This is a genomic window from Lacrimispora amygdalina, from assembly GCF_003432035.1.
Taxonomy (GTDB): domain Bacteria; phylum Bacillota; class Clostridia; order Lachnospirales; family Lachnospiraceae; genus Lacrimispora; species Lacrimispora amygdalina.
This window is the reverse complement of sequence record NZ_QOHO01000020.1, coordinates 1-57671: the sequence shown is the minus strand read 5'-3', so window position 1 is coordinate 57671 and position 57671 is coordinate 1. Positions and strand designations below refer to the sequence as shown.

General features: G+C 43.7%; 49 protein-coding genes and 1 pseudogene (1 of these 50 running past the window's edge). 8 read left to right on the top strand and 42 right to left on the bottom strand.

Translation table 11 applies throughout. The features are described from left to right. The 14 genes from phnE to DS742_RS07125 form a co-directional block, all read right to left on the bottom strand. Positions 1–700, bottom strand: partial view of a phosphonate ABC transporter, permease protein PhnE gene (phnE, locus tag DS742_RS07190; RefSeq protein ID WP_117416315.1) — the 5' portion only. Its footprint begins 122 nt before the window's first position; only the first 700 of its 822 coding nucleotides appear in the window; it begins with the start codon at positions 698–700; the stop codon falls past the left edge of the window. Next, entirely contained in the window at positions 697–1455 is a 759-nt protein-coding gene (gene phnC, locus DS742_RS07185) for a phosphonate ABC transporter ATP-binding protein (protein ID WP_117416314.1), read from the bottom strand. The genes phnE and phnC overlap by 4 nt, the downstream gene beginning before the upstream one ends. An 82-nt stretch (positions 1456–1537) precedes the next feature. Next, positions 1538–2653, bottom strand: a complete 1116-nt coding sequence (locus DS742_RS07180) for a phosphate/phosphite/phosphonate ABC transporter substrate-binding protein (protein ID WP_117416313.1) — start codon at positions 2651–2653, stop codon at positions 1538–1540. A 52-nt stretch (positions 2654–2705) separates the two neighbouring features. After that, positions 2706–3680 carry a LacI family DNA-binding transcriptional regulator gene (locus DS742_RS07175; protein ID WP_117416312.1) on the bottom strand — a complete coding sequence of 325 codons (975 nt, stop codon included), beginning with the start codon at positions 3678–3680 and terminating at the stop codon, positions 2706–2708. Between the two features lie 166 nt (positions 3681–3846). Next, entirely contained in the window at positions 3847–6054 is a 2208-nt protein-coding gene (locus DS742_RS07170; RefSeq protein ID WP_117416311.1) for a DNA topoisomerase III, read from the bottom strand. Positions 6055–6104: 50 nt separating this feature from the next. Further along, on the bottom strand, positions 6105–7064 hold the full coding sequence (locus tag DS742_RS07165) for a M14 family metallopeptidase (RefSeq protein ID WP_117416310.1): 960 nt from the start codon (positions 7062–7064) through the stop codon (positions 6105–6107). Between the two features lie 18 nt (positions 7065–7082). Continuing rightward, positions 7083–7868, bottom strand: a complete 786-nt coding sequence (locus DS742_RS07160) for an ABC transporter ATP-binding protein (RefSeq protein ID WP_117416309.1) — start codon at positions 7866–7868, stop codon at positions 7083–7085. After that, positions 7865–8695: an ABC transporter ATP-binding protein gene (locus DS742_RS07155; RefSeq protein ID WP_117416308.1), complete on the bottom strand. Its 831-nt coding sequence runs from the start codon at positions 8693–8695 to the stop codon at positions 7865–7867. The genes DS742_RS07160 and DS742_RS07155 overlap by 4 nt, the downstream gene beginning before the upstream one ends. After that, the gene (gene opp1C / locus DS742_RS07150) at positions 8695–9519 is read right to left on the bottom strand and encodes a nickel/cobalt ABC transporter permease (protein ID WP_117416307.1); all 825 of its coding nucleotides are present in this window, start codon (positions 9517–9519) and stop codon (positions 8695–8697) included. Before opp1C ends, DS742_RS07155 begins: the two co-directional genes overlap by 1 nt. A gap of 1 nt (position 9520) precedes the next feature. Next, positions 9521–10462, bottom strand: coding sequence for a nickel/cobalt ABC transporter permease (gene opp1B, locus DS742_RS07145; protein WP_117416306.1), 942 nt, complete (start codon positions 10460–10462; stop codon positions 9521–9523). A 106-nt stretch (positions 10463–10568) separates the two neighbouring features. Further along, positions 10569–12209: a nickel ABC transporter substrate-binding protein gene (gene nikA / locus DS742_RS07140; RefSeq protein ID WP_117416305.1), complete on the bottom strand. Its 1641-nt coding sequence runs from the start codon at positions 12207–12209 to the stop codon at positions 10569–10571. Positions 12210–12289: 80 nt separating this feature from the next. Further along, on the bottom strand, positions 12290–13216 hold the full coding sequence (locus tag DS742_RS07135; RefSeq protein ID WP_117416304.1) for a LysR family transcriptional regulator: 927 nt from the start codon (positions 13214–13216) through the stop codon (positions 12290–12292). A gap of 11 nt (positions 13217–13227) precedes the next feature. Next, the gene (locus DS742_RS07130) at positions 13228–13860 is read right to left on the bottom strand and encodes a class I SAM-dependent methyltransferase (protein WP_117416303.1); all 633 of its coding nucleotides are present in this window, start codon (positions 13858–13860) and stop codon (positions 13228–13230) included. Between the two features lie 289 nt (positions 13861–14149). Beyond that, positions 14150–14950 carry an alpha/beta hydrolase gene (locus tag DS742_RS07125; protein ID WP_117416302.1) on the bottom strand — a complete coding sequence of 267 codons (801 nt, stop codon included), beginning with the start codon at positions 14948–14950 and terminating at the stop codon, positions 14150–14152. Between the two features lie 271 nt (positions 14951–15221). Here DS742_RS07125 and DS742_RS07120 point away from each other — a divergent pair, with 271 nt between their 5' ends. Both DS742_RS07120 and DS742_RS07115 read left to right on the top strand, forming a co-directional pair. Then, a complete protein-coding gene (locus DS742_RS07120) occupies positions 15222–17723 on the top strand; it encodes a glycoside hydrolase family 31 protein (RefSeq protein WP_117416301.1) in 2502 nt (833 codons plus the stop codon). Positions 17724–17998: 275 nt separating this feature from the next. Beyond that, positions 17999–18829, top strand: a complete 831-nt coding sequence (locus DS742_RS07115) for a helix-turn-helix domain-containing protein (RefSeq protein WP_117416300.1) — start codon at positions 17999–18001, stop codon at positions 18827–18829. Between the two features lie 9 nt (positions 18830–18838). Here the strand turns inward: DS742_RS07115 and DS742_RS07110 are convergent, their stop codons facing one another. From DS742_RS07110 to licT, 12 genes are all read right to left on the bottom strand, one after another. After that, positions 18839–19831, bottom strand: coding sequence for an alpha/beta hydrolase (locus tag DS742_RS07110; protein ID WP_117416299.1), 993 nt, complete (start codon positions 19829–19831; stop codon positions 18839–18841). A 16-nt stretch (positions 19832–19847) separates the two neighbouring features. After that, positions 19848–21236, bottom strand: a complete 1389-nt coding sequence (locus DS742_RS07105) for an MATE family efflux transporter (RefSeq protein WP_117416298.1) — start codon at positions 21234–21236, stop codon at positions 19848–19850. A 183-nt stretch (positions 21237–21419) separates the two neighbouring features. After that, positions 21420–22436: an ABC transporter permease subunit gene (locus DS742_RS07100; protein WP_117416297.1), complete on the bottom strand. Its 1017-nt coding sequence runs from the start codon at positions 22434–22436 to the stop codon at positions 21420–21422. Beyond that, complete coding sequence (locus DS742_RS07095) at positions 22437–23492, bottom strand: ABC transporter permease (RefSeq protein ID WP_117416296.1); 1056 nt, start codon at positions 23490–23492, stop codon at positions 22437–22439. Beyond that, entirely contained in the window at positions 23485–25005 is a 1521-nt protein-coding gene (locus DS742_RS07090) for a sugar ABC transporter ATP-binding protein (protein WP_117416336.1), read from the bottom strand. Before DS742_RS07090 ends, DS742_RS07095 begins: the two co-directional genes overlap by 8 nt. A gap of 150 nt (positions 25006–25155) precedes the next feature. Beyond that, a complete protein-coding gene (locus DS742_RS07085; RefSeq protein ID WP_117416295.1) occupies positions 25156–26238 on the bottom strand; it encodes an ABC transporter substrate-binding protein in 1083 nt (360 codons plus the stop codon). Between the two features lie 167 nt (positions 26239–26405). Further along, a complete protein-coding gene (locus DS742_RS07080; RefSeq protein ID WP_117416294.1) occupies positions 26406–27848 on the bottom strand; it encodes a sensor histidine kinase in 1443 nt (480 codons plus the stop codon). After that, a complete protein-coding gene (locus tag DS742_RS07075; RefSeq protein WP_117416293.1) occupies positions 27832–29457 on the bottom strand; it encodes a response regulator transcription factor in 1626 nt (541 codons plus the stop codon). Before DS742_RS07075 ends, DS742_RS07080 begins: the two co-directional genes overlap by 17 nt. A gap of 188 nt (positions 29458–29645) precedes the next feature. Further along, the gene (locus DS742_RS07070) at positions 29646–31400 is read right to left on the bottom strand and encodes a carboxylesterase family protein (protein WP_117416292.1); all 1755 of its coding nucleotides are present in this window, start codon (positions 31398–31400) and stop codon (positions 29646–29648) included. A 21-nt stretch (positions 31401–31421) separates the two neighbouring features. Continuing rightward, positions 31422–32861 carry a glycoside hydrolase family 1 protein gene (locus DS742_RS07065; RefSeq protein ID WP_117416291.1) on the bottom strand — a complete coding sequence of 480 codons (1440 nt, stop codon included), beginning with the start codon at positions 32859–32861 and terminating at the stop codon, positions 31422–31424. Between the two features lie 19 nt (positions 32862–32880). Further along, positions 32881–34752 carry a beta-glucoside-specific PTS transporter subunit IIABC gene (locus DS742_RS07060; protein WP_117416290.1) on the bottom strand — a complete coding sequence of 624 codons (1872 nt, stop codon included), beginning with the start codon at positions 34750–34752 and terminating at the stop codon, positions 32881–32883. Positions 34753–34962: 210 nt separating this feature from the next. Continuing rightward, positions 34963–35802, bottom strand: coding sequence for a BglG family transcription antiterminator LicT (gene licT / locus DS742_RS07055; protein WP_117416289.1), 840 nt, complete (start codon positions 35800–35802; stop codon positions 34963–34965). Positions 35803–36137: 335 nt separating this feature from the next. Here licT and DS742_RS07050 point away from each other — a divergent pair, with 335 nt between their 5' ends. Further along, complete coding sequence (locus tag DS742_RS07050) at positions 36138–36896, top strand: class I SAM-dependent methyltransferase (protein WP_117416288.1); 759 nt, start codon at positions 36138–36140, stop codon at positions 36894–36896. A gap of 73 nt (positions 36897–36969) precedes the next feature. Here DS742_RS07050 and DS742_RS07045 read toward each other — a convergent pair whose 3' ends face one another. From DS742_RS07045 to DS742_RS07030, 4 genes are read right to left on the bottom strand one after another with little or no spacing between them, the layout of a single operon-like run. Continuing rightward, positions 36970–39423: a glycoside hydrolase family 31 protein gene (locus tag DS742_RS07045; RefSeq protein ID WP_117416287.1), complete on the bottom strand. Its 2454-nt coding sequence runs from the start codon at positions 39421–39423 to the stop codon at positions 36970–36972. Positions 39424–39427: 4 nt separating this feature from the next. Beyond that, the gene (locus DS742_RS07040) at positions 39428–40255 is read right to left on the bottom strand and encodes a carbohydrate ABC transporter permease (protein ID WP_117416286.1); all 828 of its coding nucleotides are present in this window, start codon (positions 40253–40255) and stop codon (positions 39428–39430) included. Further along, positions 40255–41133: a carbohydrate ABC transporter permease gene (locus tag DS742_RS07035; RefSeq protein ID WP_117416285.1), complete on the bottom strand. Its 879-nt coding sequence runs from the start codon at positions 41131–41133 to the stop codon at positions 40255–40257. The genes DS742_RS07040 and DS742_RS07035 overlap by 1 nt, the downstream gene beginning before the upstream one ends. Positions 41134–41168: 35 nt before the next feature. Further along, on the bottom strand, positions 41169–42527 hold the full coding sequence (locus DS742_RS07030; protein ID WP_117416284.1) for an ABC transporter substrate-binding protein: 1359 nt from the start codon (positions 42525–42527) through the stop codon (positions 41169–41171). Between the two features lie 148 nt (positions 42528–42675). On the opposite strand from DS742_RS07030, the gene DS742_RS07025 reads away from it, so the two are divergent. Both DS742_RS07025 and DS742_RS07020 read left to right on the top strand, forming a co-directional pair. After that, a complete protein-coding gene (locus DS742_RS07025; RefSeq protein ID WP_117416283.1) occupies positions 42676–44520 on the top strand; it encodes a cache domain-containing sensor histidine kinase in 1845 nt (614 codons plus the stop codon). Further along, complete coding sequence (locus DS742_RS07020; RefSeq protein ID WP_117416282.1) at positions 44517–45257, top strand: response regulator transcription factor; 741 nt, start codon at positions 44517–44519, stop codon at positions 45255–45257. The genes DS742_RS07025 and DS742_RS07020 overlap by 4 nt, the downstream gene beginning before the upstream one ends. A gap of 47 nt (positions 45258–45304) precedes the next feature. Here the strand turns inward: DS742_RS07020 and dagF are convergent, their stop codons facing one another. From dagF to DS742_RS06990, 6 genes are read right to left on the bottom strand one after another with little or no spacing between them, the layout of a single operon-like run. Beyond that, positions 45305–46039 (bottom strand): 2-dehydro-3-deoxy-phosphogluconate aldolase, encoded by a 735-nt coding sequence (gene dagF / locus DS742_RS07015; protein WP_117416281.1) that lies wholly within the window; start codon positions 46037–46039, stop codon positions 45305–45307. 3 nt (positions 46040–46042) lie between these two features. Then, complete coding sequence (locus DS742_RS07010) at positions 46043–47173, bottom strand: DgaE family pyridoxal phosphate-dependent ammonia lyase (RefSeq protein WP_117416280.1); 1131 nt, start codon at positions 47171–47173, stop codon at positions 46043–46045. Between the two features lie 18 nt (positions 47174–47191). Next, positions 47192–48019 (bottom strand): PTS system mannose/fructose/sorbose family transporter subunit IID, encoded by an 828-nt coding sequence (locus DS742_RS07005; RefSeq protein WP_117416279.1) that lies wholly within the window; start codon positions 48017–48019, stop codon positions 47192–47194. Between the two features lies 1 nt (position 48020). After that, complete coding sequence (locus tag DS742_RS07000; RefSeq protein WP_097004587.1) at positions 48021–48770, bottom strand: PTS mannose/fructose/sorbose/N-acetylgalactosamine transporter subunit IIC; 750 nt, start codon at positions 48768–48770, stop codon at positions 48021–48023. Positions 48771–48782: 12 nt separating this feature from the next. Further along, on the bottom strand, positions 48783–49274 hold the full coding sequence (locus DS742_RS06995; protein ID WP_117416278.1) for a PTS sugar transporter subunit IIB: 492 nt from the start codon (positions 49272–49274) through the stop codon (positions 48783–48785). Between the two features lies 1 nt (position 49275). Next, entirely contained in the window at positions 49276–49692 is a 417-nt protein-coding gene (locus DS742_RS06990; protein ID WP_170313382.1) for a PTS sugar transporter subunit IIA, read from the bottom strand. A 274-nt stretch (positions 49693–49966) separates the two neighbouring features. Here DS742_RS06990 and DS742_RS06985 point away from each other — a divergent pair, with 274 nt between their 5' ends. Together DS742_RS06985 and DS742_RS06980 are read left to right on the top strand one after the other, a co-directional pair. Continuing rightward, positions 49967–50836 (top strand): MurR/RpiR family transcriptional regulator, encoded by an 870-nt coding sequence (locus DS742_RS06985; protein WP_117416276.1) that lies wholly within the window; start codon positions 49967–49969, stop codon positions 50834–50836. A 194-nt stretch (positions 50837–51030) separates the two neighbouring features. Beyond that, positions 51031–53670, top strand: coding sequence for a cation-translocating P-type ATPase (locus DS742_RS06980; RefSeq protein ID WP_117416275.1), 2640 nt, complete (start codon positions 51031–51033; stop codon positions 53668–53670). Positions 53671–53765: 95 nt separating this feature from the next. Here the strand turns inward: DS742_RS06980 and DS742_RS06975 are convergent, their stop codons facing one another. Next, on the bottom strand, positions 53766–54335 hold the full coding sequence (locus tag DS742_RS06975; RefSeq protein WP_117416274.1) for a TetR/AcrR family transcriptional regulator: 570 nt from the start codon (positions 54333–54335) through the stop codon (positions 53766–53768). A gap of 148 nt (positions 54336–54483) precedes the next feature. Between DS742_RS06975 and DS742_RS06970 the strand changes: the two genes are divergently transcribed. Next, positions 54484–55002 (top strand): HXXEE domain-containing protein, encoded by a 519-nt coding sequence (locus tag DS742_RS06970; RefSeq protein WP_117416273.1) that lies wholly within the window; start codon positions 54484–54486, stop codon positions 55000–55002. A gap of 15 nt (positions 55003–55017) precedes the next feature. Here DS742_RS06970 and DS742_RS06965 read toward each other — a convergent pair whose 3' ends face one another. The 5 genes and pseudogenes from DS742_RS06965 to DS742_RS29205 form a co-directional block, all read right to left on the bottom strand. Beyond that, entirely contained in the window at positions 55018–55806 is a 789-nt protein-coding gene (locus DS742_RS06965) for an EFR1 family ferrodoxin (protein WP_117416272.1), read from the bottom strand. Positions 55807–55824: 18 nt separating this feature from the next. Continuing rightward, entirely contained in the window at positions 55825–56244 is a 420-nt protein-coding gene (locus DS742_RS06960; protein WP_117416271.1) for a GNAT family N-acetyltransferase, read from the bottom strand. 30 nt (positions 56245–56274) lie between these two features. Continuing rightward, positions 56275–56661, bottom strand: coding sequence for a hypothetical protein (locus DS742_RS06955; RefSeq protein WP_117416270.1), 387 nt, complete (start codon positions 56659–56661; stop codon positions 56275–56277). Positions 56662–56685: 24 nt separating this feature from the next. Continuing rightward, on the bottom strand, positions 56686–57336 hold the full coding sequence (locus DS742_RS06950; protein ID WP_117416269.1) for a hypothetical protein: 651 nt from the start codon (positions 57334–57336) through the stop codon (positions 56686–56688). A 53-nt stretch (positions 57337–57389) separates the two neighbouring features. Continuing rightward, positions 57390–57671, bottom strand: a pseudogene (locus DS742_RS29205) (hypothetical protein); the annotation flags it as partial.

The following is a 57671-nucleotide window of genomic DNA, read 5'->3' as shown; positions in this document are numbered from 1 at the left end:
TCAACCCGAGACCGCCTGCACCTACATATCCAAGAATGGCGGCATAACGGACGTTTCCCTCAAAACAGAACAAACCATTTGATATGTAAGACGGGAGTACCTGGGGAATAATTGCGCGGACAAATGCCCGGACCTTTGTGGCTCCAATGGCTTCCATTGCCTCAAATGCCCCCATATCCGCAGTTTCAATTTCTTCGTAAAGAATTTTTCCCATATAGGCAAATGTAAACACGGCTATGGCAGTGGTTCCTGCCAGAGTACCCAGTCCAAAAACATAGGTGGCAATCAGAGCGGTTACCAGAGTCGGAAGCGTTCTCACAATACTTAAAAATAACCTCATTATGCTTACTGCAGCATTATTTTTAACAATATTGGTAGATGCTGCCATTGCAAAGGGGATAACCGCTACGGCACCGATGACTGTGCCAAGAAGTGACATCTTTAAGGTATCAAACAACGGTTTCCATACCTGGGAGCTGTAGCCCCATTCAGGAGGCGCCATCATTCCAAGAATGACAAAAAACTGACTTCCCCGTTCCCGTAAAACCCCTAAATCAAATCCTGTGATCTTAACAGATAGGGCAGTAAAGAAAACCAGAATCAGTGTAACAAGAGGAAGTCTGGAAGCCGGCTTTAAGACTGTTTTTCCGTTTGAAAGCACCATTTTTTTCGGCGGAAATATCTTGTCATAAATGCTCATCCCACTGCCTCCTCTTCTGTTTTCCCTTCATAAATCTCATCAAGAATTTCCTGGGTGACTTCCGATGCCGGACCGTCATAGACAATCCTTCCTGCCCGGATTCCAACCACCCGGCCTGCATATTGAAGGGCTAAATCCACGTGGTGTATGTTTAAGAGAATGGTTATGTTCATCTCCTTATTAATCCTTAAAAAGTCTCCCATAACCTGTTTCGCTGTAACCGGATCCAGGGAGGCAACCGGCTCATCTGCCAGAATGATCTGAGGGTTCTGAGCCAGTGTTCTTGCAAGAGCAACTCTCTGCTGCTGTCCTCCGGAGAGCTGGTCTGCACGGACAAAAGCCTTGTCTAAGATACCCACTTTATCAAGCGCTTCTAACGCTTCCAGCTTATCCTTCTTTGGAAAGATTCCAAAGAGGGCTTTAAAAAACGGAAGATCCGGTACCTTTGACATGAGAACGTTGTTGATCACCCGGGTTCTTGTCACCAGATTAAAGGACTGGAAGATCATGCCGATTCTGCGGCGGAAACGGCGCAGCGCCTTCCCTCTTAATCCCATGACATTGACTCCGTCCACGGTAAGAGTGCCTTCCGTGATGTCATGCATGCGGTTAATAGTTCTTAAAAGAGTGGATTTACCAGCTCCGGATAAACCGATGATGGCTACAAATTCTCCCTGCTCAATCTTTAAGTTAACGTCTTTTAAAGCCTGAAAGCCGTTGGAATAGGTTTTGCCCACCTGATTAAATTCAATCATACATACCCTCATTTCCCAGTAAAAAACGGAGGCGCCGCTTTTTCTTCCGTTTACGACGCCTCCGCAGCCTGTTTTATATTATTTATTTCGCATTTAATTCCTTGATCATCTTCTGAGCTGCACGTTCGTCATCATAATCGGAGCTCTTAGCCGCCTGATAACCCTTGTGGCTGTAAATAGCAATGACTTTCTTGCCTTCATCTGTATTTCCGATGTTGATCATTGCAGTCTGTACAGCTTTCTTGAAACTGTCATCCATGATCTTGGAGGTCTTGCTTACACTGACTGTATCGTTAAAGATTGGAGGGGTTACGCCAATAACACTGGTCTCTTCCCAGATAGAACCGGTTCTGCCGTATTCCGATTTCCATTTCTCCTCATAATCCCTGCGTGCATCTGCATATGTACATAAAACGTCTACCTGACCGGAAGCCAGTCTGGCAAATGCGCTGCCGTAAGAATCAGACTGAACCGCATGGGAAAGGTTTAAAATGTTCTTCTCAAAATTCTTCTGAAGCCATAAAGAGGGATAAATGTATCCTGCTGAGGATGAAGAAGACATAACGCTCCAGTTTGCTCCGTCTAAATCTTCAAAGGTCAGCGCTTCGCCGCCGTTAATCTTTGCAGCCAGTGCTTTTCCCTTTTCAGAAGGTCCTGCAATAATCAGGGAACGGTAGGAGGTTGCCTGTTCTGTGGTTGCCTCAGTAGCCTTGCCGTCGTTCCATTCCTTGGCATTATCGAAATTTTTGCTCAGTCCGTCTCTGGTTGCAGTAAGAATCACCTCTGCGCCGTCATCATAAAGAGCATAAGTGCCTCCCGGAATAAAACCGATGTCTGCGGTGCCTGCAGAAAGAGCTTCTCCTACTGCTTCGTAGCTGGTTCCTACTGTGATTACCACTTCACCGATATCATAGCCCTCTTTGCCAAGCTCTGTCTTTAACAGGCCCTTTAAAGGCTCAGTTGCGGTGACGATCTCCTCCGGCTCTCTGGAAGGTACAAAATAAACATTCAGTTTGTCGATCTTCTTATTCTCCGCTTTCGTTTCCGCTGCGGTAGTTGCTCCTGCTGCAGAAGAAGCGCTCTCTGTCCCTGCCGCGGTTGTCTCTGCCGGGGCTCCGGTCTTGCCTGCGCCAGAGCATCCGCCGATCATAGATGCACAGAGTGCTGCTGCCATTAATACAGAAACTGATTTTTTCATACTGCTCTCCTTTTCGTGTGATTCATCGGTTTTTTCTTGGGATCATGAGGCATTACGCGCTGTCTCCCACCTCCAGCTTGGTGGGGAGAAAAATTGTCATGTTGTCTTTCCGGCCCTCTGTAATCTGTTCCAGTAAAAGTTTGATGGCAGTCTGCCATACAATATCAGGAAACATACGGACTTTGGTATAGGTGGGCCATTTGGACTCAATGGTCTCAATGTCCTTGTAGATGACCACTGCAATATCCTTGGGCACACGAAGTCCTGCATCCTGAAATGCTTCCAGAGCTCCTTCCGCAACTTCTTCACTGCCTAATAAAACAGCTTCAGGCAGATGACCCGATTCAATGGCTTTCTTAGCCAGCTCATAGCCGCTTTCCCGGCTGATGTCGCCAATGTAGAAATTCTCCTCTTCATAATAGCCGCTCTCAGTAAAGGAAGCCCGGATTCCCTCCAGTCTCCGGTAACCGATCTTTACCTGTCCTTCTTCATAAAGACCGCCTATAAAGCCGACAGAGCGGTACTTTTTCCGCACCATAAGGTAATCAAGCATCTCATGGATTCCCTTTGTAAAATCCATAACAATGCTGTCATACTCATAATTCTTGGGATCCGAGTTAATAAATACAATGGAATAGCTCTGCATTCTTAAAAACTCCATCTCTTCCTGGGAAAAAACACCGAAAGCCATAATCCCGTCATATTGACCCGGCTGATTCTTATCAAGGCGGCAGAATTTGACTTCCTGCTTTCCGGACATGGACTTTACAATTAAGTCCAGGGAGGAAAGCCTGATGTTTGCTCTGTCCTTGCGGATAATATGCCAGTCAGCCACTCCTATGACAATTTCTTTCTTTTTCTGCGCGTGACGCATTCTGGGTGGGACATATTTTAATTCGTGGGCAATTTTAAATATCCTTTTTTTTACCTCCGGACTTACCGCAATGGTATCATCCTGGTTCAGAACCCGGGACACCGCAGCGGCTGAAACACCCGCAAGCTTTGAAATCTCTTTAATCGTAGCCATAATCTATATCCTCACCTTTCAAATTCATTATAATGACAGTCCATGTCACCGTCAATAAGCAAAGTAAAATTTTACTAAACTTTTACCAAAGTATGTAAAAAACTTTTCATAATTAGAAATACCGGAAAGAAAATAAAGTTTCCTTCCGGCATCCATTGAGACTCTGTCAGTCTTTTTCTCCCCCTAAATTCAACTTTGCAAACGCATCCGCAAAAGGAGAATTGATTGGCTCAGCGGCCTCATTTTTCTGCTTATTTAAATATTTTGCCACATCCTTTTTGGAAACTCCGGCACCTTCTTTCGTCCGGCGCTCTTTAAAGGCAGTCAGCTTTTCCTTATATCCGCATCTGCAGACAAAGATCTGGCCATCCCCTTTTCCTTTCAGCTCCAGCTTTTTATGGCAGACCGGGCATCTGGCGTTGCTGGTTCTTGAAACCACTTCCCGGTGCCCGCATTCCCGGTCCTGACAGACTAACATCTCACCGTTTTTTCCTTTGACAGAAAGCATTCGTTTTCCACAGACGGGACATTTGGTATTGGTCAGATTATCATGGCGGAAGTTTCCTTCTCCGGTCTTGATCATCTGAATTAATTCTTCTGAATACAGTCTGATATCCTTCATAAAGGAGCCGCGCTTCAGTTTCCCGGCCGCGATGGCGGACAGCTTCATTTCCCAGTCAGCAGTGAGCTCCGGCTTTTTTAAATCCTCCGGTACCAGAGTGAGAAGCTGCTTCGCCTTTGATGTCAGGAATATATCCTTTCCTCTTTTCTCAAGAAGAAAGCTGGAAAAGAGCTTTTCTATGATATCAGCTCTGGTTGCCACAGTCCCAAGACCACCTGTTTCTCCCAGAGTTTTCGCCATATCCCGGTCTTTTGTCTCCAGGTAGGAAACAGGGTTTTCCATGGCTGAAAGGAGAGTCGCCTCATTAAATGGAGCGGGAGGCTTTGTCTTTCCTTCCGTCAGCGCCAGCGAGATGCCTTTGACCAGATCACCTTTTTTTACAGAAGGAAGATTCTGTTCTTTTAATTCCTGTTCTTCATCCTCATCTTCGTCGGGTGTTTCATAAACTTCTTTCCATCCCGGTGCCTTTACCGTTTTTCCCCTTGCAACCAGAGTCTCCCCTCCTATCAGCACCTCAAGCTCTGTCTGCTCGTACTCAAATGGGGGATATAAAACTGCAAGAAACCTTCTCACTACCAGATCATAAACTCTTCTCTCATCTATCGTCATATGATCCAGCTGGACAAACTGCTCGGTGGGAATGATGGCATGATGATCGGATACCTTTTTATCATCTACAAAATAGGGTTTCGCTTCAATCTTCACATTGTATAATTTCCCTGCAAGCTTTCTGTAAGGTCCCACGCCGCAGGCCTCCAGCCTTTCTTTTATAGAGGGGACAATGTCGGAGCTTAAATACCGGGAATCCGTTCTGGGATAGGTCAGTACTTTATGATTCTCATACAGTCTCTGCATGATATTAAGGGTCTCTTTTGCAGAATAGTTAAACTTCCGGTTTGCTTCCCGCTGAAGTTCCGTTAAGTCATACAGCTGGGGAGCGAAACTCTTTTTCGGAGTGCTTTTCACCTCAGTGATTACACCATCTTTACAGGAATTCATCTGCTTTAACAGCCCTTCTAACCGCTCCCGGTCAAAAGAACGGTAACTTTTCGACTTTTCATCCCGCCAGATAAATGTGAGTGCCGGCTGGGAAGCCTTTGCCGTAATGCCGTAATAGGGCTTCGGAACAAAGCTTTTAATTTCTTCCTCTCTCCTTGCTATCATGGCTAAGGTTGGTGTCTGGACACGCCCGCAGCTTAACTGGGCATTGTATTTGCAGGTCAGAGCTCTGGTTGCATTGATTCCCACCAGCCAGTCCGCTTCTGCACGGCACATGGCTGCATCGTAGAGATTGTCGTATTCATGACCGTCCTTTAATCGGGCAAAGCCTTCTTTGATGGCTTTATCTGTGACAGAAGAGATCCAAAGCCGCTTAATCGGTTTTTTATTTCCAGCTTTTTCAAGAATCAGCCTCGCTACCAGTTCTCCTTCCCGGCCTGCATCGGTTGCAATGATAATTTCCCCCACATCATTTCTGTGAAGCTGCTTTTTTACCACGCTGTACTGCTTACCGGTCTGCTTAATTACCTCAAGCTTAAACTGATCCGGCATCATGGGTAGATCTTCCATCTTCCATTCCTTATATTTGGGATCGTAATCCTCCGGGTCTGCCAGAGTGACTAAATGGCCTAACCCCCAGGTAATCACATAGGCATTTCCTTCCAGAACGCCCCCCTGATTCTTTGTACAATGAAGCACCCGGGCAATATCCCGGGCGACGGATGGTTTCTCTGCTATAATTAAAGATTTCATTTTATTCCTCCAAATGGCATTTCTCTCTTTATTATAGCTCATTGGACGGATTATGACAACTGGCGGCATTCCCCATAAGCAATCAGGGAATCTCCTTCCCTCACTCCCATGGCTGTGGTTTCATATAATACGATTCCGTCAAACTCTGCATGGCAAAGCTGGAGAGGTGTTCCCCACACATCTTCCACTGTTCCCAAAAGATCTCCCTTTAAAAACCACTCACCAGGCTGTTTTGCCGGATGCCAGAAGCCTTCTGCCAGAGAATCCGTGTAGACTGCATTTACCACTTCATTTTGAATATTATCTTTTTCCTCCTCCCGGTCTTTGCTTACAACGCCAAGAGCCGAAAGAACATTAACCACATCCCGTTTATAGGAAGCAAGCTGCTCATTTGTAAAGCTGCCTCCTCCTCCCCGTTCCATCAGGATCGACGGAACACCTTCAATTGCTGCGTAATTATAGGAGCCAGTGGCTGCAGAAGATTTCACACGAATCTTCATTCCTGTGGCCTCAGCCATTTTTCTGGATTTTTCCATGACTTCCTCCCTGGCTATACCAGGATAATATACAAAAGGCATTACCTGTTCGTGGGTATCTCCTGCATGGAGATCTATGTAATAATCTGCCTGGCTGTGAAGCTCATGCTCTATGGTATAAGCTATTTTTTCGGAAAGACTCCCATCTTTTTTTCCAGGAAATGCCCGGTTTAAATTCTTCCCGTCTTCCGGAACAAAAAGCCGGGTATAGGAAAATGCTGCCTGGGGATTTGCCACAAGAAGAAACACTATGGTTCCGTTTATCTCTTTTGGATCAAGCTCCTTTGACAATTCTCTGGCTGTCTGTATTCCGATGTATTCCGCTCCATGTATTCCGGCTGTTATAAGAACCACCGGCCCCTCTTTACAGCCGCATACGGCACAGACTGGCAGCTTTAAATCATGGCTTTCCACCTGCATCATGCCTTTTATCCGCTTACCGGATTCCAGTTTCATGGTTCCTGTCTGAAACATGTTCTTTCTCCTCTCTTTCTATGAAACAGCCTGGTCGGGAACCTTCGGCTCATATACTTCCCCTACATCGAGTATTGCCCCCAGCAGCTTCCGTGCGTAAGGATGGCTCACCTCACTGATCGCTTCTGTCGCTCTGACTTCAACTGCTTTTCCTTTATAAAGAAACAACACATGGCTGCATAAATAGGTGACAGAAGTTAAGTCATGAGTAATGAAAATATAGGTCAGTCCTTTCTCCTCCTGTATCTCCTTTAACAGATCCATGATCTGCACCTGGGTATGGGCATCTAAGGAGCTGATCGCTTCGTCAAACAAAATGACCTCCGGATTCACCGCCAGTGCCCTGGCAATGCAGACGCGCTGGAGCTGGCCGCCGCTGAGTTCATGGGGAAGTCTGTGTAAATAGCTTTCATCAAGTCCCACCAGCGTTAAAAGCCGATTGGTCTCTTCCTTTCGGTTCAATGTTTTTTTCTCCCTTTTTTCCTTTACCATCAACCCTTCTCCAATCAGGCTTTTTACTGTAAATCTGGGGTTTGCGGATGTGGAGTAATCCTGAAACACGACACTAATTACCGCTTTTTTTCCACTCTCAAAGCGGACACTTCCTTTGTCCGGCTTTAATAGTCCGCACAAAACTCTTCCCAAAGTACTTTTCCCGCTTCCGCTCTCTCCCAGAATGCCCAGGCACTGGCCTTTTTTTACCTCAAAAGATACATCAAAGAGTACCTGCTGCCGCTCCCTGCCAAACAGAGTCGTCTGGTTTTCTTTTTTAAAACTGACATCAATATGTTCTGCTTTTATCATTGGCTCATCACTCCTTTCCTTCCTAGTGCCCTGTGATACTGATCCATAACCGCCTTCTTTTTTTCTACCAGAAGCCGTGTATAAGGGTCCTTTGGCTGCTCATAAATCTGCCGGAAGGTTCCCTGATCTGCCATTTTACCGTTATTCAGCACAAGGACCTCATCAGAGATTGCAGAGATCACACCCAAATCATGGCTGATGAAGATCATGGCTGTATTGGACTCTTTTTTTATCCGGATAAATTCCTTCATGATTTCAAACTGGGTAATTGCATCAATGGCGGTAGTTGGTTCATCAGCGATTAAAAGATCCGGCTCCATGGACATGGCAAGACCGATCATAATCCGCTGAAGCATTCCGCCGCTCAGCTGATGTGGATATTTTTTAACAGCTTCTTCCGGATTTTTTATCTGCATGGAGGTAAGAACTGTCAGCGCTTTTTCATATATTTCCTTCCTGGTCAGCTCTGTATGCTCTCTGTAGGTTTCTGACAGCTGGTCTTCAATCCGGTAGAGGGGATCAAAACAGGTCATGGGATTTTGCAGAATCATGGCGATTCTTTTTCCTCTGATCTGGCGAAGTTGTTCCCTGGTCTTTCCAATCAGATTCTCTCCACCGAAAAGTGCTTCCCCTGTTACGGAAAAGTCAGCTCCCAAAAGCCCCATGACCGCTTTTAAGCTCATGCTTTTTCCGCTTCCGCTCTCTCCTAAAATTCCCAGGCACTGTCCCGGAAAGACCTTAAAATCAATTCCTTTAATGATGGTCTGTTTCTGTTTCTTCCTTAAATGTTCCACCACCAGGTTCTTTACCTCTAAAACAGACTCCATTAAACTTCTACCTCCTTCGGATCCAGGGCATCCCGCAGGGCATCTCCCAGTAAATTAAAAGCGGCAACTACAATAACTATGGCGAGGCCAGGTGCAATCATCTGGACCGGATTGGTTGTCATGACATTCTTTGCCTCATTTAGCATTGCTCCCCATTCCGGTGAAGGCGCCTGAACACCAAGTCCCAAAAACGAAAGAGTGGAGATATTTAAAATAGCCCAGCCGATATCCAGTGTGGCCAGAACCGCCATTTCCGATGCAATGCTGGGAAGAAGGTGGCGAAAGAGGATAAACGGCTCTCCGCTGCCCACGCATCTGGAAAACAGAACGAAATTTTTATCCCTGTACTTCATAACATTGGTCCGAATCATTCTGGCGTACCATGCCCATTTAATCAGCACATTGGCAAGTATTACATTGCGCACATCCACGCCTAAAAGAGCCACCACGGCAAATACCATGATCTGGCTGGGAAATGACATCATCACATCCACCGCTCTCATGATAATTTCCTCTACCGGTCCTCTGAAATATCCGGCAAGAAGTCCTAAGATACAGCCAAGTCCGATGGTTCCTGTCATGGTCAGAAGAGATAAAAACAAGGTAGGCCGGATACCGTATATCATTCTGGAGAGAATACACCTCCCCAGCTGATCCGTTCCTAACGGATACTGAAAACTCATACCTGTAAATTTATTTAAAATATCATTTGCATATGGATCATTGGGAGCCAGAAGCGGAGCAAATACACCCGCTAAAGCGATTACAGCCAGAAATCCCATCATGACCACTGCCATTTTATTTTTCAGAAAACGTCTCCACATCTTAGGATACCTCCCTTCGAAGTCTTGGATCAGCTATGCTTTGAATAATATCAAACAAGAGGTTAAAAACCACAAACAGTGTTCCGATTAAAAGCACATAGGTCTGAATTACCGGATAATCCCGGTTGAATATAGATGCAATGCACAGCTTTCCAAGTCCGGGCCATGCAAATACATTTTCCACTACAATAGTTCCCGCCATGAGCTGGGGCACACTCATACCAATAGCCACTATACAGGTATGAAGGGAATTTTTTAAAATATGTCTTACCAGAATGGTGCTCTGCTTTAATCCCCTTACATTGGCATACAAAACGTAATCTTCTTTCATATTTTCCAGCATGTTGTTACGGATCAGCCTTATGTAAGTGGAAATATAGGTGAGCGCTACTGTAATGGAAGGCAGAATTAAGTGTTTCATGCTGCCGCTTCCGCTGGTAGGGAGCAGATCCCACTTAATACTGATGAGCCATATCATAAGAAGGCCCACCCAGTACGCAGGCATGGCAGTTGTCATAAATACAATCCCCCGTACAATCCGGTCAAACAGACTGTCCTTATAGACAGCACAAAAGAAACCGATGGGGAGACTTAAGACGATAACGATCACCAGAGAAGACATGGCAAGTACAAATGTAGCAGGAAAACATCTGGAGATCTCCCCCAGAACCGTTCTGGATGGATTGGTATAGCTGACACCGAAATCAAACTTCAGGCAGTTACCCACCCAGCGCAGATACCGGATCAGATAGGGATCATTTAATCCCAGTTCTTCCCTGACCTGCAAAATGGCATCTTCCGTAATAACCGGTGTCTGGCGGACTCTTAATGCTACTTCTGCCGGATCGGAAGGAATCATATTTATAAACACAAAGCACAAAAATGAAATCATGATCAGCAGGGGAATCGCTGACAGGATTCGTTTCACAAGATAGGACTTCATAATAAGGCCTCCATTTTAGCTGGGAAAGGTATGAAAAAACATGGGAAACCGGCAGCCTGACAAACATGCAGCCGGTATTTCCCATGTTTTAAATCCCTCCCGGAAATTATTCAAAATACATCTGGGCAAAGGGCACTTCATACTGGGTCTGGGTAAATCCAACACCTTTTAAATCTGACCTGTAGATTGCCTTATTACACTCATAGGTAAGAGGGATATATACCGCATCCTCATGAAGCCTGGTCAGCACAAAGCGGTACAGCTCCTGGCGCTTCTCTTCATCTGTAGATACCATGATTTCCGTAATTGCCTTATCAATCTCCGCCTTGTCCGCAAGTCCCTGCTGTGCTGCGTAGTCCCCGTATACCCGCTGTCTCATTCCAGCCAGGGAAGACTGAGGATCATAAGGAAGTCCCCAGCAGATGTTAAACACCATGTCAAAGTTTCCTGCTTTCATGTTGTCACGGTAAGACTGTTCTTCTTCTCCTTTGATCTCCAGACCGATTCCCAGCTTACCATATTCAGACTGAAGGTACTCTGCGATGGTCTTTTCCGTAACACTGTCGCTGTTGTATAAAAGAGTCAGTTTAAGAGGCGTTCCGTCTTTTTCTCTCACATTCTGGTTTCCCATAACCCAGCCGCTCTCTTCCAGCATCTCAGATGCCTTATCCTGGCTGAACTCGTAGGGAGTCAATTCAATATTGCAGTAAGGAACTGTCTTGGAATACAGCGTATCAGCGGGTTTTTCCAGCCCGTAAAAGATACCGTCTGAGATTGCCTGGCGGTTAGTGGCATGCTGAATCGCCTGACGCACAGTCTTATCCTTTAAAATATCATTGGTGGTATTAATTACAATCTGTCTGGTAGATGTAGCATCAGACAAGGAAACAGAGAACTTATCACTTTCCTTATATTTGTTCACTGCATCAGCATCGATCATATTCTTACCGAAGATTAAATCAATTTCACCCTTTTCCAGTGCCAGAATACGGGTCTGGTTGTCCGGGATAACCTTTACGGTTATCTTTTTCACCTTCGGTTTCTCACCCCAGTAGTTTTCATTAGCCTCAAACACAGCATATTCATCTGTAACAGATTCCTTCAGTACATAAGGGCCTGTTCCGATATAAGCATCCACACCGTCCTTTGTACTGCCGTTTTTCATGGCCTTAGGAGAGATCATTGCAAATGGTCTTGTAACTCCCAGCTCTGTCAGCATGGGGTAATACGGCTGTGAAAGCTCAATGACAAATGTATCTGCATCAGGTGCGGATACTCCCACCAGCACATTCATCATTTCCAGCCATGTATGACGTTCCTTGTTTTCAATGATCGCATCAAAATTCGCCTTAATGGCATTGGCATCACACACCTCACCATCAGAGAAGGTAACGCCCTTTCTGATTTTGAATGTATAGGTCTTTCCATCTTCGCTTATATTCCAGCTTTCTGCCAGGCAGGGCGCATAACCGTCAGCAGTTATCGTGACCAGAGTCTCGTAAAGCATTTCCTGGGCATACATCTCTCCGGCGTACAGATGAGGATTTAAATCCCTGATATCACGGAAGTTTACAAATACCAGCTCATCCTTTGGCGTCCCCTCAGATCCTTTCGTTGCTGCCGCTTCTGTGTTTGCCTGTTCTTTGCCGGTTGCTGCAGCCTCTTTACTGCCCTGTTTCTGGCACCCGGATAAAAGAGCTGCAGAAACAACACCTGCAAGGCAGGTATATAATAATCTTTTTTTCATAATTGCTCCTCCTGATTTGCTATGGTGTTAACTATAACATAGTTAGTCGTGACTTACTAATACAAATCAGGAAGAACCGGTTATAACAAAACGTTATAGGCGGACAGCATTTTTTTCAATTCTCCTATGTAAAACCGGGCTTCAGAAGACAGATCCTTTTTCTTCTGTTTTACATATCCCAGAGTCAGAAATTTCTCACAGTCCCTCACCTTCAGCGCCCGTATTCCCTGTTCTTCATATTCCCGGGATACAAAATCGATGCCCAGGCAGCAGACATCCGTATGCTTTAACATGCTGGTGATCAGATAGTCGCTGTTGGTGCAGACCGCATTATTTAAGTTCTCCATCTGAACCGCACCGACACTGATCCGTTCAATATGATGCTCCATCGCAAAAAAATCCTTGGTCCCCTCAATAAATTTTAACTGGGAAAGCTCAGTAAGCTCTACAGACTCCCTGTCATACCATGGGTGACGGCTTCCTAAATAAACACGGATGGAAAGCTCGGCAAGAGGAAAAAACTCCAGTTTTTTATGCCAGATAATATGCTTAAAGCACTGCAGCTGGGTATGCGCGAGATAAACAATACCGATCTCCGATATGTGCTCAGACACATCGTCCGTAATCTCTTCCACAGTCCCTTCCCGAAATCCGAACGTAATGTTCTGATCCTTATGAGCTTCATAGATATCCGCGATCAGCTTGGCAAGAATGCTGCTCTGATACCCTGAAACAGAAAAATAATTTCCTATTTTTTTCTGGACAAGAGACCGGATCATATTGGAATTCTTTAATATGGTAAGGGCGTGGCCATAGAGCATCTTCCCCTGCTCGGTCATACGCATCCCCCTGCTGTTACGTTCAAACAGAATTACGCCTAAATCCTTCTCTAAATTTGCTATCACCTTGCTGACGTTGGGCTGAGAAGTATAAAGCTGCTCAGCCGCCTTGTTTAAGCTGCCATGGTCCGCAGTCGCTACAAAGTATTCCAGTTGTTTTATCTCCATCCATTCCTCCGTTAATTAATAATCTCAGGCTGCTTTCTCGCCTTTAAGCAGCATAAGGGCAAAAAACCGGTATGAATCATCCTGACAGCAGCCGGCTCAAATCCGTTCTCTGCAACAAAAGCAGTTAACGATTTATCGTCCCAGCTATGAAAGGTATGAAACCCAAGCAGATTTAGTATTCTGGTACTCAGATAACCATTTTTTCCTTTAGCCGCAACAAAAGTGGGAGCAAATAAAAATCCCCCTGGTTTCAGAACTCTGTAAATTTCCGACAGCGCCTTTTCAGGGGCCGGCATAATATGCAAAGCATTGGCAATCACCACACCGTCAAAAACCTCCGGCTCAAACTGTAAATCCGTTGCATCCTGAACAGAAAAGCGAAGGTTCTCCGGTGCCTGCTTCCTCTGAGCGGTATGTATCATGTTTTCCGAAAAATCCGTGGCTTCTAAAAATCCCACTGATTGGGAAATGAGGAAAGAAAGCTGTCCGGTGCCGCATGCCAGCTCTAAAACTGTCATGCTTTTATCCAAATCCGCACCGATCTCCCTGCTGATTTCCTCATACATCTTTCGGTCCTTCGCCATAAAAAGCCCGTATACTCCTGATACCCTCTGCCAGAATGTTTTATTTGCCTGATCCTTCATCTTTTTACACGCTCCTTTTTTATCAGATATCATAAATTTACCCAATGATAGCACCCGCCGCATCTCATGTCAATGGCCGCCTGGATAACCAAAAAAGCCGTACTGTCATGCGGTAACAGGTACGGCCTTTTCGTAGGAGTCATGATCCCTCACGGGTCAAATGAAGGATGCAATCAGAGGGTTAGTCTGATGTTAGAATATTCACACGCAGTTAGTATTAACTAACTGTCATAATAATATCATAAGAAATCAGAAAAAACAAGCCCCCTTTTTCGAAAAGAATTATCAACTAAACCGGCAGCATCCACTGCAGAACATTCTTGATATAAAGATCCCAGAAATCCCAGTTATGGCCTCCCGGCCCTTCCTCAAACAATACATGGGCTCCCTTTTCTTCCATGATTTTCTTCACTTCCAGGTTCATTTCATAAAGAAAATCTTCCGTTCCGCATGCCTGATAAAGCTCTGGTACGATTCCGTCTTTTACGCAGCGGTCATACAGATGCATCAGATCTGCATTGCTTCCTGAGAGTTCTTCTGGATTTTCAAAAATATTTTTCCAGGGAAATGGCCCGTCAATGGATCCGTTTTGGATGCCATCAAAGGTTTCTGCGATATTGAGCGCACCGGACATACTGGCAGCCTTTGCATACTGCTCCGGCTTTGACAGCCCTAAAAACCAGGCTCCATAGCCCCCCATGGAAAGACCTGCCACAAAGGTATCTTCCCGCCTTTTTGAAACCGGGAAAATGCTTTTAATAAATGCAGGAAGCTCCTCTGAAAAGAAGGTAAAGTAACGGCTGCCACGGTACATATCCTGATAGAAGCTGTTTTCCGCTGACGCCATAACTACCACGCAGCAATGCTTCTGGGCATAACGCTCTATGTTGGAAAAACGCATCCAGGAGCTGTAATCTCCAAACGCTCCATGAAGCAGATATAAGACTGGCAGACCTTTTTCATAAGGAAATGCTTTCTTTGCCGATTCACTGGTGATCTGCTCATTTCCCTCGGGTGTTGGTACAAATACGTTGACATCCACGGTATGTCCCAGGGAATAACTATAATAATGACAATTCATACTGGCCATGGTTAAAACCTCCCTTTTTTTTCCTTCATTATATTCGTCTTTACCTGTCAGTACTAGACGAAAATTGCACTATTTTAATATATCCTATACTTATTTTGCTCTTTTATTCTCTGGTATTCGTCTGTATCCAGCATATTTCCCTCTTAAAGAGTGCAAGATATGTATAGTTTTGGCTGACAGTCTGCAATTTTAGTCTAGTATTCGATTGCCGTTTTCTTTATGATTAAAGCACAAACCTGTTTTAGAATTACAGTAAAGGAGTATATGCCTTATGAAGCTATGTACAAACGTGAATGAAGTAAAAGAGATGGATGGTTATTTTCAGATTATTACCAATTCCATCGAAATCCGGGTACAGTTTTTAACAGAATCCATTTTAAGAATCCGCGCAGGATTTGACGGCGATTTTGCGGAAGAATCCTACAGTCTGGTCATGACTGCATGGGAGGACCGCATGGACGGAGTGCTTAAAAACCAGAGAAAACGAGTGACCCCAGCCGCTGCAAGTCTCAGCCAGACAAAAGACCAGGCAGTTCTAAGCGGCTCCCAGTTAAAGGTTGTTATCGAGAAGGACCCGTTCCGCATCTGCGTTTACGATAAAGAAGGCACTTCTCTCCATTCTGATATTGTTGATCTTGGATATTTGGAGGACAGCAACCATCGCAGGATTCACACCAGCGAGATTTCACCGGAAGACTGCTTCTACGGATTTGGTGAGAAGAGCGGACAATGGAATAAGGCCCAGAAATTCTTATCCATGAGCCCCAAGGATGCCATGGGTTATAATCCGAAAGAGACAGATTCCCTGTATAAGCACATTCCGTTTTATATTAAATTAAACCGCAGTTCAAAAAAGGCAGTGGGATATTTCTATCATAATACGTATGAATGCGATTTTGATATGGGCAGAGAGAAGAGTAATTACTGGAAGCCGCACAGCCGGTATCGTACCGACGGCGGAGATATCGATTTATTCCTCATTGCCGGTCCTTCCATTCGGGAAGTTGTTTCCCGGTATACAGATCTTACCGGTAAATCCGCCATGCTTCCCCGGTATGCGCTTGGATACCTGGGTTCCTCCATGTACTATCCGGAACTGGAGGCAGATTGTGACGATGCAATCACAGAATTCATCGATACAACAAAAGAAGAAGATATCCCGGTAGATGGTTTTCAGCTATCCTCCGGTTACACCTCCCAGGACACTGAGCAGGGTGTAAAACGCTGTGTATTTACCTGGAATGAAAAACGTTTTAAAAATCCCAGAGACTTTTTCGCACAGATGAAAAAAAGAGGAATTACCGTATCTCCAAACGTAAAACCCGGAATTCTTCTGTCTCATCCCAATCTTCTACAGATGAAAGAAAAAGATATCTTTGTAAAAGACAGCCAGAGCGACGAGCCCGGTATCGGTACCTGGTGGGGCGGCAAGGGAGTTTTCGCCGATTTCACCAAACCTGTAACCCGCAGTGTATGGAAGGAACTGTTAAAGGAACATGTTCTGGAAATGGGAACGTGCTCTGTGTGGAACGATAACTGTGAATATGACAGTATGGTGGACAAAGACTGCCGCTGTGATTTTGAAGGCAAAGGCGGAACCATTGGCCAGTTAAAGTCAGTAATGTCCAATATCATGTGTCAGATCACCGATGAAGCCATTCATGAGACTTTTGACAATACCAGACCATTTATCGTATGCCGGTCCGGACACAGCGGCATTCAGCGCTACGCACAGACCTGGGCCGGAGATAACTTAACCTGCTGGGATTCGTTAAAATATAACATTGCAACCATATTGGGCATGAGTTTAAGCGGCGTGGCAAACCAGGGCTGTGATATAGGCGGCTTTTATGGTACATCACCGGAAGCAGAGCTGATGGTCCGCTGGATACAGAACGGCATTTTCCAGCCAAGGTTTTCAGTTCACTCCGTAAATACAGATAATACGGTAACGGAGCCCTGGATGTATGGAAACCACACCGGATACATCCGGGATGCCATCAAGTTCCGTTACAGACTGATTCCTTACCTCTACTCTCTTATGGAGCGTGCCCATGAGACTGGACTCCCCATCATGGAGCCTATGTGCAGCGCATTCCAGAATGACCCCGCCTGTTATGAAGAGGGAATCGATTTCATGATCGGGGATTCTCTGCTGGTAGCAAATGTAGTGGAAAAAGGCGCTCTTACAAGAAAAGTCTACCTTCCGGAAGGCGAGACTTTCTATGATTATTATACAAGAGAGAAATACGAGGGAGGACAAACTCTTGAGTTCCCTGTAACAATGGCAAGTATCCCGCTCTTTGTACGGGAAGGTGCCATTATACCTATGGCTGCGAACCAGATGAACAACTTAACTACCGAATCTGTCACCGGTATCCATCTGCTCCTGGCTGCTGGCAAAAACAATTCCTTCACTCTCTATGAAGATGACGGAACTACTTTAAATTACCAAAACGGAGATTATTTAAAGACTAAAATTGAAATGACTGCAGGTGAACAGACTGTTGTGGAATTTAATCAGGAGGGCAGCTATCAGACGTCTGTTGAAAACATTTATTTAGATGTGATCCGAAGAGATAAAGCACCGTTCTGGATTACTTTAGACGGCAAAGAATTTCCTCATTTTCTGTATCGTAAAAAATTTGAGGCGGCAGACTGCGGCTGGTATTACAGCCAGACACTGAAATCTGTTCAGATTAAATATCCGAATCCTAAGAAAAACTGCAGGCTTGTGATTTCATTCCAGCAGTTTGATATGATCGGTATGTAACAATACCAAAAAGCCCGTCCCTGTCATGCGGTTACAGGGGCGGGTTTTTTGTAGGAGTCATGATCCCTCACGGGTCAATGAAGGATAATCTCAGAGGGTTAGTCTGATGTATAGAATATTCACATGTAGTTAGTTGCTGCTAACTGTATTTATAATATCACAGGAGCAAGAAAAAAGCAAGAACATTTACCGAGATCATTTCTCATTAATCCCATATTGATATCCTTCCATTAAAACGTTATAATGAAGCCAGCCTTATTTAGGGAGGTAATATCTTGATTGACACAGCAAGTTTTATAATGGCAGGAGGCCGCATGATTGCCAGCGAACGCATTCAGGGCGTGAACGATAATATGGCCAAATCCCATTATCACGAATACTTTGAATTATATTATCTGGAATACGGAACGCGCTACCATATGGTGAACGATAATATTTATTCCTTAAACTCAGGGGAATTCATTATCTTTCCTCCCTATTCCATGCACCATTCCTACGGAGATAATGACGTGCCCTTTAAACGGGTTCTGGTTTATTTTTCCCCCGAAACAGTCATTGTGCCGGAAGTTCTCCACACACTCAGCCAGTCAGCTGGAGTTTACCGGTTTGATACAAAAGCCAGCCAGTCCGTTCATCTTCTTATTAATGAAATTCTAAAAGAGCAGGGAGAAGGCGCAGGGTTTCATTCTGATGCCATGAAGATGCTTTTAAATCTGCTTTTAATTAAGATTGCCAGAAGAGCGGATGAAAAAGCAGCCCCGGAAAACCGGAGCCGCATTACAGAAATTCTTCATTACCTCCACAGCCATTCTTCGGAGAACATCACCCTGGAGGACCTTGCTTCCCGTTTTTATATCAGCCCTTATTACTTATGCCGGGAATTTAAGCGCTACACCAACAGCACCATTATTCAATATATCAATAATATACGCATCATCCATGCTCAGAGGCTTTTCATGGAGACAGACCGGACTATTACGGATATCAGCAAAGAAGTGGGATTTTCCAATGTAACCCATTTTAACCGCGTATTTAAGTCCATTATCGGCATGTCACCTTCCAAAAGCCGCAGGCAGTATGCAGATCAGAAAAAAGCAGGGCAATGAGCAAAGCTCTCAGCGTACCTCTTCCCAGAATCTGACTGCATCTGACAGCCATCCATCAAGCCCGGTCCCATTTCCCAGTCCAAAGCTGTGACCGCCGTGTTCCATAAACCGTACTCTGTGAGGGACTTCTAAGCGGCTCAGCTGTTCTTCCATCAGGCAGCTGGCCTGTATATTAACAACAGGATCATCCTTACTGTGAACCAGATAGCAGGGGGGATAATTCTGATCCATGTGGTATTCTACACTGTACTCCATCAAAGATTCTTCTGTAAAATCTTCTCCTCCAATCCGTTCTAAATACTTCACGGCAGCTGCCCGTTCTGATTCAGAAGCCTTCTCCATATCCTTTAAAAACTGAACCGTTGAGATACTTGGATAACCGAGAAACAGCGCAGCCGGCTTATGAAGGCCATAGGCTTCATATCCCTTCTCTTTTGTACCCCATACAGCCGCCAGATGACCTCCTGCAGAAAAACCTGTCACTGCATACGCTTCCATTCTGATCTGAAACTCATTCTTATGAGCAGCTAAAAACTTCAGTGCGGCCGCAATATCATTCAGAGGCTTTGGAAGAAGCTTCTTCTGGCCTGTTCTGTATATTAAAATAAATGCAGAATACCCCATTCTGTTTAACTGATCGGCAATGGGGTAGCCCTCTACCAGTACCCATTCTCTTGCATACCCCCCTCCCGGGCACACAAGAACAAAGGGTTTATCCGGGTCCCCAGGCATATGAATCAGCTTCACCTGCTCCTTATCCGGTTCCTCTTGCCATTCTTCTTTTGGATAAACATCATAGATTATCTGGCTTTTTTCTTCCAATACCTCATAAATACGTTTAATTGCAGGCAGTATTCCGCACCGCTCATTTCCATAATCACTAATTTTCCTTTTCCACACATCTTCTGTCATATTTGTGAAAAAATACCCGGAAAACGGTTCAAGTTCTTTTATCGAACAAAGCTCTCCAATGGTCATATCAACGGAAACAGACTCAAACATTATACCTTCTCCTCTCTTATGCCTCGTGGTCCAGAACAATATTCTGAATCCATACCCCTTTTTTTACAAGAATAAAACCAATGATGCATTTAATAATATCTACCATCTGGCACATAAAATACAGCGGAACAATGGGGATCTGCGTGTACCGGCTAAGCAGATACGCTGCCGGGATACTTGCCACCCACATAAACACACTGTCAAAGAAAAAGGTTACAACCGTCTTTCCTCCGGAACGCAGTGTAAAATAGGAAACGTTCATAAATGCGTTCATTGGCATGATAAAGGCCAGAATCCTGATTAACTGTACTGCTAAGTTCTTCACCTCATCAGTTGTATTGTAAATCATCGGGAAAAGAGGCGCCACAATTGCCAGTATTGTACCCATAACAGCACAGGATGCAACGGAAAATACGATCAGTTTCGTATCGGTCTCTCTTGCTTCCTCCATCTTTCCCGCACCTAAGAGCTGGCCTACAATAATGGAAACAGAGATTCCAAGAGCCATATAAACCACATTAAACACATTGCCAATGGTATTGGAAATATTTAATCCAGCCACAGCAGTCAGTCCCCTGATGGAATAGCATTGCATTAACATTGCCATTCCGCTTGCCCACAAAGCTTCGTTTACAATCAAAGGCGTACCCTTCACAAAGATTTTTCCGATCAGGCCCGCCGGTATATGCATGCTCTTATAGGCCCCCTCGATAAACGGAAAGCGTTTCTTGTGCATATGGGTCCACATTATTACAATTACAGTCTCAACATACCTAGCCGTAACAGTGGCAATTCCTGCACCCACCACACCAAGAACAGGTGCCCCGAATTTACCAAAGATCAGAATGTAGTTAAGTATAAGATTGACCAAAACAGCGACGATTCCAGCCTTCATGGGAATCACCGTTTCCCCGCATTCACGAAGAGTACTGGTATACGCCTGCTCAATGCCAAAAGGCAAAAGCCCCAGCATCATAACCAGCATGTATTTACGACCATTGGTAAGAGCAATAGAAAGATCTCCGCCGCTTTCTTCCCCATGAAGGTACATGTAAATTAAATTTTCTCCGTAGAAATAGAATATAACCGCAGCCGCAGCTGACAGAAACAGGCAGCACAAAAATTTAAACCGGAATGTGTGCCTTACTCCGTCATGTCTACCACTGCCATAAAACTGAGCACCAAAGATTCCCGCACCGGAGACGATACCGAACACACTGACATTAAAAACAAATATCAGCTGATTTACAATCGCAACTCCCGACATCTGCCCGGTTCCCACCATTCCGACCATAATGTTATCAAGAAGGCTGACAAAATTGGTAATTCCGTTCTGTATCATAATAGGAATTGCAATGGCCAGTACCATTTTATAAAATGCTTTGTTACCAATCAATTTTTTCATACTTTTTCCCAGTAAAAGCGTACTTTTTCTGTATTACCTCCGTTTTTGCCAGATTCGTTTTCTGCTTATCAAAAATAAGCCTTCCTCGATTATAATCAATCAAAGACTCAAACGCAAGTACAACGCAGAAAGAAAAAAGAAGCCGGAGAATAAAGAATTCTTCCGGCTTCTAAATCAATCAGTTTAATGTTTTTCCTTTGCCTTCGCAAACAGACTCTGAAGAATGATAAAGAATGCAAGCAGCGCTGCAATCGTAATCTTGGTCCACCAGGAAGACAGTGTTCCCTGGAATGTAATAAAGGTCTCGATAGTTCCCTTAATTAAAACTCCGAACAGGCTGCCAAACACATTGCCCACACCTCCTGTAAGCAGGGTTCCTCCGATTACCGCCGATGCGATGGCCTCCATTTCAAAGCCCTTTGCCTGCTCAACAAAGCCTGCGCAGGTATTTAATGCGAATAAGAAACCTCCCAGAGAACACAGGAAGCCATTGATTACATAGACAAGCAGTTTGGTCCGCCTGACATTTAATCCCATCATCAGTGCCGACTGCTCATTTCCACCTACTGCATAAATGGTTCTTCCAAACTTTGTAAACTTTAAAACAACAAATATGCCGATCAGAACAATCAGGGCAATAATTACACTGGGATAGATAAACGGATAATTAACCACACCCTTTTTGTTTACGGTACCGCCTAAAAATGTTAAGTTGATTTTGCTCTTCGCCCATTTTAAAAACATTTCATTTTTAATGCTGATCATTTCCTGGCTGATAATGGCTGTCATGCCTCTGGCAAAGAACATTCCGGCCAGTGTGACAATAAACGGCTGAAGCTTTAGATATGCGATTAAAAATCCCTGTGCCAGACCAAACACTATTCCCATAATCAGAACAATGACGAGAGCGGGAACCGCCCCCATCCCCTTAATTTCCATCATCCACGCAAGCATCATACAGGTCAGTGCAACAATAGATCCAACAGAGATATCAATTCCTCCGGTTATCATAACCATGGTCATACCTGCTGCAATCACAATCAGACCGGCATTGGATATAAACAGATTTAAAAATACCTGAGGTTTGGCAAACCCTTTGCTTTGAAATATAATCAGGCCGGCTGCATACATCACCAAAAAGAGAACGATGGTGATAATCAGTAAAAATACCTTTCCATCAATTTTTTCCCTCTTCTTCATTTATGCCACCTTCTTTCCTGACTTAACATTCATCTGCAGTTTACTGACCATGCGCTTTAACTCGGTTGACTGCAATGCTACAATCACAACAACAACAACCGCTTTATACACCGGAATCTGATCGGGTGAGACGCCCATGGCATAAAGGGTAGTGCTCAGTGCCTGAATGGTATATGCCCCGATCACGCTTCCTAAAAGTGAAAACTTTCCGCCTGCAAGGCTGTTTCCGCCCAGAGCCACTGCAAGAATGGCATCCAGTTCCAGATTCAGTCCGATATTATTGGCATCAGCAGAATAGATTCTGGAAGAAGCCACCAGACCGGAGATCCCCGCGCAGAGACCGCAGAAAACATAGGTGAGGAAAATAATCATAACGGATTTGATTCCCATAAGCTTTGATGCTTTGGCATTAATTCCAACAGTCTGAATATAAAGTCCCAGTGTCGTTTTCTTTAACAGAACATAGGTGAGCAGCACCACAATCAGCGCCACAAATACCGGTGTCGGAATCGGGATTCCGGGAATGCTGGATCCCAGCATTTTATAGGATTCCACGCGGATATAGGTGATCTGTCCCTTTGTAATCAGCTGTGCGATTCCCCTGCCTGCGGTGAATAAAATCAAGGTCGCCACCATGGGCTGAATCTTAAGCTTTGCCACAAGGAAACCATTAAAACAGCCACAGAGAATTCCTGCGAGAATTGCAGCCAGTACTCCCAGAATATAAGGATTTACGAATTCGTTCACTGTCTGCTGCCCCCCTGAAAGAATGAAGCAGCACACCGCTCCTGCCACAGACATGACAGCCCCCACTGAAATGTCTGTACCGCCGGAGGCAGCAACTACCAGCGTCATTCCCACAGCTAAAATAACCAGATCGCTGGCGCGGTTAATTACATCAATGATATATCCGTAGAGAACGCCGTTTTTAATCGTTACCTCAAAGAACCCCGGCGTTTTAATTAAGTTGGAAAACAGAACAAGCACCAGACAGAAGAGGGGCAGAAACAAGCGGTATCCTGTCAGTCTTTTTATAAATGCCTTTTCCTTATTCATCTGTTCCACCTCCTGCAATTGCCTTCATGATATGGTTCTGATCAAGTTCATCCTCCATTAGTTCAGAAACCTTCTCCCGGTCCCTTAAAACCGCCATCCGGCTGCAGGTACGGATCATCTCTTCTATTTCCGATGAGATAAACATAACAGTAACGCCCTCTTTTGCCAGCTGGACCACCAGTTTCTGAATCTCAGTTTTAGTTCCAACATCAATTCCCCTGGTGGGTTCATCAAGAATCAGGAAATCAGGATCCGTAAGAAGCCATCTGCCCAGAATTACCTTCTGCTGGTTTCCACCGCTTAAGCTTTTTACCGGAGTATCCAGGCTGGCCGTCTTGATCTGCAGCAGCTTCACATACTTATTTGCCAGTTCCTCCTGTTCCCTGCTTCCAATAGGATGGAACATGCCTCTCTTGGCCTGGAGAGCGAGAATCAAATTCTCCCTTACAGATAAATCAGCAACAATTCCTTCCTCTTTCCGATTCTCCGGAAGATATGCCATACCGGCCATCATGGCATCGAGAGGGGTATGGACCACCACTGTTTTACCATTCACCTTCAGTTCCCCGCTGTCCGGCTTATCCGCTCCGTAAAGGCTTCTTGCAAGCTCTGAACGTCCTGATCCCAAAAGTCCGGTAAGCCCGATTACTTCTCCCTTGTGGATCTGTAAATCGTATGGTTTAATGGTTCCCTGCCTGCCGATTCCCCTGGCATCAATCACTGCTTCTCCGGATTTTTCAACACTGCTGCCTTCTTTATTGATGGCAGCCAGATCATCGAAATCTTTGCCCATCATCTTGGCTACCAGCTGGACTCTGGGAAGCTTTTCCGTTTCATATTCGCCTACCAGTCCGCCATTTCTGAGTACCGTTATCTTATCACATACCTCATATACCTGCTCCAGAAAATGGGTTACAAATATGATACCCACGCCATCTGCCTTCAGGCGCCTCATTAACCCGAACAGCTTTTCAACCTCATTATCATCTAAGGATGATGTGGGTTCATCAAGAATCAGAACTTTCGCTGACATATCAACAGCCCTTGCTATGGCAATCATCTGCTGCAGCGCAATGGAATAATTCTCCAGAGCCTTAGTCACATCAATATTCATATCCAGTCTGGAGAGAAGCTCTGCTGCCTTCCGGTTCATGGTCTTCCAGTCAATCAGTCCGGCTCTCTTCGGTTCCCTTCCAATAAACAGATTCTCCGCTACCGATAAATTTGGGCAGAGGTTTACTTCCTGATATACGGTACTGATCCCGTGCTCCTGGGCTTCCTGAGGAGAATGGTTGATAATCGCCCGGTTCCCTCCTTCAATTCGTATCTCACCTGATTCAAATTCTTCTACCCCGGTCAAAACCTTTATAAGAGTTGATTTGCCAGCTCCGTTTTCTCCCATGAGAGCATGGATCTCTCCGCTTCTTAAGGTAAAATCCACATGGTCTAAGGCACGCACCCCGGGAAATGTTTTTGATATGTTTTTCATGCTAAGTACTATCTCATTGGGCATAAGTTTCCTCCTTTTTCTCCGCTTTTTCTGCTTTTCACTGCACGTCAGGAGATTAAAAAAGGTGCCTGGAGGAGGACCATCCCCGTCCTCCATTCCCTGCACCTGTTTCTCTGGCTGTCATTCTGCTTTCAGCGCCTTAGTCCCAAACAATTAATACTGTCTCTTTGGTTTTTCAGCTGCGGCTGTATCTGCCGGGAATACGCCTTCCTTTACATATGCAATCTTATCAACTTTTTCGCCCTTCTCAAGCTTCTGAATGATCTCAGCTACACGAGGACCGTGAAGAGGATTACACTCTACAGATACGTTCATATCTCCTGCGATCATGGCGTCAAATGCTGCAGCAACTGCATCAAAGGAAATGATGGTGATATCGCCCTTTGGTCCGCAGGTCTTTCCTGCAGCCTTGATAGCATCAATGGCACCAAATGCCATGTTGTCGTTCTCAGCAATTACAACATCAATGTCATCATAGGTCTTTAAGAAGGATTCCATAACTTCCTGACCCTTTGCCTGAGTAAATTCTCCGGTCTGGCGCTCTAACATCTTCCACTTCGGATGGTCTTTCATCTTCTCTTCCACACCGTTGGTACGTCCGATCTGTGCAGAAGAACCGATGGTACCCTGAAGAGTAACGATATTGATGTCATCATCTGCTCTGTTATTCTTCTTTAAATATTCATCCAGCCATGCAACCGCATCATAACCTTCCTGAAGGAAGTTGGAACCAACCCATGCGGTATATAAGGAATCATCAGATACATTGATCATACGGTCAACGATGATTACCGGAATGCCTGCATCCTTGGCTTCCTGTAAAACGGTATCCCAGCCGGTTTCCGTAACCGGTGCGATAACGATATAATCAACATCCTGCTGAATAAAGTTACGAACTGCCTTTAACTGATTTTCCTGTTTCTGCTGTGCATCATCAAAAATAAGCTTGTAACCATTTGCTTCTGTAAACGTTGACTTCATGGATTCGGTATTAGCCGTTCTCCAGTCAGATTCTGCACCTACCTGAGAAAACCCTACTACGATCTCCTTTTTCTCTGCAGGTGCCGCTGTGGTTGTGGCTGCCTCCGTTTTAGCTGCTGCCGTTGTCTCCGCTTTTGTTTCAGCAGAAGCCGGAGCTGCTGTAGTCGCAGCTGTCTGTGATCCGCTGCAACCGGATAAAATCATGGCGGTTGTCATAACCGCAGCTGTCAGAAAGCTTAAAACTCTTTTCTTCATATCCGTTCCCTCCAATAAGAATCATTTACTATTAAGTAACTACCTGTATCATAGACCCATCCCCCTGATTTCTCAATACAATATCTTTTGCAAAGGGTTGAGTTTCTTACGTCATTTCAATGTATTCCAAAAATTAGTTGATTTTTTTCGGATAAAAGTTGATTTTCTTATTTATTTCCCCTTCTCACTGCCGGAATTCTCACCGTAACAGCAGTTCCAACCCCGTATTCGCTTTCCATGGTAAGTCCGTATGCCTCACCAAAATTCAACCGGATCCTCTCTGCCACATTGGCAATCCCAAATCCTTCCCCTACATGAAAATCCTCTTTGCTGCCGCCCGCAATCTGATTCTCCATCTTCCTTACCTCTTCCGGTTTCATTCCAATGCCGTTGTCCTCCACCTTTAAAAGAATATCTTCCTTCTCCTGCCAGCCGCTGATGCGTAAGAATCCTTTTTTTCTGCAGTTTTTTATTCCGTGGTAAAGAGCATTTTCCACAATGGGCTGCAGGGTAAGCTTTAATATGGAATAATCCCTGATCTGCTCTTCAAAATCAATCTCATAATCCATAATATCCTCATAGCGGAAATGCTGGATCAAAAGATAGCTCTTTATATGCTCTGCTTCCTCTTTTATGGTGATGAAATCCCGCCCGTTGTTCAAACCGATTCTTAAGAAAGAAGACAGTGCGGTAATCATCTCCACAACTTCCTGATGCTGCTTTCCCTCAGCCAGCCAGACAATGGTATCTAATGTATTATAAAGAAAATGAGGATTAATCTGCGCCTGAAGAAGCTTCAGTTCTGTTTTTCTCTTTAACTCCTGCTCTTCCTTAATATGCCGGATCAGCTCTCCGATCCGGATCACCATCTGGTCATACTGTTCCCCCAGCACCTTAATTTCCCTGATGTTGCTTTTGGGTGCGCTGACTTCTAAATTCCCGTCTGCCAGCTTCATGGTGTATTCACACAGCTCCTCAATGGGCTTTGTAATTCTTTTTCCAAATGAAGAAAAGGAGGCAATTAAAAATACGATCAGATAAGAAGCGATCACGATACAAAGAGCAATAACCTGTCTTGTCTGGGTGTCAAGCTTCTGCCGCACAGACTCCAGTGTCTTTGTCTCATTATAGATATAATCGGACATGGACTCCTGGATCAAATCGGTAATCACATAGATGTCCTGGTCAAGGCGCTCCATGTTCCGGTCATAATCTCCAATGATGTTGCTGGTCTGGATATCCTCAATTCGTTTTTCCAGCATTCCAATCAGAACCACAATCCCATCTAATCCCTTTTTGCTGGTTTCCTGGGGAGTGGAGTCTTTCAGTTCCAGAAAGATCTTTCTGGAATTTTCCAGATCCTCATACGGGTTTAAGGTTTTAAAGGTATCAGCTCCAATTACAATCCGGTACATCTTATAATCAATGTTTGATTTAAAATCGAAATTAAATTCCGTTGCCATGGTTAAGTTCCGTATGCTTTGACGATATTGCTGATTCTGCCACTCCATGGTATATAGCAATATCCCAATCATGATAATGACCGGGATAAATACAATTGCCTGCATGGTTTTTATCTTCGCCTTAATCGAATCACTTTTGTACTTCATTTTCTCCCCCTGACCGAAATGCTTTCGGTGTGATTCCGTGAATTTTCTTAAACAGGTAGCTGAAATAGTGGGGATCCTTATATCCCACCTGATATCCGATCTCCGAAGTCCTCAAATCTGTTTTCATAAGTAGCTCCCTGGCTGCATCCATGCGGACCTTAGTTAAATACTCCACAAATGTGATCTCCATCTCCTGGCTGAATATGGTGCTGAAGTGGTTTGGACTGATATTCACCGCTGAAGCCACAGCATTAAGGGAAATGTCTTCATCCTGATAATGAGCCGCAATATAATCCACCGCCTTCTCAAGTACCAGCCGGTACTTTTTCTGGGAGCAGGTGGTTCGAAAACCAATGGCTTTTGTGAGAATATCCCTGGTATACTTAACTGCAGAGTCCATGGAGTTCACACAGGGCTGAAGGGTCTTGGCATCCCCAAACTCCTTTAAAACCTGCTCCGGTTCAAATCCAAGCTGAGACACAAACCCAATGACTGCCAGATACACATCCATCAGTATGTACTGTCTGAATATCAGCGAATTAATATTATTTCCGCAGGCTTCCATATACTCCTCAACAAAATATTTCACCTCCGGAACCGATCCGTTCTTTAAAAAGTTAGGAATAATATCCCGGCTTAACTTGGTAATATCGATTCCTTCCAGACTGATGCTTCCGGTGTCATTATGAATCCTCACTGCCGCCTCTGCGGTTAAAATCTGGTTGCGGTCCAGCATATAACGGCAGGCATACGCCCTGCTTGCCGCTTTAAAGGAGGTGCGGATCTCACTGAGCCTGCACACCGGGGTTCCGGTTCCTCCAAAATACTCCATCTCAGGAAAGGACTCTGCAAGCCGTATGAGAAGCTCAGAATAATATGCCACTTTCCGTTCCATATCGGACTCTTCTCCCATAATCAGAAAGCCATACCCCTCAGACAGGCGGTTAAATCCGATAATATCCGTTCTTCCCTCCAGTTCATCCTTCAGCCTTTTATCAAAGAGTACATTTTCATCAGAGTACTGCTCCTGGCTCTCCGCCCCCTTTGCCTGAAATAAAATAAGGTTGTACATGGGCGCAGATAAGGAAAGATTATGCTCCTGCCCCTTTCTAAGCAGCTCAGGAAGACTCAGCTTTCCAGACACAATAATATCAAACAGCCGGTCTCTGTCCATCTGCTTTCTTTCTTCCTGCTGCTTTAAAAACTCCTGCTTATATCCTTTCTCGCTTTTTTCCTGCATAATGGTTTCACTCATGCGCTCCAAAGCCTCCAGAAGCTGGCTGCTGCTCACCGGCTTTAAAAGATAATCAGCGGCTCCGATTTTAATGGCCCGCTTGGCGTATTCAAAATCATCATATCCGCTGAAAAACATAATATGTATATCCGGCAAAGCCCGTTTCGCCAGCTCCGCCAGTTCCAGACCATCCATAAAAGGCATTCGGATATCCGTAAGCAGAATATCCGGCTTCGATTTTAATATCATAGGATAGGCAAGCTCCCCATCCGGCGCTTCCCCGGCAAATTCAAACCCGTATTTTTCCCAGGCGATTCCGTTCTTAATTCCTTCACGGACGATTTTTTCATCCTCAGCAAGAAATATCTTAACCATGTCTGATTCCCCCTGTCAGCCGCATTTCTATGATTCGATTATATAAAATCCTTTATGGAAATATAAGAGAATAATTTCCGCCGCTTCTTTTTCATTCGTAAAAAAACATACCTCTCCCCATATAGTACCACAAAAAAAGAGATTCGTAACTCCCGGTTTTTCAGGAAATACAAATCTCTTTTAAGCTCTTATTTTACATCACTCCACAGGCTCTTATTGCCGTAATGCTCATCCAGTGCGCTGCTGAACCAGCGTCCGTTTAAAACATTTTTTATCATTTTATCCTTAATTTCCGGAGAAACACTGGTATCCTGATCCATGGCTGCCATGATATCCTGATACGTAGTGGTTACATCTTTCTCCTCCACAACCGCATCGTTTTCCGTGGCATCAAATACCATGGATACCTTTTTATCCGGAGTCCAGCTGCTCCATGCTGCCAGCCCCTCACCATTAGGATCTCCTGATTTCAAGAAGTTTGCAAGATAACTGTTATACTGCTTTGCCATGGCCTGATAGCCTGCCTTACCAAATGCATCAGGAAAAAACTCCAGATAATTGTGTTTTGCAGAAAGCATGGGAACGAAAATGCCATGGAACGCACCATAGTCTCCCAGATCTCTGATTGAAGACTGCTCACTGCCATAATTAACCTGGCAGATGTAAATATCCGACTTATAGTGATCGGACATCTTCACCGCACTTTCCTGCGCATTAAAGATCCGGTACATATCACTGCCGTATTTGCTGGCAAATGCTTTGGCTGCCTTTATCTCATCCTCTGAATATCCTGTCATGTCACCGCTCTTAAAATAACTATCTCCCAGACAGAACATGGAGAACTCAGAGCTTCCCGTCAGCATCATAAGAGGAACGCTGTTGTAGTCTGCAGTATCGAAGCCGTTTTCCGGAATTACAACCCCATCCTGATAGAGATGAGGGAATACACTCATACGGATTGCTGCATTTCCCATAAGAGGTGCCAGACGCTCAGCTGAAATGGAATAAAGGTATTCCTTTACATCAGCTGCATCTGTCATCAGCCACTGATAAGCAGCATTTTCATCTGCTGCCTTCTTATCCTCAACAGCAAGCGGTGCTATCGCTTTCGCAATCTTTCTGGCGCTTAAATCTTCCGGTGCAGTGGTCATACCTCCGCTGAATGCAATGGCTTTCTGGAATTTACCCTTAAACTGCGGACTGATCAGCATTGCCATTACATCACGGCCTCCTGCAGAGAATCCTGATATGGTAATATTTCCCGGATCTCCGCCGAATGCTTCAATATTTTCCTTTACCCAGTCAAGAGCATAGGCAATGTCAAGCATTGCAAAGTTTCCCGTTCCATTCTCCCCGGCTGTTAATGCCGGCAGACAGTTAAAGCCTAAAAGTCCGAGACGGTAATCCACAGATACATAAACGCAGTCGTCATTCTTTACCAGATCAGCTCCGGGTATTTCCCCCGCCTTTCCGGTCTGGTTGTTGCCTCCGTGAATAAATACAAGCACCGGAAGCTTTTTACTTCCCTCTTTTGCATATACATCAAGCTTTAAGCAGTCCTCGGTTCCCTTTACCTCAGTGCCGGAAAGCTGGATTGCAGGCTGTGATGCTTCGGTACAGTTTAATACCTCCGTCCAGGCATCCGGTGTTGCAGGTGCCTGCCACCTTAATTCACCCACCGGCGCCTTTCCGTATGGAACTCCGTACCAGGTCAGGAGCTCCCCTTCCTGTACCCCTTTTACCGGACCGTATGCGGTAGAAACCACTGCGGCCCCTTCTTTTATATCGCCTGACGCAGCGGATACCGCTGCTGCCGTAGTTTCGGTTTTTGTTCCAGCTGTTGTCTGCAAAGCAGTTGTTTCTGTCTTTGCAGGACTGCCGCATCCTGCTGCCATAACCGTAACCATTAAAACAAGTCCGGCTGCCAAACCTCTTTTTTTCATATTGATAACTCCCCAGTTATATTAATCTAATACTTCTCCATTGGTTTCAATTACTTTCTTATACCAGGCAAAAGATTTTTTCTTCTTTCTGGATAAATCTCCGGTTCCGTCATCGTATTTCTCAACATAAATGAAACCGTAACGTTTTGCCATTTCTCCTGTGGAAGCACTGACCAGATCAATGCATCCCCATGGCGTGTAACCCATTAAATCCACACCGTCAGCAACCGCCTCAGCCATCTGCTCAATGTGCTTCTTTAAATAGCTGATTCTGTAATCATCCTGAATGCTTCCGTCTTTTTCCTTCTTATCGTAAGCACCCAGACCGTTCTCCACAACCATAAGCGGGATCTGATAACGGCCGTAAAGTTCATTTAATGTATAACGCAGGCCCTTAGGATCAATCTGCCAGCCCCAGTCACTTGATTCCAGATAGGGGTTCTTAGCTCCGCCCATTAAATTGCCGGAGGTTTTCTCCAGATCCGGATCTGCGGAGGCACAATTGGACATATAGTAGCTGAAGGTATAATAATCCACGCAGCCTTCTTTAATAATCTCCAAATCCCCTGGTTCCATCTTAATTTCAATCCCATTATCTTTAAAATAGCGATTCATGAATTTGGGATACTCACCACGCACCTGAACATCACCGCAGAACTGGTTTAAGATCTGGTTTCTCTTCTGAGCTTCCAGAATATCATCCGGATTGCAGGTCATTGGATAGGTAGTAATATGGCAGATCATGCAGCCTATTTTACAGTCAGGATCAATTTCATGTCCTGCCTTCACGGCCAGGGCACTGGCAACAAACTGATGATGCAGTCCCTGGTAACGGAGTTCTGGATTATCAACCTGATTGGTAAAATCCGTAGTTCCCTCATTTAAAATGCCAAGAGAAAGAAAACCTCCCATAGGCATGGTTCCGGCATTGATTTCATTAAATGTCAGCCAGTACTTCACTTTGCCCTTGTAACGCTTAAACAGCGTTACAGCATATTTTACAAATAAGTCAATGCATTCTCTGGAAGACCACCCATTGTATTTTTCTGTGAGTGCAAAGGGCATCTCATAATGAGAGATGGTAATGAGAGGCTCAATATTATGGCTTCTGCATTCCTCAATCACACGGTCATAGAAAGCGAGTCCCTCTTTGTTAGGTGTTTCCTCCATGCCTGTAGGGAAAATCCTGGTCCAGGCAATGGAGAAGCGGAATACTTTAAATCCCATCTCTGCAAACAGAGCAATATCTTCTTTATAGTGATGATAAAAATCAATGGCTTCGTGGCTTGGGTAGAAAGTGTCAGGCTCCAGAGTCCTTGTGATCCGCTTGGATCTTGTATGGGAACCTCCGGTACATACATCGGAAGCGGATATTCCCTTCCCGTCAACATCCCAGGCACCCTCACACTGGTTTGCTGCTACTGCGCCTCCCCACAAAAATTTTTCAGAAAATACAGACATCTTACACCTCTTTCAATAATCAGACTATTGTTAATATAGTTTCACCTGTTATCACCTGTTTTTTATCGGTAGTCTTCAGGCTGACGAAGTTTACCATATTGGATACCAGGACTGGTGTTGTAACAGGGAAACCGGCCTCCTTAATTTTATTTATATCAAATTCCAGAAGCAGACTGCCTTTTTTTACTTTGTCTCCAGCCTTGCAGTGAAGAGCGAACCCTTCCCCTCCCAGCTGGACGGTATCAAGACCTACATGAATCAGAATTTCAACTCCTGTATCTGTGGTAATTCCTACTGCATGTTTGGAATCAACAACAGCACTGATGGTACCATCAGCAGGAGCATATACGTTTCCTTCAGAAGGTATGATTGCCAGGCCTTCGCCTAAAACACCGCCGGCAAATACTGCATCCTCTACCTGACTTAACGGAATTACATCTCCGCTTAACGGGCTTGCCAGTTCAATTGTCTCTACCAGTGTCCTCTTCTCCGGAACAGGAGCTTCGGCGATTTCTTCCGTAGTTTCCTCTTTTACTTCAGGCTTATAAAGAACTAAACTCATAACAAAGGAAACCACAAGTGATATAGCGAGCGTTACCACACCGTTTAATAAGTTTCCAAATCCTTCTCCGCCAATCATCTGAATCAAAGATAAGCCGGATGGAGACCCTCCCATGGAATAAGCTACCAGATGCATGATTCCTGCGTAAAGACCGGAAGTTCCGGCACCGATTACTGCTGCGATCATAGGAGTCTTATATCTCAATGTAACACCATACATGGCAGGCTCTGTTACACCGGCTATGATGGCAGAAATACCTGCGGCAGAAGCCGTAGATCTTGCATCTTTGTCCCTGGTGCGTACTGCAACTGCTAAAGACGCACCGCCCTGTGCCAAGTTGGAACAGAACATGGTAATAATTAAAACAGCATCAAATCCAAGGCTTGTAAGTCCTATGGTCGCAATCGGAAGCAATGCATAATGCATACCGGTCATTACGATAAACGGCATAGCGGCAGAAAGCAGCATAATTGTCAGCCAGCCCGCCTTACTGTACAAGAAGTTAATACCAGTAGCCAGATAACTTCCAAGAATACTTCCGATGGGACCGACTACAATAAGAGCCACCGGAATCGTTACGAAAATAACGATTAAAGGCTTCATAAATACCTTTATAAGGCTTGGACAGATTTTATCCGCAAAACGCTCGATATAACCCATAAGCGGTACAATCAGCAAAACCGGAAGTACAGAAGATGGATAAGATGCAGCTGTAACTGGCAATCCGAAATAAGTCGTATTTCCCTGAGCCAGAAGAGCCGTAATGTTTGGATGAATCATTAATGCAGCTACTACCATTGCAAGATAAATATTGGAGCCAAGGCGTTTTGCCGTTGTCATTGCAAGTAGTATTGGCATAAAGTAAAAGAATGCATCTCCTGCAGCATTTAAAATTACAAACGTGCTGTCTGAGCTGTTAACCAGATTGAACGTGGTAAGCAGTGTCAATACCACCTTAATCATACCACAGCCAAGCATGGCAGGAAGCAGCGGCATCATACAGCCCGCAATAAAACCGGAAAGCCGTGAGAATAAGTTCTCTTTGGAATCTCCTGCTGCTGAGCCTGTGCTTTCTTCAAAATGACCCAGTTTTAACATCTCCTTGTAAACATTGCTGACTTCGTTTCCAATTACCACCTGGTATTGTCCGCCCTGACGTATGACCCGGATAACACCTGGAATTTTTTCAACATCTGCATCCTTCGGGATTGCTGAATCTTTCAATACAAACCGCAGACGTGTCATGCAGTGTGTCAGTCCTGATACATTTTTTTCTCCGCCGACTTTATCTAATATTGTCTCAGCGGTTTTAGCATAATTTAATGCCATAAAATTTTCCCCCTTTTATAAGGTTATTTTTTAGTCTATCTGAAAAGGTATCTGGAATCGACACCCGTTCATTCTAATTAAGTTACAAAAAAAGACCCTGCTAAAAGCAGACTGCCTACTGCCGCAGCCGCTTTATGTGCAGGGTCCTGCCCGGACTTCCAGTCCGGTAACAATCCCATCTCTCTGTTTTTACTGTGCTCTTAAAACGAACTAAGTCAGTTCTCTCGTCACTTTTTCTATATGAATCATCAGATACATCATCTCTTCCCGGTCCATCTCATAATAGTACCGGTCATGGATATAATCAGCTATTTTAACAATACAATTGTATGATTTGCGGTATTTATTCTTCAAAAGCTGATACCACTCATCATCCGTGGATTCATACTGCTTGTTCTGCAGCATGCGCTGCGCAAAAAATCGAATGTGTGTTACGAAACGCCGGTAATCCCAGGTTTCCGTATTTAGTTTCACCTGATAGGCAGCCTCAACGATATCTACAATATCACGTATAATACCGGTTATTAACTCCAGATTATCGGTCTCCTGCCTCTTGTTCTGACCATATACAAAGTGAAATGCCAGAAACATGGCTTCATCCTCTTCCATGGAAATATTAAGCCTTCTTCGGATTAAATCAACCGCATACTGACCGACCTTAAATTCACTGGGATAGAACCGTTTTCCTTCCCACAGCATGGCATTACGAAGGATAATTCCTTCCTTATAACGATCAACCGCTCCTGCAATATGATCGCAGATCGTCAGTATGATCCTGGAATCCAGCTGCATACCAAACTCATTCTTTGCATAATCAGCCGTCTGCTCGCTGATCTCCCAATATTCCTGAGGAAGTTTTGCAAAATATTCTTCAAAGTGGCGGGCATCACGCTTGTCATTCTGAATAAAGACACGCTCTACCAGTTTGTGGTCGACTTCATCGCCTTTTTTCTTACCAAAGCCGATTGCTTTCCCTTTCAGTATGATTTCTTTTCCCTCAGTATTATAAGTTAATACCATATTATTATTCAGAACCTTCTCTATCTTCATAAGCCCCTTCAGATAAAAAAAATAGACAAGCTACCAGGACCACTTATCACATTCTGCTAACATGTGATATCAACCCTGTAGATCTTGCCTGCCTTACCAGTCACAAACTACACATCTATTTTCTAGGTACAGTATATCATGTATATCTAAGGAGATCTATATACAAATCCGATAAAATTACTGTAACTTTTTGTCGAAAATGCACAATACAAGTATCCTGCACATAGCCGCACTCTATTATTAATCATACCATATTTTTCAATTCAAGTCTACAATATATCCATTTTTTAGTTTAAAATAATTATGCCGGCAATAAAAAATTGGAGGAACTATAAGTGATAGCGAAAGAATCAGACTGGTATAAAAAAATATGGAGCCTGGATATAAAAAATCAATCGTGGGTGGAGGATACCAGACAACAGACTGACTTTATTATTGATACATTAGGCTTGAGAGAAAGCCAGCGTATTCTGGATCTGGCCTGTGGTTTCGGAAGACATAGTCTGGAACTGGCCAGAAGAGGATTTCAAGTTGTGGGAGCGGACATTACCAACGATTATATAACAGATGCAGAAAATGCAGCAAAAGCAGAAGGGTTAAACGCCCAGTTCATTCTTTCTGATATCCGTGATCTTACATTTGATCAGGAATTCGATGCTGTTTTAAACTTAGCAGACGGAGCCATTGGTTATCTGGAAAATGATAACGAAAATTTAAAGATTTTTGATGTGATAGCGAAGGCCTTGAAACCAGGCGGAAAACATTTTATGGATATATGCAATGCTGAATATGCAGAATTATATTTTCCATCCACCAGCTGGGAGGCAGGTGAAAATGCCCTTTCTCTCTCCCGGTTTGAGTGGAACAGGGAAACAAAAATTATGCTGTACGGCGGTAAAACCATCACTTATGGAGATCCCTTAGTCAAACCGGAAAACTTCTTTGGGGATCCCATCAGGCTTTATACCCATAAAGAACTGGAGGGAATTTTAAAGGAAAGAAATATGGTGGTAAAACAGACCTATTCCAATTACTATGGGAAAGCAGAAACACCAAAAGAGCTTCAGCTGATGGTGTATTCAATCAAACTATAAAATCTGTTACAGCAAAAACCGGAGAAATGTACTATGATTACTTGTACATTTATCCGGTTATCTGCATATTGATTCAGCAGGTTTCGCCCTCAGAACCCACATCCTCCAGCTTTATTTTTATTTCCTTACCTTCATAAGAAAAAATCTTTGTTCTTCCTGAAGAAGTATAAACTACACAGGTACGCCCGGATATAGACTGGGAAAATACAAATTTGCTTTCACCCACACACAGTTCCTTATCTGTATCATTCCATGAAACCGGTATCCGGTTATACGCTCCGCTTTCGTATTCATACCCATCTCCTGCATCCTCATATAATTCAAAAAAACCATTTTTTCCTTCATATATATGGAATTCAAACGGCGTATCCACGGCTTCTTCCGTATATTGGAGTCCCTGCTCCATCGGGATAATCCCGCCTTCCCGAACAAAGACCGGTATCCGGTCAAGTGACGCTTCCACGGTAACCCACTGTCCGCCTTCATACTTTTCTCCGGTCTGAAAATCATACCAGCAAAAGCCAGAGGGGAGATAGCAGTTCCACTGCTTCTTTGTCTCTAAGCTGCAGTTTTCCGGCTCATAATACATGGGTTCTGTTACAGGGCAAACCAACAGGGCGTCCCCATACATGAACTGGGAACCCATTTCACAGGCAGTCTCATCCTCCGGGAAATCAAACAGAAGGCTGCGGAACATGGTATAATCACGAAGCATCACCTTTCCTGCCAGCGAATAGGTGTATGGCAATAGCCGGTATCTCAGACGGATGCATTTCTCCAGTGCATCATAAAACATGGTTCCAGGCTCCCCAAAATTCCAGATCTCTCTTGGAGTATCGGTTCCATGGGAACGGAACATAGGAAGAAATGCGCTAAACTGCATCCATCTGACATAAAGCTCACGGTACGCCGCATCTTCCGTTCCCAGCTCATATCCACCCTGCCAGAACCATTTGGGCTCCGGATCATTATGACAGCCGCACCCCCGCTTCTTCCAGTTGTCCTTTACCACAAAGAAACCACCAGCATCCAGGGTCCAGTAAGGGTGTCCGCTCATGCAGAAGTTCAGTCCCTCCCTAATCTGCTTTTGGAATGTTTCCCAGGTTGCGCAGATATCTCCTGACCAGAGAACAGTGCCATAAGCCTGTGAACCTGCATAGCCGGAACGGGTGAGATTTAATACCCGCTTATCCCCGCAGCTTTTCCTCTGATTCTCATAAATTCCTCTGGCATGAACTGCGCCGTATAGATTTGCAGCCCCTGGATCCAAGTATTTCTTATGTTCTTCCCCAACTAGCAAATATCTCTCCCAGGGCTCCTTTTTATAACTGCCCTTCCAGTCAGGTCCGCTGAACGGCTCTGTGGAATCACACCACCACGCATCCACACCCGCAGAAAAAAGTTCCTGCTCAAGCTGTTTCCAATACATTTTTCTTCCTTCCGGGCTAAACGCATCATAAGTGGAAAAATCATTTAAAAGCAGGCTGTTATTTAGGAATTCCTTATAATTCTCACCATTGGAGCTCATGCTGGGCCAAACGGAAACCATTACATGAACGTGTTTTCTGTGAAGCTCCTTTACTGCAGAGGAGAAATCCGGATAACGGGTTTTATCCAGAATCTTATTCCCCCATTTTCCATCCTCCCAGGTATTCCAATCCTGTACAATTCCATCAATAGGAATTTCCCTTTTTCTATATTCATTTACTACATCCAAAAGTTCTTCCTGAGTATGATAAGCCTCTTTTGACTGAATATACCCAAAAGACCACTTGGGCAGCATGGGCGCCTGGCCGGTCAGTCTTCTGACGCCTGAAATTATTTCATCCAGATTATTCCCCTGTATAATATAGTAGGAAAGCTGATCCACCGTATCAAAATAAACATAAGATTCCCGGGAATCGTCATTGAACGTCATTAGTGATCCGCAGTCAAATAAGATGCCATATCCCCGGTCTGATACGAGAAACGGGATCGGACTCCTCATGTTATGCTGGTACAGATACTGGGTGGTTCCTCTGTAATTATAGATACCTTCCTCTCCCTGCCCCAGGCCGTGGATCCGTTCCTTCTCCTGCCACTTAAAATACAGTTTGCCCCGGTAAGCAGTCCGCACCTGACGGCAAACCAGATTATTAATGAAATTTCTTTCTCCATCTACAGTTTTAACCCGCTGAACATCCGGGCTTTCCCCGCTTGTTGTGTAATGAAAAACAGGAATCTCTTCCAGTTCCCTTCCGGTTTCCTCGAAGAGCAGCCTTCCTGTTTCGGTAAGAGTCCAGCGCACTTTACCGGTTCTTATGTCAACTTCCCCGTTAATCCGCCCATTTCCTAACAGACAAGAAACTTCCGTATTCTCATAATCCAGTTTTCCCTGCTCCGGCAGTTCGATTCCCAGAGGGGAAGTCACCTGCTTCTGTCCATCTTTGCTGCATCTGCAATGTATAATGTCAGATGCAATATTCCGATAAGTCAGGGTCACTCCCCCTGCCTCTATCACAACCGGCCCGCTATAATTCTCTAACATAAAGTCATCCTTTCACTGCTCCGGCTGTCATACCGGATACAATATATCTCTGCCCAAGTAAATACACCAGGATTACAGGAAGACTGGTCAGCAGAATATCTGCACAAACCAGATTCCAGTCTTTAAAATACATACCGAAAAAATTATATACGGACAAAGTCATCGGCCATTTTGAAGAACTGCTTAAAAAATACAGCGGTGAAACAAATTCATTCCAGGTATTTAAAAAAGTCAGTACAATCACCGTGGCAACAGCAGGCTTTAACAGCGGAAGAATTACCGATATAAACAGCCTCACCGGTGAGCAGCCATCAATGACAGCCGCTTCATCAAGCTCTGCCGGCAGCTTTGCCACAAATCCATGAATCAGGAATACCGAAAATGGCAGCTGCATAGCCGTATACAAAAGCACAATTCCAAGCCTTGTATTATTTAGTGTAAGTAACATCATGACTTTTGTCAATGCCACATAATTAACCGGCATGGTAATTCCCAGTACCATGTAAAGGTAGAGAAAGCGGTTTAATTTTGAACGGTTTCTTGAGAATACATAAGAGGCCATTGCTGAAAGCACCGTACACAGAAAAACGCTGACTGCGGAATAGATGCAGCTATTCATAAAAGAGGTAAGAAGCTTCCCCTTTTCAATTACAACCAGAAAATTGTTCCACTGCAGCGGAAGTCCTGGAAATTTCAGGTTCATCTCCGATGCTCCCAGACTATCTTTAAAAGAATTCAGAAATATCAGCAGCATGGGAACAAGACAAATTGCCGTTATGAGCCACGCCGCTGCATTTACTGCGGCGGCGGCGGCTTTCTTTTTTGCTTTCATTATTCCTGCACCTCGTCTTTCGTCATCAGGCGGATCATAAAGAATCCGATCAACACCATGAATAAAAACATTACGGAGGAAAGGGCCGTACCTATGGCATACTGTCCAGTACCGAATTTTTTAAATACTGCCGTATAAAGAACCTCCGTGGTCGCTTTTCCCGGGCCTCCATTTGTTAAAGCATAGATCATGTCGAAGACCTTAAGTCCATATATGACATTTAAAACAGTGGTTGTTGCCAGTGTGGGCAAAAGCAGAGGTAATGTGATGTACCGGAACTTCTGCCAGCCGGAAGCACCATCAATGCTGCAGGCCTCATAATAATCCGAAGATATGGAAAGGATTCCGGCAATTAAAATTGTCATAATATAACCGGTCCCCCGCCAGATATCCACCGCCATCACCGATTTGAATGCGTATGCCGGACTTGTAAGCCAGGGTTTTGCAAGACCCGAAAGCCCGATACTCCGGAAAAATGTGTTTAACAACCCGGTTGACGGATTTAAAATGGAGGTGAAAATCATACCCAGTATCAGAGTGGACAGCACAGATGGCATAAACATAACCCCTCTGTGAAAATTCAAAAAGCGGATGGACTTTGTAAGCAGAACTGCAAGCGCAAGTCCCAGTATATTTTTTATTACAGTTGTTCCAAGAGTGAATACCAAAGTGTTTTTCATAATCTTCAGATAATTTCCATCAGCTGAAAATACAGTCTTAAAATTCTCCAGCCCCACAAATTTCAACTGGTCTGAATAAGATGACCAGTCTGTAAAGGAATAGCCGATTCCAATCACTCCGGGAAGGACAAATAACACCGAATATAAGAGCAATGCCCCAGCCGCAAACCAAGTAGGATATATCTTTTTTCTATTCATCGTATTCACTCTCTTTCAACTGATCTTCCATGCTGTCATTTCCAGGCCGGATCGCCTGCTGCCTTTGCCTGCTGGGCTCTCACTTCATCAATAGATGCCAGCACTTCCTCCGGAGTCATTTCTCCAACGATCATGGCGGACAAGTTGGCTCCCATCTCACTCCACTGCGGATTTACATATTTTACAGCTGTCTGGATTACAGTTCCCTTTTTGTCATATCTGTTATAAAAATCCTGAATTGTATCCGTATACATGCTGGGAGCATTATTAAATGGCAGTTTGTTGAACTTGCCTACATTTTCAGTGAGGTACTTAAGATTTTCCTCCTTGGCTAAAAACTCTAAATACTGCTGCGCCTCAGCTGCGTGTTTGGAACCGCTGAATATGAATCTTGCAGGACCTGCCGGGTTAACGTTTAATGTCTGGTTGTCAGCCAGCGGAATTACGAAATAGCCAATATCATCCACTGCAATCTCAGGATTTACCTTATTAACTTCCACTCCAAACCCCTGATTGGCAACGGTCATAGCATATTTGCCGGAGGCAATATTTTTTGCTGAATCCGCATAGGTATTGGACATGTAGTCTTCTCCCCAGTAACCTTTTGCTACCATGTCATTGATCTGGTTAAGAATTGTCATTAAGGTTGCATTTCCTTTAAACGGTACCTGGTTGCTGTTCCATTTATCAACGATACCAGGCTCAGCTGTTTCAGCCTCAACGCCTGCCTCAGGCAGCCATAATGTATGATGCCAGCCATCTGACACACACTCATAAATAGGAGTAATTCCTGCCGCCTTTATGGTATCACAGACTTTTTGGAAGCTTTCATAATCTTTGGGAATCTCCAGATTCAGCTTTTTGAAAATCTGTTTGTTATAACCGATTGCCCATACGGAAGATACGTCCTGAATCGGCTGCCCATACAGCTTACCGTCTACCGACAGCTGATCAGCCACCAATGGTTCAACCTGGCTTCCCCATGACGTTTTCGTTAAATCAACCGCATTTTTTTCCACATTGATCTGTGCCTTAATATCAAATTTACCACTCTGTGCTCCAAAAATATCCGTACATTCCCCGGTGTTTAACTTTGTCATCAGAAGATTCACATACTGATCGGATGGAATAATCTGATAATCAACTTTGATTCCTGTTTCCTGTGTAAATTTCTTGGACAGTTCAATTTCTGCATCCTGAATCCAGTCCTGGCTGGCCATAAAAGAAAGAGTAACTCCACCTTTTTCCGACGCAGCAGATGTCTTCGCTTCCGCAGATGTGCTTTCTCCTGCAGCCGTACTTTTCTGCGTAGCATTGTCCTCTTTTGAACAGCCGGAAAATGAAAGGGCAGCGGCCAGAGCCAGACTGAATGCAGCTAACTTTTTTAACTTCATAAAAAATACCTCCCCAAAATTAAATGTTGACTTTTATCATGTTATCTGTATTATATAGTGTAATATAGACATTTTTGAATGAACATTTCGATCTGTTTTCATGTATATTTTTAACCGGCAGAATAAACCGCAGGAAGGAAGGGCTTAAATGGCAGCAAATAAAACAAAGAATGTTAAAAAACACAGCATAATGTCAACACTTTTTCTTCCCTATACTGCTTTATTTATTGCAGTAATCCTGGCATTCACGGTTCATACAGTTTTTAGTGAAACCGGAAAGATAAAAGTAAATGCCTTTTCTTCCCTTCAGAATAATGCCGCCATGATTATGGGCAGCTTTGATTCTGTCATTCACGACCTTGATACTGTATCCCAGAATATCATTTATTCCAACCTGATAAAAGAAAAATTTGGCATATACATCAATTATCAGGACAACACCCTAAGTTCAAATGAAATTTATGAAAACATTAATAACACCAAAATCCTGTTTGACCTGATTATCGCCATGATCGGTCCCAATTCACCCGCCGATCAGACTTACCTCTATTCCCTTGATTACGGTAAATTTGGAGTAGGCCTTGATAATCATGCATCAAAGGAACGGGTGAGTGAAAAAGACTGGTGCAATAAGGTGGTTGAGGCTAAGGGAAAGAAATTTATTTACTGCGGTAAAGACGACACTCTTGGCCGCTTTTACTCCTATTCCGGTGATAATTATTTTGTATCACTCTGCCGCTTATATTATAGCCCGCTCAATGTTCCACAAGGTATTGTAGAGGTCAAAAAATCCTTTAAAAGTATAGCAAATACAGTAAATACGTTTAACAGCCCGTATCAAGAAGATGTATACATTTTCAGTCCGGAAGGGAAGACCATCTATACGACAGGCAGCTTAAGCACACCAGACAGCTATTACGATTTGATTCAGGCGCAGCAAAGCAGACCTGCCAAAAGCTCCGGGGTAAATCCCATCTATTTAAAATCAGAAAATAAATACATCATTTTTTCCTCATCTGAATATACCGGTTTTACTACAGCACTTGTTATTGATAACCGCATGCTGATGCAGCCAGTCCATCAATATTTAAACACAGCTTTTATTCTTCTGTTTACGGTCATGCTCATAACCGTAATGGTTTCCTATTTGATTTCGCGCAGAATTGCCACTCCGCTTTATAAGATCTACCATCAGGTACGGGCATTCCAGCTGACAGGGGAAGAAAAAGACACAACTGAATTTGAAGACATGGAAATTGGAATTACAGAAGTGAACACCTTATACCAGGCTTTATTAAAAATGCAGAGACAAGCAAGAAAATCAATGGAACGGGAACTTCAGCTTCAAAACAGTGACATGCAATCCAGAATGCTGGCGCTTCAGGCACAGATGAACCCTCATTTTCTTTACAACTCTCTGGCCACCATACAGGCAATGGCAGACGAGAACATGAACAGTGAGATCATTCTCATGTGCCAGACCATTTCCAGAATCCTGCGTTATATCTCCTCCGACAGCGAGCAGCTGGTTCTTTTAAAAGATGAGCTTGACCATACCCGTGATTACCTGGAATGCATGAAAGTAAGGTATTGTGACTCTCTTCAATTTGAATTTGACATACCGGAAAAAATGCATCAGATCCTGCTTCCAAAACTATGCCTCCAGCTGATCGTGGAAAATGCCATCAAATATTCAACCAGATCAAGTCCTCCCTGGAATGTAAAAATTCTGGGTATTATGACAAACACCTATTGGGAGCTGCAAATCCGGGACAATGGTCCTGGCTTTTCCAGTGAAGACCTGGAAAAACTGAAAAACCAGATTAACCTGATTGAGAAAAACGGCGTTCTGCCCAATCTGGAAATAGACGGAATGGGGCTGATGAATATTTACATCCGTTTTAAAATTCTATACCAGGGCAATCATATATTTAGACTGAGCAACAATGTGCCCCATGGCGCCATCGTTGTTATAGGAGGAATGATCCCTTGAAATATTCTGTTTTAATCGTCGAAGACGAAGCCTTAATTGCCAGAAATATAGCCAGAAGAATCGAACAGTTAAATCCCGCCTTTGAGGTGAAAGCCATTGCAACGAATGGTCTGGAAGGACTGGATTTGGCAAAAGAACATCTGCCCAATGTGATTTTCACAGACATACGGATGCCGGAGATGGATGGACTTGAGTTAGTTAGAAATATACACGAAAAATTTCCGTTTATCTTATGCGTAATCATCAGCGGCTATTCAGATTTTGAATACGCAAAGGAAGCGCTCCGGTATGAAGTGAGCAATTATTTACTAAAGCCAGTCAATTACGATGAACTGGAAAAGACACTGGCTGCCCTGGAAACCAAGCTTCTGGCAACCCAGGACCGTTTTGACTCCGTCACACTGCTTCATTCCTCTAACAGGGCAAAAGAAATAGTGGAACTGATTAAAGAATACATTCACAAGAACTATCAGACTCAGATTGATTTTACCACACTGGCTTCCGAATTTGGATTTTCAGTGCCTTATTTAAGCAAAATATTTTTCAAATACACAGAAATTACACCTTCCAAATATTTGAGAAACTACAGACTTAATATTGCCAGGCAGCTTCTGCGCAATCCGGAATTATCCATTGCCGACGTAAGCCAGCTCACCGGTTACCTTGATCCGTTCCATTTCAGCAAAACCTTTAAGCATGTTTACGGCATCAGTCCCAGTGAATACAGAAATGAATGATTAAAAAAGCTGTTTTCCCGCCCCACAGACAGGAAAACAGCCATTTTTTAATCTAAAATTTTTTGTATCATATCAAAAAGTTTCACAACATCGGAAATTCTTGTAGCTCCCGTTTCTTTATCAATAATCGAAGAATATACATGAGGAATGATGTGTTCCACGCCTGCATCAACCGCAATCTTTAAAATCTCCGAGAAGTTATCAAGGTCAATCCCTCCGGTTGGCTCCAGCCCGAATCCGCTCTCTGCGCAGGCTGCAGCGACCGCCTCATACTCCGCTTTCACCTTCAGTCCTCCCATGGGAAAATACTTCAGGGAATCAGCTCCCTGCTCCTTTGCCATTGCAATTGCAGTTTTAACCGGAACAATTGCAGGCTCCATGTCCTTACAGAGCGGACCGGTTGAGATTTTAACATATCCCACTTTACCACAGGGTGCAACCATGGAATTTAAAAATGGTCCCTCTCCCGTTTTGGCTCTGGTATATCCGCCTGCTGTAAAGGTCTGGTTGATGTGTTTCGGCTTAATCTGTCCGGATATATCCGCAACCGCTTTCCACTGTCCGGGATTTCCTGCACCCAGACCAACGGAAATGTTATTATCCACCGCTTCCTGATATCGTTTCATATCCTCCGCTGCACGTTCGGCATCGGGATAATTTGCCGACAAAATACCAACTGCAACATGACCCTTGGCAGCCTCATAAATTGCCTTAGCATTGTCAACGGAATTTGTCAGGCAGTTTAAGCAGACTCTTCCTTTGTAAAAATTCAATCCTTCCAACCTTTATTTCCCTCCATTTGCTGATTTGTGAATCTCTTTAAGCCTCTGTTCAATGATTTCCAGTTCTTTCTCACTGTTTAAAGGCCTGGGATCAATTGCGATAGAACCTACATTTGCCTGATAATCTCTGGTAAAGATGGCTACATCTCCCCGCTGCAGCTCTCTTACCACATCTTTTGCATTCATCCCGTATAGTTCGGGATTAAAATCAATTTTACAGCGGAATATTTCTCTTCCTGCCTCATCCTTAATAATTGATGTTTTGCAGCCTGGTATCTCCCCTACACAGGCCGCAAACCGCTCCAGCTCTTCTTTGGAGACAGGACTTGTCTTTTCCCCGGCAACATATTCCTCCACTGCCGTTACAAGTCCCATGGTGCACTCTTTTCCTACCTTCATAGCTCTGCCGATGCCTTTGTACTGCAGCCTCATGTTGTCTGCCAGTTCTCTTGTCTTGCATGCAACAAAACCGCTGGTTGGCCCTTCAATGGCTTTCGCTCCGCTGTAGCATACAAAGTCGGCGCCCATGGCCGCATAGATTTTTAAATCTTCTTCTGCTGCCGCATCCACGATACATGGAATCCCCAGACGTCCTGCCAGCTCAATGACTGACCCGGCATCTGGCATCTCCTTCTGAACACAGTGATGGGATTTCACAAACAGTATTGCCAGCGTATCCTCTGTTACTGCCTGTTCAATATCTTCAACAGAAGCCCCGTTGGCATATCCGGCCTCTACGATTTTCCCTCCTGCAATCTGTACCATCTCTGCAACCGGAGCGCCAAAATCCACGTTCTGCCCTTTTAAAAGAATAACTTCCCTTTTCGTAACGGAAGGAAGAAGGTCATAAAGGTGTTTTACTTTCTGTAAGTTTCCTCCGCAGATTAAGGAAGCAACTGCCAGTGCAATTCCAGCGGAGGCGCTGGATGTAACACAGGCATCCGCTGTTCCAATCAGATCTGCAATTCTTCTGCCCGCATAGACATAGAGATCGTCTATTACCACATAGTTGCCGGCTGCCTCCACCAGTGTTTCCCCCACACCTTTCGATATGGTGGAAACACCCAGCTTTGTCATTCTTCCGGAAGCATTAATCACGGCCTGAAGACCGCTTTTACTGTATATGTTTTCCATTATTACTCCTTAAGACCATTAAAGAATTCCAAGCAGAGAAGTGATGACAGATACTGCCACGACTGTAAGCAGAATTCTGTTATAATACGGTCCTTTCTTTCTTAAATAAAAATAGATGATAAATACGGCTGCCAGAGGAAGAAGACCTGGTGCTACCGTATTCAGTATGTCCTGAACCACAATCTGCGTTCCGCTGGAAAAACCAAACTTCAAAGGTGTGGATATGGTTACGTAACTTGCAGATAATGCCCCCATCATGGTAAGACCAATCACATTTGCTGTAAAGATAATCGATTTCATCTTGCCGCCATGAAGCAGTGATACCACTGACTTTTTGCCTAATGTGTAACCATTATGAATCAGCCAGTAAGCGATGGCAATGGTAATGGCCGGATACAGAATCAGCGGCAGAATGCCTCCCAGTGCAGAACCGCTGCTTGCAAAAGGAAGAAAGATAGAAATAATGATCGGCATGATTGCTGCCCATACAATCGCATCTCCCATTCCCGCAATAGGTCCCATCAGTCCGGTTTTAATGCCCGTAATTGCCTCATCTGTTACATTCTCTCCATTTGCTTTCTGTTCTTCCATGGAAATGGCAATTCCCTGAATGATGGCGCCGAAGATTCCTTCCGTGTTAAAGAAAACCAGATGGCGCTTTAAGGCTGCACTCAATTCCTCATCTGTATCATACAGCTTCTTTAAAACCGGCGTCATGGACGCACAGAATACAAGACTCTGCAGACGCTCATAGGAATTGGAAAGTTCTGCGCCGGCATAATAAATCCACATGGATTTGGTAATATCTTTTTTATTCAGTTTTTTTACCTGTGTCTGCTCTCCCATCTTAAATCGCCTCCTCCTTTATCTGGAATAAACCTAACAGCAATGCAACGCAGGTTGCAAAAATTGCTACAGCCATTGTATCAAGTTTTAAGTACATAACTGCGAAAAATCCTGTTATAAAGAACGGTATCAGTGACTTCTTTCCAATAACGGATAAGGTAATTGCAAAACCGAGAGCCGGAAGAATTCCTCCCATGATTTCAAAGGAATGCATCAGCCACTGAGGAAGAACCGCTATCAGCTTCTCCACTGCTGTTACACCAAAAAAGTCAATTGCAAATACGATTGGAAAACGGATTACCAGTCCTGCGATAGCCGGGTAAAGAAACGCTGCCCGCAAAATCCCTTTTGTATCCGCTTTTTCCGCATAGCGGTCTGCCATATGAACCCAGACTGCATTGGTACTTCTTCTTAACTGATCCACAAATACTCCAATTACTCCAAATGGAATTGCCAGAGCAATGGCAACCTCAGGAGTCATATTAGACATTACTCCAAGAGGAATTGCAATGCATCCTGCAAGAGCAGGATCACTGGGCACATTACCGCCGGGAGTGGATGTAACCCCTAAATAAACCAGCTGAAGTCCAGCACCAATCTTCATGGCCAGAGGCATATTTCCCGTGAGAAGCCCTACAAAAACACCGATGACAACCGGCTGCAGAAGCATGGAAGAAAAGGTATATCCAAATCTCAGACGGCAGAACCAGTAATAAAACCCCATACATACAGCTAACATCAACACACTCATATCATACTCTCCTTAGTTATTGTATTTTTTTAAAATGGTGTGAAAATCCTGCGGTACATCTTCCGGAATTGTCTGGAAGATAATCTTTACTCCTGCCTCCTGTAACGAAATCAACTTTTCCACATCTTCATCATCCAAAGTGATATTCTGAAATACCACTTTCCGGTTAGGAGCTCCCCCCAGCCCTCCTACCTGAATATCAGTGACCTTAATTCCTCCGTCATATACTTCCTTCATGCTTGCTAAATCCGGAAGCAGTAAAAGTACCCGGCCGCTGCCAAACTGGTCTTCATTCCAATTCTTTACTGCATCTGCTCTGCTTAAACATTCGACCTTAACCCCTGCAGGTGCAGACATTAAGTAAATCTCCAGCATAAATTCATCCGCAGCCAGACTGTCGCTTACTACAACAATCCGATTGGCTTTTGACTGATTCACCCATTTGGTCATAACCTGTCCGTGAATCAGCCTGCTGTCAATTCTGCATAATACAATTTCTGCCATTCTAACTCTCCTTTTTTCCCATTGACTTTGTGACCTCACTGATCACATCAATGATTGATGACTGCCCCTGCTGCAAAACCACTTCAAAGTTGCAGTCTCCGGTGTACTGGATCTGGGTACAGGCTTCAATCATGAGTGGCGCATTCAGTCCTGAAACCACCTTAATATTCCGCTCCCGTCCGATCTTTGCACCTGCATTGGTGGTTGTTCCGCCAAATACATCCGTAAAAATCAGGGATTTTTCCGGCATCCCGGCTGCATATTCATCCACCTTGGCGTAATACTCTGCAAACGTAACCTCCGGCAGAAGCGGGATCTCATGAACAAAATCAACGCTTCCCATAATCATTTTCAGACTTTCCGTCAGCGCCTTTCCCCAGCCTCCGTGAGTTAAGAGCAAAATCTGCGGTTTCTCCATATCGTACCTCCTCATCTAACATTTTGTATTTCCTTTTGTAATTCGAATTGTAGCATACTACATTTTTTATGTCAATATTGTATCTATATTATTTTCACAGTTTTATTTATGTATTTTGCTACTTTTTTGTAATTATAACTTTTTTAATCAAGGAATATTGAATTATAAATCAGAAATATGATATACTTAATCTGAAATTCACTACATAACTACTACAGAAATAACAAGACGGCTTCCCTTTTCCGGGAAGATTGAAAGGAAGGCTGTATTTCAAATGACAGAAAACTATGAACTGTTTACCTTAATGGCCCGTATTGACGGCATGTCCAACCAATTCACCAAAACGGACTGGAAAATCGTACAATACATCAAAAAATCTACAATGAAATTCATTGAGCTCAGTGCCCAGGAACTGGCAAAGGAAATTGGAACTTCCGACGCCAGCATCATACGTTTTGCCCAAAAAGTAGGGTACTCAGGCCTGAATGAATTAAAATATACCATGCAGAAGGAGATCGACAAAAGTTCTTCCTCCGTCAATCATTCCGACTACTCCGCCCTGCTCAACGACTACAAGATGCTCTTAGACAGCCTGTTTCACTTAACCAACCCTGCGGATATCAGCCATACCAGAGAGCTGATGTTAAAATCACGGCGGATCTTTATTATCGGACTGAATTTCAATCAGAACATAGCGGAAATAATCGCCCACAAATTTATGACTCTGGGTCTTACTGTGCAGGCGCTTACCAACTATGATACACTGAAGTTATATCAGAGTCTTTCTCAGGAGACTGATCTCTTTATCACCATCTCTCTCTCCGGAAATCACAGACAGCTGGCTTCCATACTGGCTGATTTTAAGAAAAACGGCAGCAGTGTCCTGCTCATTACCAATTATGAGAAATCCCTCTGCTCTCCCTATGCCAATATCATCCTTCTGATTCCAAAGACAGATCTGCTTTTAAGCAGCAACACCATAACAAGGGAAATCCTCATACTGGTTCTCTTTGATATGCTGTTCCATAATTTTCTGTCGGAGGATGTGAAATCATTCCAGTTCTTCCAGAAGGCTGCATCCTATTCCAAATTAAACAGTGATGACACAAGGGACGGACTTCAAAAATTTATGGATCTTCTATAGTGTGTAAATACATGTAAAAAAAGAACCCACAGCCTTACAACAGTAAAACTGTGGGTTCTTTAGCCTTAATCAGCGCACGTTAAAGCTTTCCATTGCAGGATGGAGATTAATAAATTGTGATAATTAAAGAAAAAAAGGGAAACACTATCTATCATTGATCAAACAACATACAAATAATTTATAGGAGAAAAACAATGCAAAAAGAATACTTATTGGAATCCAATGAAGTTATAATCCAGCTTGAGACATCTCCTCAGGGACTTACCGAAGCCCAGGTTGTAGAACGCCAGGAGAAATATGGTTTAAACAAATTAAAAGAGGGAAAAAAAGCAAGTCTCTTCAAAAAATTTTTAAAAGAACTTTCCAACTTTATGACAATTGTCCTGATTGCTGCTGCAGTTATCTCCGGAGTCACCTCTTTTTATGAGGGGGAAGGATTAATTGATACGGTTATCATTCTCCTGGTAGTTGTTATTAATGCAATTCTTGGAGTTTATCAGGAATCCAAAGCCGAATCTGCCATTGCATCCCTGCAGGAGATGACGGCAGCTACGTCAAAGGTAATCCGAAATGACAAACTAGAAATTATCCGCTCAGAGCAGCTCGTTCCCGGCGACATCATAGTTCTGGAGGCAGGAGACTCGGTCCCTGCCGATTCCCGGGTTTTGGAAAGCGCAAGCTTAAAAGCAGAAGAAGCCGCGCTGACAGGCGAATCTGTCTCCGTTTCCAAACACAGCGATGTAATTAATGCCAAAAATGGGGAAGTTGCTCTGGCAGACAGAAAAAACATGATCTATACCGGATCTACTATCGTTTACGGCCGTGGAAAGGCCGTCGTCTGCTATACCGGAATGGAAACGGAGATCGGCCATATTGCGGATGCCCTCAATACTGCCAAAGATGAAGAAACTCCCCTTCAGATCAAGCTTAATCAGCTTTCCAGGGTATTGTCCATCATGGTTCTGGGGATTTGTGCCTTAATGTTTGCTGTAAACATTTTAAGAACCGGTTTTTCCGGAAACGGCATTCATCTGGAAGAACTGATTGATACCTTCATGATTGCTGTTTCACTGGCTGTTGCCGCAATTCCGGAAGGCCTGGCAGCTGTAGTAACCATACTTCTGTCCATAGGCGTAACAAAAATGTCCCACAAACATGCAATTGTCAGAAAACTGACAGCTGTAGAAACCTTGGGCTGCACTCAGATTATCTGTTCGGATAAGACCGGAACTCTAACACAAAATAAGATGACTGTGGTTGAACATTCCACTTCAGATGAGCCTCTTCTCATGACAGCAATGGCACTCTGTTCTGATGCAGTTCTTGACCCGGACAGCCTTCAGGCAGTAGGTGAACCTACGGAATGCGCCCTGGTAAACGATGCATATAAAAACAGTTTATCAAAGCCGGTACTCGCCAGAGATTATGAGCGAATCGGAGAAGCGCCGTTTGATTCCGTAAGAAAGATGATGTCTACTGTACACAAAAAGAAAGACGGTACCATAATCCAGTTTACAAAGGGCGCCCCTGATGAGGTATTAAAATGCTGCAGCAAGGCATACATGAATGGAAGCATCGTAAACATGACAGATGATATCCGCTATGATATCGTACAGGCCAACAAGGCCATGGCTGACCGTGCACTTCGTGTTTTATGCGCTTCCATGCGGGAGTGGGAAGACGCCCCGCCTGCTTTCGCACCAGAAGCACTGGAGAGTGAGCTGATCTATCTTGGACTTTCCGGTATGATCGATCCCGTCCGTCCAGAAGTAAAAGCGGCCATCAGGGAATGTCAGAATGCCAGTATCCGCCCCATTATGATTACAGGGGATCATAAAGACACTGCCGTAGCCATAGCAAAAGAACTTGGAATTCTGGAAAATGAAAGCATGGCTATTACAGGAGGGGAACTGGAAAAATTATCAGATGAGGAACTGGAGAAAAAGATTACGAACTTTTCCGTCTATGCCAGAGTACAGCCTGAGCATAAAGTCCGTATTGTGAAAACATGGAAGAAGCTCTCTAAAGTGACTGCCATGACTGGAGACGGAGTTAACGATGCCCCCGCAATCAAAGAAGCGGATATCGGTGTTGGAATGGGTATTACGGGAACTGATGTCACAAAGGATGTTGCGGATATGGTTCTGGCAGATGACAATTTCGCCACCATTGTTGCAGCAGTAGCCGAAGGACGCCGGATCTATGATAATATACGTAAATCAATTCAGTTCCTGCTCTCCTCGAACTTAGCAGAAGTGATTGCAGTATTTGCCGCCAGCCTCATGGGCTTTATCATCTTAAAACCAGTCCATTTACTATGGATCAACCTGATCACAGACGGTTTCCCTGCTATCGGACTGGGCATGGAAACGGAAGAAGCTGATATCATGAAACGCGCTCCAAGAAACCCTGAAGACAGCATCTTTTCTGATGGGGTAGGTATTGATATTGCATTTCAGGGCTTTGTTATTGCACTCCTGACGCTGACAGCCTACTTTGTGGGGCATTATGTGGAAAGCGGAGCCTGGGAAATCGCAAAAAGCGCAGACGGCATGACAATGGCTTTTCTTACATTGTCTCTGCTTGAGATGTTTCATTCCTTTAATATGCGTTCCAGAAACAGTTCCATTTTTCATTTAAAGTCAAAGAATAGATTTCTGAACAGTTCTTTGTTTATGTCCTTCATTTTAACAACATCAGTTATTTACATTCCATTTTTAAGAAATGCGTTCTCGTTCGAGCATATCTCACTTATGGAATATGCTGTAGCTGTACTGATTGCAGTCACAATCATACCGATTATGGAAATCGTAAAATTAATGAAACGCAGATAATTATATGAGCGGCCGGATTCATCCGTTTCTATCAGTAAATGGAGAATTCCGGCCGCCTGATTATTTCCACCACCACCAACTGACAATCTGTTTTCTCACTCGCCAGGGTAATCAAATACTTTTTTCAGATGCTGAAAGAGCTGCGTATGCCTGGTCAGTTCCTCATACCCCTCATTTTTCAGGCACCATTTCATTGCAGTCAATACAAGAGCCGCATATAAATTAGACAAATAATCCAACAACTCCAACGACTTTCTGTTTGTCATTTTCTGTCTCTCATAAAAACTCTTCTGTAAGAAATCGTACATATCTTCATATAAATGAATGGATTCTGTATGAATGGTAAAAAGGGCCAGGATTTCCTCTTTCCTGTCAGATAAAATCTGATACACTGGTTTAAGTACCATAAGGATATGTTCTGTTGTATCGCAGTCAAACCGCTCTCTGACAGCCGCCTTTAAAAATTCAAATACTTCATCGCAGAGAGTTTCAGCAAGCTGATATTTGTCCATATAGTGCTTATAAAATGTGGAACGGTTAATTAAAGCACGGTCAAGAATATCCTGAACCGTTATTTTATGAAAATCCTTTTCCATCAACAAGGCAATAAACGCATTCTCAATATTTTTTCTGGTCTTTTTCACACGTAAATCATTCTGGTTCATATATATTCCTTCCCAATATTATTTTTATATATAAATAAGCAACATTATATATTGTTTTGTAGCTTATGTATATAACGGATAAAATTCTGTTGATTGAAACTTTCTGCCATTTGATTAAAATAATAATCAAAAAAGGAGAGATGCAATTATGAATGAATTAAGATGGTTTACCTGGTTATTCCCGTTATTATTTATTGTACATGATATGGAAGAGATTATTAAAGCAAAACAGTGGTGTAAAAAGGAATTAAAACAATTTATCCCACTTCCCATTACACCGTTCGGCAACACCAAAAGCACATCAGGCCTGGCTGTGGGGGTATTTGAGGAACTGATTTTATGGATTCTTGCTACCTTGCTTGGAAATATCACTGGCTTTTATGGTTTATGGTACGGCCTGCTGACAGCGAATATTATTCATCTTGTTCTATTCCATATTGTCCTGCTGCCCCTGTCTTACCGGCATTACGTGCCTGGAGAAGTCACCGCTTGGCTGACACTGTTTCCCTGTTGTTACATCCTGATTCTTGCGCAGAGGATCTTAAATTACTCAGCAGTTGAGATAACACTCTGGGTCATAGCCGGCCTGGTTTTCGCATTTGGGAATATGAAATTACTTCATAAGAACATACACCAGCTGGCAGGACTTGCAGGAGAATCGGAATAAAATGCATGCCTGCATTTATAAAAATATCTGATTTTCCTTTCTTTTCATGCCTGCATGGTAAAATATGGTTCTAAAAAAAGGAAGACGCAGTCTGGCTGTTCTGGCGGCTTTCGGGCAGACTTTCACACATGCATAACAACGAAGACATTTATTTTCACTAATCTTTAAGGTTTCGGGGTCAATGGCACCCACCGGACATTTCTGCACACAAGCTCCACAGGAATTGCAGGAAGTCCTATATATCCGGGGCTGCCTGACCAGAAACCTTGTCCCCGAATCCGGAAGTTCTGTTATAAATCCCGGCAGCATACATTTTGGTATTTCAGGACACGCAAAATTACCCATATCAATTTTCTTTTGAATACTCTCAGCAAAAAGCTCAGCCTGCTGCATATCCTGTACATCCGGTCTGCCATAGGCAACAGGAGCCTCATTGGAGGCATAAGTATGCTGACCAATAAATGCCCCTGCAGCAATCAGTCTGAATTTGTTCATCTCCGCAAAATTTTTAAATTGTTCCAGACTGATTCCAAATCCCATATTTCCATAAACTGAGACGGCTGCAAGGAGTGTTCCGTTCCCCTGTAATTGTTTTATATAATCAAACAAAAAATGAGGAATTCTTTCCCCGTAAACCGGTATTGCTATAATTACTAAATCACTGTCAACTGTTAAAACATCTTTTCGTTTATCAGGCAGAGTAATATCAGTAAAATGAACTTTACCGTTTAAACCATTTGAAATTGCCGTAACAATTGCTTTTGTTGTACCTGTTGCAGAAAAATAAATAATTTCCGTCTTCATATTTTCACAATCCGCTTCCTAGATTTCTTTAACAAAAAACATCTCCATGGGCTGCTCATACCCCGGAATATTAATAATCAATCCCCCGCTGCCTTTATATCCCATTTTTCTATAGAAGTGCTGGGCATTTTCATCAACCTGCGTGGAAGTCATAAGCATTCCATACCCCATCGTCTTCATATCTTTTTCCCAATACTCTATTAATTTTCTTCCATAACCCTTACCCTGACTCTCAAAATCCACATAGAGCATTGTGCAAAATGGAGTATTGTCCCAAAAAAGATTATATCTTAACAGACCTGCAGGAACATCATTTTCAAATAAAACATACCCCATTTTGTCCCTGATCTTTCTCTCAAATTCACTCTCCGGCAAATGTTTATCCAGTTTAAACCAGAAAGCTCTGTCTTCTTCCTGAACATATCTTATATGAATCATAAAAGACCTCTTCCCGCTTACTGATACACATTAATAGTAATCCTCATATTCTTCATTCGTCATCAACCGATATCCATTTTCTTCATCCCAGATCAGCTCTACATCCTCTAATGAGGCATCCCACTGCGCATCGGGAATCACTCTGCGAACCGAGGTCAGCCACTCAATGAGAAAAAATAATGCCTCTGTCTGCATTTCCATTGTTTCATCATCATCATCATATGGATACGGAAGCTTTGCAGAACCAGAAAAGATGCATGCTGGATCAGCCGGATCATAGGAATACTGGCGCAGGGCCTCTCCTCTTTCCGGAAAGGGATAGCTTTTCTCACATTCCTTTAAAATCTGGGCAACCTGCTCCTGTTCTGACTGAGTAAGAGGATAACTTCTATTTGCCTGATAATAAATACTTGTCATTTTTTCTGCTCCTTTTAACAAAATTTATTGAATTCTCCAATACACCCCATTAGGCATCTTACATAGATAACCGGGATAATTTTCGTTTACCTCACCCGTATCAATATCTCTGATTATAATATTTTCATGATACTCAGGATCTTCCCACCACCCAGAAAAATAAAGATCATTTCCTTCGCGAAAAAGCAGGCTCTCCGTATCCCCTATCTCGATTCTTTTATTTTCCGGCCAGACAATTTCATATACTCCATCGTTGCCAGTCCTAGTTAGCATAAGAGGGGACACTTTTAACATCAGATTGTAGCAATCTTTTACAATTTCTAACGGCAATTCTTTTATAATTTCAAGCCTCTGGCTGTGTGGGAAATAGCTGTATATCTGTATTTTTTGTTTGGAAAAATCAACCTCTAAAAAATAGAACGCTCCCTTGTCCCAGACGGGCCGTTCAATATACACATTCTCCTTTTGTTTAAATGGGCTGTAAACCCGACCCTCGGGATAATGAATCAGGTGGCACACCGTACCGGAATACATCTCTTTGGATTTTACTATTTCCTCTGCCTCGTATAAATCACAAGAGCTGTTATTGCTTTCTTTGCAATAAAACCACTCAAAGGTACCCTCTATCGGTTCTGGATATGAATCCGATATACCTTCAATTTTAATTACATTCATTCTCATTCCCCCATTTAACATTTTTATATTTGGAAAATCTCAGAAAATAAAATTCACTTTCGCAAGATTATCATACTATGCAGGCTATATCCTAACAGACTCCTATCTTCACATGTTTTCAAATGAAATTGATACCACTTGCTAAAATTCTCCTCATCAGCACTATTAATTTTGCTGGAAAGTAAGTAGTTTATCCCGTCTGCAGCGATATGTGAAACAATATTGGTATGAAAACTTAATGCCATTTCTTCCATTTGAAGAGGAGTCATATACAGGAATAGTCCGTCATTGGTTTTGTTTTCAAACCATTTGTCCACGTATAATCCAATCATCAT

Bases quoted from the DNA above. Each gene is read 5' to 3' on its own strand.
- phnC (WP_117416314.1), bottom strand. From the start codon at position 1,455: ATGATTGAATTTAATCAGGTGGGCAAAACCTATTCCAACGGCTTTCAG.
- opp1C (WP_117416307.1), bottom strand. From the start codon at position 9,519: ATGTGGAGACGTTTTCTGAAAAATAAAATGGCAGTGGTCATGATGGGA.
- DS742_RS07040 (WP_117416286.1), bottom strand. From the start codon at position 40,255: ATGAAAGCAAAAAAGAAAGCCGCCGCCGCCGCAGTAAATGCAGCGGCG.
- DS742_RS06965 (WP_117416272.1), bottom strand. From the start codon at position 55,806: ATGAAGACGGAAATTATTTATTTTTCTGCAACAGGTACAACAAAAGCA.
- DS742_RS07125 (WP_117416302.1), bottom strand. From the start codon at position 14,950: ATGGCCAGTATGAATTGTCATTATTATAGTTATTCCCTGGGACATACC.
- DS742_RS07030 (WP_117416284.1), bottom strand. From the start codon at position 42,527: ATGAAGTTAAAAAAGTTAGCTGCATTCAGTCTGGCTCTGGCCGCTGCC.
- DS742_RS07010 (WP_117416280.1), bottom strand. From the start codon at position 47,173: ATGGAAAACATATACAGTAAAAGCGGTCTTCAGGCCGTGATTAATGCT.
- DS742_RS06960 (WP_117416271.1), bottom strand. From the start codon at position 56,244: ATGATTCATATAAGATATGTTCAGGAAGAAGACAGAGCTTTCTGGTTT.
- DS742_RS07130 (WP_117416303.1), bottom strand. From the start codon at position 13,860: ATGAAGGATCAGGCAAATAAAACATTCTGGCAGAGGGTATCAGGAGTA.
- DS742_RS07085 (WP_117416295.1), bottom strand. From the start codon at position 26,238: ATGAAGAAAAGAGTTTTAAGCTTTCTGACAGCTGCGGTTATGACAACC.
- DS742_RS06985 (WP_117416276.1), top strand. From the start codon at position 49,967: ATGACAGAAAACTATGAACTGTTTACCTTAATGGCCCGTATTGACGGC.
- DS742_RS06995 (WP_117416278.1), bottom strand. From the start codon at position 49,274: ATGGCAGAAATTGTATTATGCAGAATTGACAGCAGGCTGATTCACGGA.
- DS742_RS07090 (WP_117416336.1), bottom strand. From the start codon at position 25,005: ATGCCCAATGAGATAGTACTTAGCATGAAAAACATATCAAAAACATTT.
- DS742_RS07120 (WP_117416301.1), top strand. From the start codon at position 15,222: ATGAAGCTATGTACAAACGTGAATGAAGTAAAAGAGATGGATGGTTAT.
- DS742_RS07180 (WP_117416313.1), bottom strand. From the start codon at position 2,653: ATGAAAAAATCAGTTTCTGTATTAATGGCAGCAGCACTCTGTGCATCT.
- licT (WP_117416289.1), bottom strand. From the start codon at position 35,802: ATGAAGATAGAGAAGGTTCTGAATAATAATATGGTATTAACTTATAAT.
- DS742_RS07060 (WP_117416290.1), bottom strand. From the start codon at position 34,752: ATGGCATTAAATTATGCTAAAACCGCTGAGACAATATTAGATAAAGTC.
- DS742_RS07135 (WP_117416304.1), bottom strand. From the start codon at position 13,216: ATGGAGATAAAACAACTGGAATACTTTGTAGCGACTGCGGACCATGGC.
- DS742_RS07080 (WP_117416294.1), bottom strand. From the start codon at position 27,848: ATGAAGTACAAAAGTGATTCGATTAAGGCGAAGATAAAAACCATGCAG.
- DS742_RS07045 (WP_117416287.1), bottom strand. From the start codon at position 39,423: ATGTTAGAGAATTATAGCGGGCCGGTTGTGATAGAGGCAGGGGGAGTG.
- DS742_RS06955 (WP_117416270.1), bottom strand. From the start codon at position 56,661: ATGACAAGTATTTATTATCAGGCAAATAGAAGTTATCCTCTTACTCAG.
- DS742_RS07005 (WP_117416279.1), bottom strand. From the start codon at position 48,019: ATGGGAGAGCAGACACAGGTAAAAAAACTGAATAAAAAAGATATTACC.
- DS742_RS06975 (WP_117416274.1), bottom strand. From the start codon at position 54,335: ATGAACCAGAATGATTTACGTGTGAAAAAGACCAGAAAAAATATTGAG.
- DS742_RS07165 (WP_117416310.1), bottom strand. From the start codon at position 7,064: ATGTTTCAGACAGGAACCATGAAACTGGAATCCGGTAAGCGGATAAAA.
- DS742_RS07095 (WP_117416296.1), bottom strand. From the start codon at position 23,492: ATGAATAAGGAAAAGGCATTTATAAAAAGACTGACAGGATACCGCTTG.
- DS742_RS07160 (WP_117416309.1), bottom strand. From the start codon at position 7,868: ATGATAAAAGCAGAACATATTGATGTCAGTTTTAAAAAAGAAAACCAG.
- DS742_RS06980 (WP_117416275.1), top strand. From the start codon at position 51,031: ATGCAAAAAGAATACTTATTGGAATCCAATGAAGTTATAATCCAGCTT.
- DS742_RS06990 (WP_170313382.1), bottom strand. From the start codon at position 49,692: ATGGAGAAACCGCAGATTTTGCTCTTAACTCACGGAGGCTGGGGAAAG.
- DS742_RS07155 (WP_117416308.1), bottom strand. From the start codon at position 8,695: ATGGAGTCTGTTTTAGAGGTAAAGAACCTGGTGGTGGAACATTTAAGG.
- DS742_RS07025 (WP_117416283.1), top strand. From the start codon at position 42,676: ATGGCAGCAAATAAAACAAAGAATGTTAAAAAACACAGCATAATGTCA.
- DS742_RS07070 (WP_117416292.1), bottom strand. From the start codon at position 31,400: ATGAAAAAAAGAGGTTTGGCAGCCGGACTTGTTTTAATGGTTACGGTT.
- DS742_RS07170 (WP_117416311.1), bottom strand. From the start codon at position 6,054: ATGAAATCTTTAATTATAGCAGAGAAACCATCCGTCGCCCGGGATATT.
- DS742_RS06970 (WP_117416273.1), top strand. From the start codon at position 54,484: ATGAATGAATTAAGATGGTTTACCTGGTTATTCCCGTTATTATTTATT.
- DS742_RS07075 (WP_117416293.1), bottom strand. From the start codon at position 29,457: ATGGTTAAGATATTTCTTGCTGAGGATGAAAAAATCGTCCGTGAAGGA.
- DS742_RS07105 (WP_117416298.1), bottom strand. From the start codon at position 21,236: ATGAAAAAATTGATTGGTAACAAAGCATTTTATAAAATGGTACTGGCC.
- DS742_RS07000 (WP_097004587.1), bottom strand. From the start codon at position 48,770: ATGAGTGTGTTGATGTTAGCTGTATGTATGGGGTTTTATTACTGGTTC.
- DS742_RS07065 (WP_117416291.1), bottom strand. From the start codon at position 32,861: ATGTCTGTATTTTCTGAAAAATTTTTGTGGGGAGGCGCAGTAGCAGCA.
- nikA (WP_117416305.1), bottom strand. From the start codon at position 12,209: ATGAAAAAAAGATTATTATATACCTGCCTTGCAGGTGTTGTTTCTGCA.
- DS742_RS06950 (WP_117416269.1), bottom strand. From the start codon at position 57,336: ATGAATGTAATTAAAATTGAAGGTATATCGGATTCATATCCAGAACCG.
- opp1B (WP_117416306.1), bottom strand. From the start codon at position 10,462: ATGAAGTCCTATCTTGTGAAACGAATCCTGTCAGCGATTCCCCTGCTG.
- DS742_RS07175 (WP_117416312.1), bottom strand. From the start codon at position 3,680: ATGGCTACGATTAAAGAGATTTCAAAGCTTGCGGGTGTTTCAGCCGCT.
- DS742_RS07035 (WP_117416285.1), bottom strand. From the start codon at position 41,133: ATGAATAGAAAAAAGATATATCCTACTTGGTTTGCGGCTGGGGCATTG.
- DS742_RS07110 (WP_117416299.1), bottom strand. From the start codon at position 19,831: ATGTTTGAGTCTGTTTCCGTTGATATGACCATTGGAGAGCTTTGTTCG.
- DS742_RS07100 (WP_117416297.1), bottom strand. From the start codon at position 22,436: ATGAAGAAGAGGGAAAAAATTGATGGAAAGGTATTTTTACTGATTATC.